Source organism: Delftia sp. CH05, from assembly GCF_009827015.1.
GTDB lineage: Bacteria > Pseudomonadota > Gammaproteobacteria > Burkholderiales > Burkholderiaceae_C > Comamonas > Comamonas tsuruhatensis.
This window is the reverse complement of record NZ_WUMG01000051.1, coordinates 1-43163: the sequence shown is the minus strand read 5'-3', so window position 1 is coordinate 43163 and position 43163 is coordinate 1. Positions and strand designations below refer to the sequence as shown.

The window sequence follows — 43163 nt, the reverse complement described above, 5'->3', positions numbered from 1 at the left end:
CAAGTGCTGTGCAAGCCCGGCTCCATCAAGCCCCACACCCACTTCACGGCTGAGGTGTACGTGCTGTCCAAGGACGAAGGTGGTCGCCACACTCCGTTCTTCAACAACTACCGTCCCCAGTTCTATTTCCGCACGACCGACGTGACCGGCTCCATCGAGCTGCCCGCCGACAAGGAAATGGTGATGCCTGGCGATAACGTGTCGATCACCGTCAAGCTGATCGCCCCCATCGCCATGGAAGAAGGTCTGCGCTTCGCTATCCGCGAAGGCGGCCGTACCGTGGGCGCTGGCGTGGTTGCCAAGATCATTGCCTAACTGATTCGTAGGGGTATAGCTCAATTGGCAGAGCGTCGGTCTCCAAAACCGAAGGTTGTAGGTTCGATTCCTACTGCCCCTGCCACCTGATGGTGGAATCGCAACGAGCCCGCCCCAAAGCGGGCTTCGGTGTCTTGGCGTTGCGCAAAAAATGCGCATTAGAAATGGATTATGGCCACTACTCAGGTTGAAACGGTCAGCTCCGGAGCTGACAAAGCCAAGCTTGCCGCAGTCGCGGCTTTAGTCGTTGCTGCGATCGCAGGTTTCTATCTGCTGAGCAAGCAAGGTCCCATCGTTCAGTGGCTGGTGCTGCTGGTCGGTCTGGCTGCGGCTGCTGGCACGTTCCTTGTTTCCGAGCCCGGAAAGCGTTTCGTCAGCTTTGCGCAGGATGCCTGGCGCGAAGTCAAGAAGGTCGTCTGGCCGACGCGCAAGGAGACCATGCAGATGACCTTGTACGTCTTCGGCTTTGTGGTCATCATGGCCTTGTTCCTGTGGTTCACGGACAAGACGCTGGAGTGGGTCCTGTATGACCTGATTTTGGGCTGGAGGAAGTAATGGATGCTGTCGAAACAGGTGTGAACGACGGAGGGGCAACGCCTGCCAATCCGGATCTGCGCTGGTACATCGTCCATGCCTACTCCGGCATGGAAAAGGCCGTGGAGCGCAACATCATCGAGCGCATCGCGCGTTCGGACATGCAGTCCAAGTTCGGCCGCATCCTGGTTCCCACCGAGGAAGTGGTGGAGATGAAGAACGGCCAGCGCCGTACCACCGAACGCCGCTTGTTCCCTGGCTACGTGTTCGTCGAGATGGTCATGGACGACGACACCTGGCACCTGGTCAAGCACACCAGCAAGGTGACGGGTTTCGTGGGTGGTGCCAAGAACCGCCCCGCACCGATCTCCGAAGAGGAAGTGCGCAAGATCGTCAGCCAGATGCAGGAAGGCACGGACAAGCCGCGCCACAAGATCGAATTCATGCCCGGCGAACTGGTGCGTGTCAAGGAAGGCCCCTTCACGGACTTCAATGGCTCGGTCGAAGAGGTCAACTACGAAAAGAGCCGCCTGCGCGTCTCGGTGATGATCTTCGGTCGCTCCACGCCGGTCGAGCTTGAATTTGCCCAGGTTGAAAAAACCTGAGTTACCGCTTACAATCTCTGGCTCTGCATTTTTAGGCTCGGTGCAGGGCGTGTCAGCAAGAGTCTTTTAACCCCCGGGGAGCTGCCGGCTGCAACTATTGTTGGTTGGGCCGGCGGCGCTATACCCGCAAGGAGCATTCAATGGCGAAAAAAATCGTCGGCTTCATCAAGCTGCAAGTGCCAGCTGGTAAGGCCAATCCCTCTCCTCCGATCGGTCCTGCGCTGGGTCAGCGCGGCCTCAACATCATGGAATTCTGCAAGGCGTTCAACGCCCAGACCCAAGGTGTCGAGCCCGGCCTGCCCCTGCCCGTGGTCATCACGGCCTTTGCCGACAAGAGCTTCACCTTCATCATCAAGACGCCTCCGGCGACTGTGTTGATCAAGAAGGCCATCAAGCTGGACAAGGGCTCCTCCAACCCCCTGAAGAACAAGGTCGGCAAGATCACCCGCGCTCAGCTGGAAGAGATCGCCAACACCAAGCTGAAGGACATGAACGCTGCTGACGTCGACGCCGCCGTGCGTACGCTGGCTGGTTCGGCCCGTTCGATGGGCGTGATTGTGGAGGGCGTGTAAATGGCCAAGTTGACCAAGAAGCAAAAGGCTCTCCAGGGCAAGGTGGAGTCCACCAAGCTGTACGCTTTCGCCGACGCCGTGGCGCTGGTGAAGGAAGCCGCCACCGCCAAGTTCGATGAATCCATCGACGTGGCCGTGCAACTGGGCGTGGACGCCAAGAAGTCTGACCAAGTGGTTCGTGGCGCCGTCGTACTGCCCCACGGCACTGGCAAGACCGCCCGCGTGGCCGTGTTCGCCCAAGGCGCCAAGGCTGAAGAAGCCAAGGCTGCCGGCGCCGACGTGGTCGGCATGGACGACCTGGCTGCCCGCGTGAAGGCTGGCGACATGCCCTTCGACGTGGTCATCGCTGCCCCCGACGCCATGCGCGTCGTCGGTACGCTGGGTCAGATCCTGGGCCCGCGCGGCCTGATGCCCAACCCCAAGGTGGGTACGGTGACTCCCGATGTGGCCACGGCCGTGAAGAACGCCAAAGCTGGTCAGGTGCAATACCGTGTCGACAAGGCCGGCATCATCCACGCCACCATCGGCCGCCGCTCGTTCGACAACGAGAAGCTGCAAGGCAACCTGGCTGCGCTGATCGACGCCCTGAACAAGTCCAAGCCCGCCTCGAGCAAGGGCCTGTACCTGCGCAAGGTGGCTGTTTCGTCGACCATGGGTGTGGGCGTTCGCGTCGACACGCAAACCATCTCGGCCTGATAGCCAAGAAATCTTGAGGCGGCTTGCGGGCTGCCTCAGTGGTGGGCCGGCGCAGCGATGCGCCGGGTCATCCAAGACCGTTGGTGTGCCTTGCGGCACTTAAACCTCAGGGGCCAACGCAGATGGCGATCCCGCTGCAGATGGATGCATTTCCAAAACAGTTGGTCGCTGCAACAAGAGCGCGCATGAGGGGCCTGCCCCGAGTGTGCATTTGAAGGAGTAGACCTTGAGTCTTAATCGCAGTGAGAAAGAAGCGGTCATCAATGAAGTGACCAGCCTCGCCGCAAAAGCTCAAACGCTTGTGATCGCGGAATACCGCGGCATCACGGTCGCCGACATGACCAAACTGCGCGTTGACGCCCGCAGCAAGGGTGTGAGCCTGAGCGTGTTGAAGAACACGCTGGCCCGCCGTGCTGTGGCTGGCAGCCAGTTCGACGTTGTCGCCGACCAGATGACCGGCCCTCTGATCTATGGCTTCTCTGAAGACGCAGTGGCTGCCGCCAAGGTGGTGGCCGACTTCGCGAAAACCAACGACAAGCTGGTGATCCGCGGTGGTGCGTTTGCAGGCAAGGCCCTGGACGTGAACGGTGTGAAGCAACTGGCGAACATCCCCTCGAAGGAAGTTCTGCTGGCACAACTGTGTGGCTTGCTGATGTCGCCTATCTCGCGTACGGCCGTTGTGCTGGGCGCCCTGGCGGCAAAGAAGAGCGAAGGCTCTGCCGAAGAACCGGCAGCCGAAGCAGTCGCAGCCTGAGCGCGCGGCAGTTAACCAATATTGTTAGGAAATCAAAATGGCATTCGATAAAGACGCATTTCTGACCGCGCTCGACGGCATGACGGTCCTGGAACTCAATGACCTGGTGAAGGCCATTGAAGAGAAGTTCGGCGTGAGCGCTGCCGCCATGGCCGCTCCCGCTGCTGGTGGCGCTGCTGGCGGCGCTGCTGCTGCAGAAGAAAAGACTGAGTTCAACGTTGTGCTGACCGAAGCCGGCGCGAACAAGGTTTCCGTCATCAAGGCCGTGCGTGAAATCACCGGCCTGGGTCTGAAGGAAGCCAAGGACCTGGTCGACGGCGCTCCCAAGAACGTCAAGGAAGGCGTTGCCAAGGCTGACGCTGAAGCCGCTGTGAAGAAGCTGGTGGAAGCCGGTGCCAAGGCTGAACTGAAGTAATTCAGTCCCCTCAAGGGCTGGAGGCTCCGAAAAAGGGCCTCCAGCCTTTGGCGCTTGTGGAGAGCGTATCCATAGAGCACACTAGAAAGCGGTCTGGGGCAGCCTGTTTTCTAGTGTCTTCTGACAACCCGACAGCAGAAGATGCCTTGGTTCGGGCGATGTGCAACGCATCGCCGTCAGCCATGGTTGGTAGTGGCCAACCGCCAAGCCCGCAGGGAGCTTTCCATGTGGGGCAGTCGTCGCAGACCCAGGACTCATGTCTTTGCCCGGAGATCTCATGGCCTATTCTTACACCGAACGCAAGCGAATCCGCAAAAGCTTCGGGAGCCGCGACAGCGTGCTCGAAGTGCCTTACCTGCTGCAGATGCAAAAAGATGCATATACCGCATTCTTGCAGGCAGATGTAGCCCCCAAAAAACGCACCATCGAAGGCCTGCAAGCGGCCTTCAACTCTGCCTTCCCCATCGTCTCCCACAACGGTTTTGTGGAGATGAAGTTCGTCGAGTACAACCTCGCCAAGCCTGCTTTCGATGTGCGCGAGTGCCAGACCCGTGGTCTGACCTTCGCCTCTGCCGTGCGCGCCAAGGTTCAGCTGATCATCTATGACCGTGAGTCTTCGACCTCGCAGTCCAAGGTGGTCAAGGAAGTCAAGGAGCAAGAGGTCTACATGGGCGAAGTGCCCCTGATGACCGACAAGGGCTCGTTCATCATCAACGGCACCGAGCGCGTCATCGTCTCGCAGCTGCACCGCTCGCCTGGCGTGTTCTTCGAACACGACAAGGGCAAGACCCACAGCTCGGGCAAGCTGCTGTTCTCGGCACGCATCATTCCTTACCGCGGTTCGTGGCTGGACTTCGAGTTCGACCCCAAGGACCTGCTGTTCTTCCGCGTCGACCGTCGTCGCAAGATGCCCGTGTCCATTCTGCTGAAGGCCATCGGCCTGACGCCGGAATCGATCCTGGCCAATTTCTTCGTCAACGACAACTTCCGCCTCATGGATTCGGGCGCGCAGATGGAGTTCGTCCCCGAGCGCCTGCGCGGCGAGGTCGCGCGCTTCGACATCACCGACAAGTCGGGCAAGGTCGTGGTCGCCAAGGACAAGCGCGTCACTGCTCGCCACACGCGTGAGCTGGAGCAGTCGGGCACCAAGTTCATCAGCGTCCCCGAAGATTTCCTGATCGGCCGCGTGGTCGCCAAGAACATCGTCGATCCGGACACTGGCGAGATCATCGCCAAGGCCAACGAAGAGCTGACCGAGTCCCTGCTCAAGAAGCTGCGCAGCGCCGGCATCCAGGATCTGCAGTGCATCTACACGAACGAGCTGGACCAGGGCGCCTACATTTCGCAGACCCTGCGCACCGACGAAACCGTCGATGAGTTCGCTGCGCGCGTGGCCATCTACCGCATGATGCGCCCCGGCGAGCCGCCGACCGAGGACGCCGTGCAGGCCCTGTTCCAGCGCCTGTTCTACAACCCCGACACCTACGATCTTTCGCGCGTGGGCCGGATGAAGTTCAACGCCAAGGTCGGCCGCGATGGCGCCACCGGCCCCATGGTGCTGTCCAACGAGGACATCCTGGCCGTGGTCAAGATCCTGGTGGATCTGCGCAACGGCAAGGGCGAGGTCGATGACATCGACCACCTGGGCAACCGCCGCGTGCGTTGCGTGGGCGAACTGGCTGAGAACCAGTACCGCACGGGCCTGGCACGTATCGAGAAGGCCGTGAAGGAGCGTCTGGGTCAGGCCGAGCAAGAGCCGCTGATGCCCCATGACCTGATCAACAGCAAGCCGATTTCGGCCGCCCTGAAGGAATTCTTCGGTGCGTCGCAGCTGTCGCAGTTCATGGACCAGACCAATCCTCTGGCCGAAATCACGCACAAGCGTCGCGTCTCGGCCCTGGGCCCGGGCGGTCTGACGCGCGAGCGCGCAGGCTTCGAAGTGCGCGACGTGCACGTGACCCACTACGGCCGCGTCTGCCCTATCGAAACGCCTGAAGGCCCCAACATCGGCCTGATCAATTCGCTGGCCCTGTACGCCCGCCTGAACGAGTACGGCTTCATCGAGACGCCTTACCGTCGCGTGGCCGACGGCAAGGTCACGATGGAGATCGATTACCTGTCGGCCATTGAGGAAGGCAAGTACATCATCGCCCAGGCCAATGCCGAGCTGGATGCCGAAGGCCGCCTGATCGGCGACCTGGTGTCGGCGCGCGAAAAGGGTGATTCGACCCTGGTGTCGGCCGAGCGCGTTCAGTACATGGACGTGTCGCCCGCACAGATCGTGTCGGTGGCTGCCTCGCTGATTCCGTTCCTGGAGCACGATGACGCGAACCGCGCATTGATGGGCGCCAACATGTCGCGTCAGGCCGTGCCTGTGCTGCGTCCCGAAAAGCCCATGGTGGGCACGGGCATCGAGCGCGTGGCGGCAGTGGACTCCGGCACCGTGGTGACGGCAACCCGCGGCGGTATCGTGGACTATGTCGATGCAACGCGCATCGTGGTCCGCGTGAACGATGCGGAAGCCGTGGCCGGCGAAGTCGGCGTGGACATCTACAACCTCATCAAGTACCAGCGCTCCAACCAGAACACCAACATCCACCAGCGTCCCATCGTCAAGCGTGGCGACAAGCTGGCCAAGGGTGACGTGGTGGCCGACGGCGCATCGACCGACCTGGGCGAAATCGCCATCGGTCAGAACATGCTGATCGCCTTCATGCCCTGGAACGGCTACAACTTCGAGGATTCGATCCTGATCAACGAGCGCGTGGTGGCCGAAGACCGCTACACCTCGATCCATATCGAAGAACTCGTGGTGATGGCCCGCGACACCAAGCTCGGTGCCGAGGAAATCACGCGCGACATCCCGAACCTGTCCGAGCAGCAGCTCAACCGCCTGGACGAGTCCGGCATCATCTACGTGGGTGCGGAAGTGCAGCCCGGCGATGTGCTGGTCGGCAAGGTCACGCCCAAGGGCGAGACCACGCTGACGCCTGAAGAGAAGCTGCTGCGCGCCATCTTCGGCGAGAAGGCTTCCGACGTGAAGGACACCTCGCTGCGCGTGGACCAGGGCTCGCAAGGCACCGTGATCGACGTGCAGGTCTTCACCCGTGAAGGCATCCAGCGCGACAAGCGTGCCCAGCAGATCATCGACGATGAACTCAAGCGCTACCGCCTGGACCTGAACGACCAGCTGCGCATCGTCGAGGCCGACGCCTTCGACCGTATCGAGAAGCTGCTCAATGGCCGCGTGGCCAACGGCGGCCCGCAAAAGCTGGCCAAGGGCGCCAAGATCGACAAGGCCTACCTGGACGGCGTGGAGAAGTTCCACTGGTTCGACATCCGTCCTGCAGAGGACGAGGTCGCCACCCAGCTCGAGTCCATCAAGAACTCGCTGGAGCAGACGCGCCACAGCTTCGACCTGGCTTTCGAAGAAAAGCGCAAGAAGCTCACCCAGGGCGACGAGCTGCCCGCTGGCGTGCTCAAGATGGTCAAGGTCTACCTGGCCGTCAAGCGCCGCCTGCAGCCCGGCGACAAGATGGCCGGCCGCCACGGCAACAAGGGCGTGGTCTCCAAGATCGTTCCGGTCGAGGACATGCCCTACATGGCCGACGGCTCCACTGCCGACATCGTGCTGAACCCGCTGGGCGTGCCTTCGCGCATGAACATCGGCCAGGTGCTGGAAGTGCATCTGGGCTGGGCCGGCAAGGGCCTGGGCCAGCGCATCGGCGACATGCTGCAGCAGGAAGCCCGTGCCGCCGAAATCCGTGCCTTCATGGAAGAGATCTACAACTCGCGCGGCCGCAAGGAAGACCTGGCCCAGCTCGATGACAACGAGATCGTGTCCATGGCGCAGGCGCTGACCACGGGCGTGCCGTTTGCCACGCCGGTGTTCGACGGCGCTTCCGAGCAGGAAATCCAGGACATGCTGCATCTGGCATATCCGGAAGAGCTGAAGGAGCGCAAGGGCCTGACCGAAAGCCGCACGCAGGCCTACCTGTATGACGGCCGCACCGGTGACCGCTTCGAGCGTCCGACCACCATCGGCTACATGCACTACCTGAAGCTGCACCACTTGGTCGACGACAAGATGCACGCCCGCTCCACGGGTCCGTACTCTCTGGTGACGCAGCAGCCCCTGGGCGGCAAGGCCCAGTTCGGCGGCCAGCGTTTCGGGGAAATGGAAGTGTGGGCGCTGGAAGCCTACGGCGCCGCCTATGTGCTGCAGGAAATGCTGACCGTGAAGTCCGACGACGTGGTGGGCCGTACCAAGGTGTACGAATCCATCGTCAAGGGCGAGCACGCCATCGAGGCAGGCATGCCCGAGTCGTTCAACGTGCTGGTCAAGGAAATCCGCTCCCTGGGCCTCGACATCGAGCTTGAGCGTTCTTAAATATTGAAAAGGGAAAGAGTCTTATGAAATCTCTACTCGACCTGTTCAAGCAATTCACGCCCGATGAGCATTTCGATGCCATCAAGATCGGCCTGGCTTCTCCCGAGAAGATCCGTTCCTGGTCCTTCGGCGAGGTGAAGAAGCCCGAGACCATCAACTACCGCACGTTCAAGCCCGAGCGCGATGGTCTGTTCTGCGCCAAGATCTTTGGCCCCATCAAGGACTACGAGTGCCTGTGCGGCAAGTACAAGCGCCTCAAGCACCGCGGCGTGATCTGCGAGAAGTGCGGCGTCGAAGTGACCCAGACCAAGGTGCGCCGCGAGCGCATGGGCCACATCGACCTGGCTGCGCCCTGCGCCCACATCTGGTTCCTGAAGTCGCTGCCGTCGCGTCTGGGCCTGGTGCTCGACATGACGCTGCGCGACATCGAGCGCGTGCTGTACTTCGAAGCCTACGTGGTGACCGACCCCGGCATGACCCCGCTGAAGAAGTTCAGCATCATGACCGAGGACGACTACGAGGCCAAGCGCACCGAGTACGGTGACGAGTTCGAAGCCAAGATGGGCGCCGAAGGCATCAAGGACCTGCTCGAAGGCATCGACATCGACGTCGAGACCGAGCGCCTGCGCGGCGACCTGACCGGCTCCGAAGTCAAGGTCAAGAAGAACGCCAAGCGCCTGAAGCTGCTGGAAGCGTTCAAGAAGTCCGGCATCAAGCCGGGCTGGATGGTCATGGAAGTGCTGCCCGTGCTGCCCCCGGACCTGCGTCCGCTGGTGCCGCTGGACGGCGGCCGCTTCGCAACGTCCGACCTGAACGACCTGTATCGCCGCGTCATCAACCGCAACTCGCGTCTGCGCCGCCTGCTGGAGCTGAAGGCTCCGGAAATCATCGCGCGCAACGAAAAGCGCATGCTGCAGGAAGCAGTGGACTCGCTGCTGGACAACGGCCGCCGTGGCAAGGCCATGACGGGCGCCAACAAGCGTGCCCTGAAGTCGCTGGCCGACATGATCAAGGGCAAGAGCGGCCGTTTCCGCCAGAACTTGCTGGGCAAGCGCGTGGACTACTCGGGCCGTTCCGTGATCACGGTGGGTCCGTACCTCAAGCTGCACCAGTGCGGTCTGCCCAAGCTGATGGCGCTGGAACTGTTCAAGCCCTTCATCTTCGCGCAGCTCGAGCAGCGCGGCATCGCCACCACCATCAAGGCGGCGAAGAAGGAAGTGGAATCCGGCACGCCCGTGGTGTGGGACATCCTCGAAGAGGTCATCAAGGAGCACCCGGTCATGCTGAACCGTGCTCCCACGCTGCACCGCCTGGGCATCCAGGCCTTCGAGCCCATCCTGATCGAAGGCAAGGCCATCCAGCTGCACCCGCTCGTCTGCGCGGCCTTCAACGCCGACTTCGACGGTGACCAGATGGCCGTCCACGTTCCGCTGTCGGTGGAAGCACAGATGGAAGCCCGCACGCTGATGCTGGCCTCCAACAACGTGCTGTTCCCCGCATCGGGCGAGCCCTCCATCGTTCCTTCGCAGGACGTGGTGCTGGGTCTGTACCACGCGACGCGCGAGCGCATCAACGGCAAGGGCGAGGGCATGGTCTTCGCCGACATCGGCGAAGTGCAGCGCGCGCTGGACGCCGAGCAGGTCGAGCTGGCCGCCAAGATCAGCGTTCGCCTGACCGAGTGGACGAAGAACAAGGACTCCGGCGAGTTCGAGCCTTCGACCAGCCTGGTGGAAACCACCGTGGGCCGCGCCCTGATGTCCGAGATACTTCCCAAGGGCCTGCCGTTCAGCCACATGAACAAGGCGCTCAAGAAGAAGGAGATCTCCAAGCTCATCAATGCCTCGTTCCGCAAGTGCGGTCTGAAGGCCACGGTGGTGTTTGCCGACAAGCTGCTGCAAAACGGCTTCCGCCTGTCCACGCACGCCGGCATCTCGATCGCCATCGGCGACATGCTGGTGCCGCCGCAAAAGGCCGAGATCATCGGCCGTGCCGAAGCCGAGGTGAAGGAGATCGAACAGCAGTACGTCTCCGGTCTCGTGACCGCTGGCGAGCGCTACAACAAGGTGGTGGACATCTGGGGCAAGGCCGGCGACGAAGTCTCCAAGGTCATGATGGCCCAGCTGGCCAAGGAAAAGGTCATCGACCGCCACGGCAACGAAGTCGAGCAGGAATCGTTCAACGCCATCTACATGATGGCCGACTCCGGCGCCCGCGGCTCGGCCGCGCAGATCCGCCAGCTGGCCGGCATGCGTGGCCTGATGGCCAAGCCTGACGGCTCCATCATCGAGACGCCCATTACGGCGAACTTCCGTGAAGGCCTGAACGTTCTGCAGTACTTCATCTCCACCCACGGCGCCCGAAAGGGTCTGGCCGACACGGCGTTGAAGACGGCCAACTCCGGCTACCTGACGCGTCGTCTGGTGGACGTGACGCAGGATCTGGTGGTCAACGAGGACGATTGCGGCACGAGCAATGGCGCACTGATGCGCGCCATCGTCGAAGGCGGTGAAGTCATCGAATCGCTGCGCGACCGCGTGCTGGGCCGTACCACGGCCGAGGACGTCGTGCATCCCGAGACGCTGGCCGTGCTGCTGCCCGCAGGCACGCTGCTCAACGAAGACGTGATCGACGAGCTGGAGTCGCAAGGCGTGGACGAGATCAAGGTCCGCACCGCGCTGACCTGCGAAACCCGCTACGGCCTGTGCGCCAAGTGCTACGGCCGCGACCTGGGCCGCGGCGGCCTGATCAACCTCGGCGAAGCCGTGGGTGTGATCGCCGCCCAGTCCATCGGCGAGCCCGGCACGCAGCTGACCATGCGTACCTTCCACATCGGTGGTGCCGCTTCGCGCGCTGCCATCGCCTCGAGCGTGGAAGCCAAGTCCAACGGCTCCATCAGCTTCAACAGCACGATGCGCTACGTCAGCAACACCAAGGGTGAGCTGGTCGTGATTTCGCGTTCGGGCGAAATCGTCATCAGCGACAACGGCCGCGAGCGTGAGCGCCACAAGGTGCCCTACGGTGCCGTGCTGACCGTCAGGCCCGACCAGCAGGTCAAGGCCGGTCTGATCCTGGCCAACTGGGATCCGCTGACCCGACCCATCATTACCGAGTACGCCGGCCAGGTGCGCTTCGAGAATGTGGAAGAGGGCCTGACCGTGGCCAAGCAGGTCGATGAAGTGACCGGCCTGTCCACGCTGGTGGTGATCGATCCCAAGCGCCGTGGCTCTGCCAAGGTCGTGCGTCCCCAGGTCAAGCTGATCGATGCCAACAACCAGGAAGTCAAGATCCCCGGCACCGACCACTCGGTGACGATCGGCTTCCAGGTCGGCGCGCTGATCCAGGTGCGTGACGGCCAGGACGTGGGCCCCGGCGAAGTGCTGGCCCGTATCCCTGTCGAAGGCCAGAAGACCCGCGACATTACCGGCGGTCTGCCCCGCGTGGCCGAGCTGTTCGAAGCCCGCACGCCCAAGGACAAGGGCACGCTGGCCGAGATGACCGGCACCATTTCCTTCGGCAAGGAAACCAAGGGCAAGGTGCGCATGCAGATCACCGATCTGGATGGCAAGGTCTGGGAAGAACTCGTGCCCAAGGAAAAGAACATCCTGGTGCACGAAGGCCAGGTGGTCAACAAGGGTGAGTCCATCGTCGACGGCCCGGCCGATCCGCAGGACATCCTGCGCCTGCTGGGCATCGAGGAGCTGTCGCGCTACATCGTCGATGAAGTGCAGGACGTCTACCGCCTGCAGGGTGTGAAGATCAACGACAAGCACATCGAGGTGATCGTTCGCCAGATGCTGCGCCGCGTCGTGGTCGAGAACACCGGCGACTCGACCTACATCGCTGGCGAGCAGGTCGAGCGTTCGGAGATCCTCAATACCAACGAGGCGCTGCAGCGCGAAGGCAAGATCCCTGCCACGTACTCCAACGTGCTGCTGGGTATTACCAAGGCATCGCTGTCGACCGACTCCTTCATCTCTGCCGCGTCGTTCCAGGAAACGACCCGCGTGCTCACCGAGGCTGCCATCATGGGCAAGCGCGACGAGCTGCGTGGCCTGAAGGAAAACGTCATCGTGGGTCGCCTGATCCCCGCTGGTACGGGTCTGGCATACCACCAGGCGCGCAAGGCCAAGGACGCCATGGACGACGCAGAGCGCCGCGCCATCGCCGACGCCGAAGCGGCCGAACTGGCCGGTGTGATGGCTGACGACGACGCTGGCGTGGCTGCCGTCGCCGGTGACGCTTCCGCTGACTGATAGGCGGTGTCACCCCCTGAGCGGCTGTGCCGCTTCCCCCTCTCTCGCTACGCGGGAGGGGGACGACGCCCTCGCTGCGCGGGGGCGGCCCTTGCTCGGCGTCCCTCTTGTTGGGACATGCTGTCTCCTAGAGCAGTGCATGGCGCAAGTGCTTGATGATGTGACGCTCCCGGCCTGCCCTGCGCAGGCGGGAGCGTTTTTCTTTGGGAATAACCAGAGTTCGGCCGGACCAGCTTCCGGCCGGGCCATTGCAGACGATGTGGTCCTTGTCTCTTGAATGGATGCTGCTGGCACTGCTGGTGTTCTGGGCCGTCGGCGCATACAACCGGCTGGCCCGGCTGCGCAGCGGCTGCGTGCAGCAGTTCGGTACGCTCGATGCATACCTGGGCCAGTGGCATGCCATGCTGCAGGCCTTCGAGGCACAGCCCAAGGGCGAAGGCCAAAGCCCCGCCCTTGTGCATGCCCAGGCCGCGCTGCACCAGACCGCCGCGCAGTTGCAGGCGGCGCTGGTCGATGCCCGTGGCCGGCCGCTGCGCGAGAGCGCGCTGGCCTCGCTGGAGCATGCCTGCTCGGCGCTGGAGGTGGCCTGGCAGGCCATGACCAAGGTCGCCGTTGACACCGGCACCGGCGCCGCTGGCACTGGCGCTGCGCCATCAGATGCCCCGTCGCCGGACCCCGATCCGCTGCAGCCCTGGCAGCAGCGCTGGACCGAGCACCAGGTGCGCAACCGCCTGGGACTGCAGCAATTCAACGCCGCGGCCGAGCGCTACAACGCCGCCATCGCGCAATATCCGGCCAGGTTGCTGGCCTGGCTGCTGGGCTTTCGCCCGGTGCGCAGCCTGCTGGTCGAACCTGCGCCCAGCAAGGTGCAGGAAAGTGGAACATGAACCAACGCACGCATTCTTCCCCGCGCCGCGCTGCGGCGCCCTCGCAGGCGCATGCCGTACCGGCCGCACCTCCTCTTTGGCAGCAGCTCGACGCCGTCGCCCAATGCCTGCAGGCCGTGCTCGAAGGCCAGTCCAGCCGCAGCGTGCTGGCGCGTGTGCCGCAGCCGCTGCGTCCCGGCGTGCAGGCCCTGCTGTTCCAGGTGCTGCGCCAGCTGGGCCGTGCCCAGGCGCTGCAAAAGCAGCTGGCCTCGCGCAACCCGCCGCCGCGCGTCAGCGCATTGCTGAACACCGCCCTGGCCCTGGCCTGGGATGAATCTCGCGCGCCATACCCGCCGTTCACCCTGGTCAACCAGGCCGTGGAAGCGGCCAAGCAGGGGCCGACCCGCGCGCAGTCCGGCTTTGTCAACGCCTGCCTGCGCCGCTTTCTGCGCGAGCGCGATGCCCTGGTCGCCGCCACCGAAGCCCAGCCGCAGGCGGTCTGGAACCATCCCGCCTGGTGGATTGCCCGCCTGCGCAAGGACCATCCCGATCACTGGCAGGCCATCCTGCAGGCCAACAACGAGCAGCCGCCGATGACGCTGCGCGTCAATCGCCAAAGGGCAGACCGCGCGCAGTACCAGGCGGCGCTGCAGGCCATGGACGTGCCATCGCTTGCCGTGGCCGACAGCGGCCTGCAACTGCAGCAGGCCTTGCCCGTGCAATCCCTGCCGGGCTTCGACCAGGGCCTGGCCTCCGTGCAGGATGCGGCGGCGCAACTGGCCGCACCGCTGCTGCTGCAAGGGCTGGAGCAGCCCGCCGGCCGAGCGTTGCGGGTACTTGATGCCTGCGCCGCCCCCGGTGGCAAGACGGCCCACCTGCTGGAATACGCAGCGCCGCAGACCCTGCAGGTCACGGCGCTGGAGATAGACGCCGAGCGCGCCGCGCGCATCGAGGACACGCTGGGAAGGCTGCAGTTGCAGGCGCAAGTGGTCGTGGCCGATGCGTCCCAGCCTGCGCAGTGGTTCGAGGCGCAATGCGGTGGCCAGCTGTTCGACGCCATCTTGCTGGACGCGCCCTGCACGGCCTCGGGCATCGTGCGGCGCCAGCCCGACGTGCGCTGGCTGCGCCGCGAAAGCGATGTGCACCAGCTGGCCCAGATCCAGTCCAGGCTGCTCGACACCCTGTGGCCCCTGCTGCAGCCTGGCGGGCGCCTGCTGTACTGCACCTGCTCGGTCTTCAGGCAAGAGGGCGAGGCACAGGTTCAAGCGTTTGTTGCACGCAACAGTGAGGCGCGAACACTGCCGGCGCCGGGGCATTTAATCCCGGGCAAGGACTACAAAGCCGGCATGCTGGCTGACAATGCTTTGGGTGACCACGACGGCTTCTTCTACGCCTTGCTGCAAAAGACGCGCTGACCCCCGTCCCCGGACCAGGTCGCCAGCCTGGCTGCGCCTGCTGGCGCGGCTGGCCGGGGCACTTGTGCTGGCCGCCGTGCTGGCCGGCCTGGGCCTGCAGGCCAGGGCCGATGCGCTGACCGCCGAGATCGGATCCATGCAGCTCGAGCGCTCCGACGATGGTCTGCTGCTGTCCGCCAATCTCCAGTTCGAGTTGCCCTACCAGATCGACGACGCGCTGCGCCAGGGCATTCCCATGTACTTCGTGGCAGAGGCTCAGGTCCAGCGTGAGCGCTGGTACTGGTCCGATCAGCAACTGGCCACCGCCAGCCGCCACTACCGCCTCAGCCACCAGCCGCTGACACGCCGCTGGCGCCTGCACATCTCCAATACCCCCTTCTCCAGCGCCGGGCTGGGGCTGGCCCTGGGCCAGACCTTCGAGACCCTGGAAGATGCGCTGTCCTCCATGCGGCGCATCTCGCGCTGGAAAATCATGGACACGGCACCCACGCAGTCGGGTGTCTCGGTGCAGCTGCGCTTTCGCATCGACCTGTCCCAGCTGCCAAGGCCGTTGCAGATCGGTGCGCTGGGCCGCTCGGGCTGGAACCTGCAGCTGTCGCGCGCCCAGATGCTGGAAGACGCGCCATGAACCGGGACACCGACGCCGACGAACGCATGGCCCTGCCGGCCTCGGCCGGCCTGTCGCGCGGCACGCGCTGGGCCGTGGGCGTGGGCGCCGGTCTCATGGGGCTGGTCGGCGTGCTGCTGCTGTTCCTGCTGACCCTGGCCACCAACAACCGGCTGGACTACGAGCGCAACTACAACTGGCTGTTCGCCGCCAACGTGGTCGTGGCCGGCCTGCTGCTGGCCATCCTGGTCTGGGGCGGCATCCGCCTGGCCATACGCCTGCAGCGGGGGCGCTTCGGCAGCCGCCTGCTGCTCAAGCTGGCCGGCATCTTCACGCTGGTGGGACTGGTGCCGGGTCTGCTGATCTACATCGTTTCCTACCAGTTCGTCTCGCGCTCCATCGAGAGCTGGTTCGACGTGCAGGTCGAGGGTGCGCTGTCGGCAGGCGTGAGCCTGGCCAGCTCCACGCTGGAGACCGTGGCCAACGACATGGCCAACAACACGCGCACCGCAGGCGCCCAGCTGTCCCAGGTCTCCGATGCGGGCGCCGCGCTGATCCTGGAGCGCGTGCGCGACCAGTTGGGGGCCACCGATGTCGTGCTGTGGAGCGCCTCCGAAATCGCCGTCGTGGGTCCGGCGCCGGTGCCGCGCAGTGGCGAGCTGGCTGGCTTGCGCGCGGTTGCCAGCGCAGGTCAATCGCGCTTCAACCTGCAGCCCGAACGCCCCAGCGCGCAAATGCTGCGCTCGCTGCGCGAGCAGCGCGCCGTGGCCAGCATCGAAGGACTGGACGACGACGGCACGGCCCAGCCGGGTGCCACAGCGCCGAATGCCCAGGTTCGCACGCTGGCCGTGGTTCCCAACCCCAGCGTGGGACTGCTGACCGAGCCGCGTTATTTGCAGGCCACCATTGCGCTGCCGCAGGCGCTGGTGACCAACGCCCTTGCCGTGCAGGCCGCCAACCGCGAATACCAGGAACGCGCGCTGGCACGCGGCGGCCTGCAGCGCATGTACATAGGCACGCTCACGCTCAGCCTGTTCCTGGCGGTCTTCGGCGCCGTGGTGCTGGCCATCGTGCTGGGCAACCAGCTGGCCAGGCCGCTGCTGCTGCTGGCCCAGGGCATGCGCGACGTGGCGCGCGGCGATCTGCGGCCCAAGCCGGCGCTGCAGACGCGCGACGAGATCGGCGGGCTCACGCGCTCCTTCGCGCTCATGACCCAGCAACTGGCCGACGCCCGTGCCGAAGCCAACCGCAGCATGGGCCAGCTCGATGCCGCACGCGGCAACCTGCAGACCATCCTCGACAACCTCACATCGGGCGTCATCGTGCTGGACGCGCGGGGCGCCATCGTCCTGAGCAATCCCGGGGCCACGCGCATACTGCGCGCGCCCATGGCCGTCCATGAAGGACGGGCGCTGTCCCAGGTGCCGGGGCTGGAGCAGTTCGGCGAAGTCGTGCAGGAGCAGTTCGCGCTCTTCCTGGGCGAGCAGGGGCGCGATCGCTGGCAACTGGTGCATGAGCTGCATGCCTCCACCGATGGCGGCGTCATCCAGCACACCACCACCCTGGTCATGCGCGGTGCGGAACTGCCCGATGCGCAGCGGCTGCTGGTCTTCGACGACATCTCCGAGATCGTCTCGGCCCAGCGCGCCCAGGCCTGGGGCGAGGTCGCGCGCCGCGTGGCCCATGAGATCAAGAACCCGCTCACGCCCATCCAGCTGTCGGCCGAGCGCATGGCCATGCGGCTGACCGACAAGCTGCAGCCGGCTGACCAGGCGCTGCTGGCCAAGTCCGTCAAGACCATCGTCGATCAGGTCGGCGCCATGAAGCGCCTGGTCGATGAATTCCGCGACTACGCGCGCCTGCCTGCCGCCAATCTGCAGTCGCTGGACCTCAACGCGCTGGTGACCGACGTGCTGCAGCTGTACGGTGAAGAGAACGCCGAAGTGCGCGTGGAGTGTGTGCTGGACCCGCAATGCCCGCCGATTTCCGGCGATGGCCAGCAGCTGCGCCAGGTCATTCACAATCTTTTGCAGAATGCCCAGGACGCCACGGCCCAGCGTGCGCAGGAAAGCGGCCAGCCCCCCGGCCCCGTGACCATAGAGACGCGCTGGAACGAGTCCACGCGCCGCGTGCGCCTGAGCATCAGCGACAGCGGCACGGGCTTCGCGGCCAACATCCTTCAACGGGCCTTCGAGCCCTACGTCACGACCAAGGCGCGGGGCACCGGACTGGGCCTGGCCGTGGTCAAGAAAATCGCAGACGAGCATGGCGCCCGCATCGACCTGGGCAACAGGGACGACGGCGGGGTGATTCAAGGTGCGCAAGTGTCGCTATCATTTGCGCCTGAGCGTACAGGATAGGCCTGACGCCCCCCCGCGCCTCAGCACATAGGCTTAAGACACATGGCAAACATACTGGTGGTCGACGACGAACTGGGGATCCGGGATTTGTTGTCGGAAATCCTCAACGACGAAGGTCATAGTGTGGACGTGGCCGAGAACGCCGGCCAGGCGCGCACGGCGCGCGCCTCCAACACCTACGACCTCGTGCTGCTCGACATCTGGATGCCCGACACCGATGGCGTATCGCTGCTCAAGGAATGGGCCTCGGCGGGCCAGCTGACCATGCCGGTCATCATGATGAGCGGCCACGCCACCATCGAGACGGCGGTGGAGGCCACGCGCATCGGTGCGCTGTCCTTCCTGGAAAAGCCCATCACCATGCAGAAGCTGCTCAAGGCGGTGGAGCAGGGCCTGGCGCGCAATGCCGCCAGCCAGGCGCCGGCTGCAGCACCTGCCGCAGTGGCCGAGCCTGCCGACATCGCAGCCGTCGTCACACCTGCGGCCAGCCGTGTGCCGGTGGACAACAACGTGCCGCATGCACACCAGGGTTTCGATCTGGACCGCCCCCTGCGCGAGGCGCGCGACGGTTTCGAGAAGGCCTACTTCGAGTTCCACCTGGCGCGCGAAGGCGGCTCCATGACCCGCGTGGCCGAGAAGACCGGCCTGGAGCGCACCCACCTGTACCGCAAGCTGCGCCAGCTGGGCGTGGACCTGGGCCGCAACAAGCGCGGATAGACTTTTTGAAGGAATTTTGGCTTTTTCGTTTTTGGGTCAAAAAATCCTGCATATAATCTAGTTCTCGGCCCGGTAGCTCAGTCGGTAGAGCAGAGGATTGAAAATCCTTGTGTCGGCGGTTCGATTCCGTCCCAGGCCACCAGATACAGTGAAAAAGATTACGGACTGCTTCGCAAGAAGCAGTCCGTTTTTCTTTGTGCCTCAGGCAATGCGTGATCCTGCCTGTGCGGCGGCTGCGGCCGCCTTCAGTCGTTCGCGCCCGCAATCGTCACCAGCAGCACGCAGCCCTGGTCGCCGCGCGCGTGCACATCGTGCAGCTCGCCGGCAGGCACCAGCACCACCGAGCCGGCCACCAGCCGCAGGCTTGCCAGGCGCGTGGCAATGCCGGCCTCGCCCGCCAGGCAGTGGATGGTGGCCTCGCCGGGGACCTGATGGCTGGGCAGGGCATGGCCGGGCGGTAGCACCAGGCGCAGCAGCTGCAGCTTCGGCGTTCGGATCAGGCTGGTGCTGATGGGCATGCCGTCGCGGGCGTGCAGGGCGATGACCTCCAGTGGCTTTGCGTGTTCGAGTGCCATGCTTGGCTCCTGCTTGATGTGGGTCAGAAGGTGGTGCCGCAGCGGCCCCGCCCGCGCGCCTGAAGATGTACGCTGAATACATCTTATGCAGGCGCACGGCGGGCCGGAAGGAGTGCACATCATGGCGCAATGGATGGAGCTGGAGGAACCCCTGAGAACCCGGGAGCCGGCGCCGCAATGGACGGCATTCCTCGAATTGGGATTTCGGCCGCTGTACCTGCTTGGCTGCCTCTGGGCCGCGCTGTCGGTGGCGCTGTGGGTCCATGCTCCGCAGTGGATCGCGGGGCGCATGCCCGGCGTGTTCTGGCATGCACACGAGATGCTGTGGGCCTTCGTGGCCACCATCGCCGTAGGCTTTCTATTCACGGCGGGCAGCAACTGGACAGGGCGCAACCCCCTGCAGGGCCGGGCATTGGGCGCGCTGTGCCTGCTGTGGCTGGTGGCCCGCGCAGGCTTCTTGCTGCCGGGGCCGCAGGCCTTTGCGGTCGCCGCGCTGTGCGAGACGGCCTTCTTCTGCTGGGCCGCGCTGGCGCTGGGCCGTGCCATTCAGGTGGCGCGCAGCCGGCGCAACTACGGGCTGCCCCTGCTGCTGGCCGGCCTGGGCGCGGCCGATGCGCTGTACCTGTGGTCCATCTGGCAGGGCGACTACGGCGCGCTGATGCAGCGCTTCAACGCAGGCCTGCTGTGCATGGCCGTGATTGCGCTGCTGATCGCGCGGCGCGTGATCCCCTTCTTCGCCATGCGCGCCGTGTCCGGCCTGCAGATCCCCATGCACACGGCCAGCGGCCAGTGGCAACTGGGTGCGGGCGTGGTGGCCATCGCCTGCCTGCTGGCGGGCTGGTGGCCGGGCCTGGCCGCCGGCCTGGCCGTGGCGGGCGTGATCGCCCTGTGGCAGGTGCTGGCCTGGAAGCCCCAGGCCGTGCGCCGCGTGCCGCTGCTGTGGATTCTCTACCTGGGCCACGCGGCGCTGGGTGCGGGCCTGCTGGTGGCCGGCGCGCATGCGGCCGGATGGGTGCTGCGCCCCGCCTGGCCCGTGCATGTGATCGGTGCGGGCAGCTTTGCCCTGCTCATCATCGGCATGTGCACACGGACGTCGATGGGCCACTTGGGCCTGCCGCTGCGCACCGACCGCAGCATGGTCGCCGCCTATGCCCTGGTCATTGCCGCTGCCGTGCTGCGCCTGGCGGCCCTGCTGCCCACGGCGCTGTCGCTGGCGGCGCTGCATGCCTCGGCCGCTGCCTGGGTATTGGCCTTTGCGCTGTACCTGTGGCGTTTCGCCCCGCTGCTGGTGCGCCCGCGTGCCGACCGGCAGGCATGATCGCAGGCCTGCCATGCGCCTGACTCTGATGACCGACTACGCGCTGCGCCTGCTCATGCATGTGGCGCGCCACCCCGGACGGCTGTGCACGATTGCCGAGATCGCCCAGGCCCATGCCATCTCCGAAGCCCATCTCATGAAGGTCACGCACCAGCTGGCGCTGCGCGGCTGGATCGTGACCGTGCGCGGCAAGGGCGGCGGCATGCGCCTGGCCCATGCGCCGGCCGACATCGGCCTGGGCGACGTGGTGCGCGGCATGGAGCCGGACCTTGCCATCGTCGAATGCTTCACGGGCACCAGCCCACCTGCCTGCACGCTTGTACAGGACTGCCGGCTGGCCGGCGTGCTGGGCGGGGCGCTGGACAGCTTCCTGGCCCATCTGGACGGCTTCACGCTGGCCGATCTGATGCCGGCTCCCGCATCCCTGCCGCTGCCCCTGCCCCTGCCGCACAGGAGGCGCGCATGAGCTACGGCCTGCTGCTGACCCTGCACCTGCTGGCTGCCATCGCCTTCGCGGGTACGGTGTTCTTTGAAGTGGTGCTGCTGGCCGGGGCGCGCCGCCACCTGCCCGCCATCGTGGCGCGCGCCACCGAGCAGGCGCTGGGCGACCGAGCGGTGGCCGTCATGCCCTGGGTGCTGCTGGTGCTGTACGGCGCGGGGCTGGGTCTGGCCTGGCAGCATCGCGCGGCACTGGCTGCAGCCTTTGCCGCTCCGCTGGCCAGCAGCTTCGGCCTGCTGCTGGCGTTCAAGATCGGGCTGGCGCTCAGCGTGTTCGGACATTTCCTGGCAGCCATGTGGTGGCGCCGGCGCGGTGTGCTGGGCGGGCGCCGCTCGCACCGCCTGCACCTGAGCGTGTTCTGCCACGTGCTGGCCATCGTGCTGCTGGCCAAGGCCATGTTCTACCTGCATTGGTAATGGACCCGCGCGGTCCCGGCCCGTGTCAACCGCGTTAAGCTCGCTGCTCGCATGGCTTGGAGCACGGGAGCGCAGAGGTGGCATCGCATTGGCAGCCGGGCTTGATCGCCCTGCACGGTAATCAGACGGAGGTGCTGGCCGATACGGTGCTGGCATGGCTGGCTGCGCACCCGCTGGACGTGCTGGAGCCGGAGGTGGTGCTGGTGCAGAGCAACGGCATGGCCGAGTGGTTCAAGATGCGCATGGCCGAGCAGCTGGGCGTGTGCGCCGCCGCGCGCGTGGAACTGCCCGCGCGCTTTGTCTGGCGCAGCTACCGCCAGGTGCTGGGCCGCCAGGCCGTGCCGCGCGAATCGCCGCTGGACAAGACACCCATGACCTGGCGGCTGATGCGCCTGCTGCCGCAGTGCCTGCATGACCCGGCCTTCGCCCCCATTGCAGGCTTTCTGCGCCCCGGCGAGCCCGAGCGGCTGCTGCAGCTGGCCCAGCGCCTGGCCGACCTTTTCGACCAATACCAGATCTACCGCGCCGACTGGCTGGACGCCTGGGAGGCCGGGCATGACGTGCTGCCCATGCCCTTGCGCCCTGGTGTGGCGGACGCCTCGGTGCCCGAAGGCCAGCTGTGGCAGCCGCGCCTGTGGCGCGCCGTGCTGGCCGAGCTGGACGAGGACCAGCGCGGCGCCACGCGCGCGCGCCTGCAGGGACGGGTTCTGGCCGCGCTGCAGTCGGGCGAAGCGCCGGCCGCGCCGCTGGCTCGCCGCGTGGTGGTGTTCGGCATCAGCCAGCTGCCGCTGAGCCTGCTGGAGTTCCTGGCCGCCATTGCCCGCCACAGCCAGGTGCTGCTGGCCGTGCCCAATCCCTGCCGTTTCCATTGGGCCGACGCCATCGACGGGCGCGAGCTGCTGCGCATGGCGCGGCGCCGCCAGCCGCTGCGCGGCGGCCGCGACCTGGCGCAGTTGCCGCTGGAGGCCATGCATGCCCACGCCCATCCGCTGCTGGCCGCCTGGGGCCGGCAAAGCCGCGACTATGTGCGCCAGCTCGACGCCTTCGACACCACGGGTGCCGCAGCCCAGCTGCAGATGCCGCGCGTGGACCTGTTCGACGAAACCGATGCCGAGGACCTGCGCACCGCGCCGCTGCTGGCCCAGGTGCAGCAGCGCATCCGCGACCTGGTGCCGCTGGCCGAGCACCCGCCGCTGGAGGTGGCGCGGGCCGACCGCTCCATCGTGTTCCACAGCGCGCACAGCGTGGTGCGCGAGCTGGAAGTGCTGCACGACCAGCTGCTGCAGATGCTGGCCCGGCCCCCGGATCCCGGGCAGCCGGGGCCGGCACCGCTGGCACCGCGTGACGTCGTAGTCATGCTGCCGTCCATAGAGACCGCCGCGCCCTCGATACGCGCCGTGTTCGGCCAGTACGGCAGGCATGATCCGCGCCACATTCCCTTTGACATTGCCGACCTGGGCGCACGCGCCAGCAGCCCGCTGGCCGTGGCCCTGCAATGGCTGCTGCGCCTGCCGCAGCAGCGCTGCCGGCTCAGCGAGCTGTGCGACCTGCTGGACGTCCCAGCGATTGCCGCGCGCATGGGTCTGGCGGCCGACGACCTGCCCCAGCTCACGCGCTGGATGGCCGGGGCCGGCATCCGCTGGGGACTCAATGCGCCGCAGCGCGGCGCCCTGGGCCTGCAGGCCTGCGGCGAGCACAACAGCGCCTGGTTCGGCCTGCAGCGCATGCTGCTGGGCTATGCCAGCGGCGTGGCGCAGGACGGCCAGGCCTTCGGCGGCATCGAGCCCTATGACGAGGTGGGCGGCCTGTCGGCCGAGCTGGCCGGCGTGCTGGCCGCGCTGCTGGAGCGCATGCTGGCGTGGTGGCGCGAGGCCGAGCAGCCCGCCATGCCCGAGGCCTGGGCGCAGCGCTTTCGCGCGCTGCTGCAGGACTTCTTCAAGGCGCAGGACGATGAGGACGAGGCCATGCTGGCCGCACTGGACGCCGCCCTCACGGACTGGCAGCGCGCCTGCGAGCAGGCCGGCTATGCGCAGGCCGTGGAACTGGGCGTGGCCCAGGAGGCCTGGATGCAGGCGCTGGAGCAGCCCTCGCTGTCGCAGCGCTTTCGCGCCGGTGGCGTGACCTTTTGCACGCTGATGCCCATGCGCGCCATTCCCTTCGAGGTGGTCTGCCTGCTGGGCATGAACGATGGCGACTATCCGCGCCGCGCCACGCGCAGCGACTTCGACCTGATGGCGCTGCCCGGCCAGCAGCGCCCCGGCGACCGCGCGCGCCGCGACGATGACCGCCAGCTCATGCTCGAAGCCCTGCTGTCCGCGCGCCGCGCGCTCTACATCAGCTGGACCGGCCACCATGTGCGCGACAACAGCGAGCAGCCGCCCTCGGTCCTGGTCTCCCAGCTGCGCGACTACCTGGAGGCCGGCTGGCGCGGCGAAGGCGGCCAGCCGCTGCTGGCGCAGCGCACGCAGCAGCACCCGCTGCAGCCCTTCAGCCGCCGCTATTTCGAAGAAGGTTCGCCCTGGACCACGTATGCGCGCGAATGGCGGGCCGCGCATGCGCAGTCTGACGGCACGGACGCGTTGCCTCCGCTGCCCGCGCAGCCACGCCCGCCCTTTGTCCCCGACGCCTCGGCGCCGCTGACGCTGGCCCGGCTCACCGATTTCCTGCGCCACCCGGCGCGCGCCTACCTGCGCCAGCGCCTGCAGGTGCGCTTCGAGCAGGAGGACAACCCCGTGGTGGACGAGGAGCTGTTCCAGCTCGACGGCCTGACCGAATACTTGCTGGTGCAGCAGTTGCAGCAGCAGGTGGCGGCCGGCCTGGACGAGCCCGGGCAGGCGCCCCAGGCCATGGAAGACAGCGTGCGCGCCGCCGTCGCGCGCCTCACGCGCTCGGGGCGGCTGCCTCTGGCGGGGCTGGGCGAGCGCGGCGCGCGGGCGCTGCAGTCCTCGGTCACGCCTTCGCTGCGGGCCTGGCGCCAGCAACTGGATCGGTATGCCCATCCCGCGCCGCGCAGGCGGCTGCTGATCGAGGACGATGGCCTGGTGTTCGACGACTGGATCGACGGGCTGCGCCAGTCCTGCGAAACCGAAGAGTCCCCCGATGCGGACGACGCACAGTGCTGGCTGCTGCTGGACCCGCGCAACCTGCTCAATGCCAAGGGCAGGCCCCATGCCGACAAGCTCATGCCGGTCTACCTGCGCAGCCTGGCGCTGGCCGCCAGCGGCTCGCAGGCCGAGTTGCGCGTGGTGGCGCGCGACGGCCTGGTGCAGGTCCTGCCCATGGACCCCTCCGACGCTCTGGCACGGCTGCGTGCATTGATGGCCCTGTGGCGCGAAGGCCAGAACGGCCCGCTGCCTTTGCCGCTGCGCAGCGGCCTGGCCATGGCCGAAGGCTTTCCCGCTGCGGCCCAGCAGGCCTATGAGGGCGGCCATCTGGTCGGCGGCGAAGGCGAGGACCCGTCCTGGGCACGCTGCTACCCGGATTTCGAACAGCTGAGCGCCGATGGCCGTTTCGAGGCCCTGGCCCATGCCGCCCACGCGCCGCTGCTCGACTGGGTGGCCGCGCAGGTGCAGGTCCAGCCCTACCAGGCGGATGCACCATGAGCACCAGCGAAGTGACCGGCGGCGTGACCGGCCATGTGCTCGACGCACAGCGCTTCCCGCTGTGGGGCAGCCGCCTGATCGAGGCCAGCGCCGGCACCGGCAAGACCTGGACCATCGCCGCGCTCTACCTGCGCCTGGTGCTGGGGCATGGCGAGTGCAGCACGGCCTTCGAGCGCCCGCTGATGCCGCCCGATATCCTCGTCATGACCTTCACGCGCGCGGCCACGCGCGAGCTGTCCGACCGCATACGCAGGCGCCTGATCGAGGCCGTGCAGTGCTTTCGCGGCGAGGCCGAGCCCGCGCCCCACGACGCCTTCCTGCACGCGCTGCGCGAGGCCTACCCTGAAGGCGCGGCCCGTGAACGCGCGGCCTGGCGCCTGGCCATGGCCGCCGAATGCATGGACGACGCGGCCATCCACACCATCGACGCCTGGTGCCAGCGCATGCTGCGCGAGCATGCCTTCGACAGCGGCAACCTCTTCGACGAAACGCTGGAGCCTGACGAAAGCCAGCGACAGACCGAGGCCGCGCAGGACTACTGGCGCCAGCAGTGCTACCCGCTGTCCGACGAGCTGCTGGACGAGGTCCTGAAGATCTGGCCCCACGTCGGCGCCCTGGTCGATGACATGCGCGCCCTGCTGCGCGAGCCCCCCGTGCCCGGTGCGGGCGAGGGCAGCCTGGCCGAATGTCTGCAGCGCGCCATGGAACAGCGCCGCAGCCGCCTGCTGGCCCTGGCCGCCGGCTGGGACGACAAGGCCCAGCGCCTGCAGCGGTGGCTGGATGGGCAGCTCGACGGGCAGGGTGCGTTGTGGGACAAGCGCAAGCTGCAGCCCGCGCGCTACACCGGCTGGCTGGCCGCGCTGGCCGACTGGTCGCGCGCCCCGCTGGACGGTCCGCTGGCGCTGACCGAGGCCGCGCGCCACCGCCTCAGCCCCGAAGGCCTGGCCGAGGCCTTCAAGGGGTCGGCCGGCGATGTGCTCATGCCGCTGGAGCTGGCCGAGCTGCAGGCGCTGCTGGTGCAGCTGGAGCAATTGCCGCCCGTCAGCGTGGCCGTACGCCTGCATGCGGCCGCGCGCGTGGCGCAGCGGCTGGCCCACCTCAAGCGCCAGGCCGGCAGCTTCGGCTTTGCCGACATGCTGCAGCGCCTGGACACGGCCCTGGCCGGCGACAACGGCGCCGTGCTGCGTGAGCGCATCCTGGCCCAGTATCCGGTGGCGCTGATCGATGAATTCCAGGACACCTCGCCGCTGCAGTACCGCCTGTTCGATCAGATCTACCGCACGGCGGCCAACGACCCGCACAGCGCCCTGCTGCTGATCGGCGACCCCAAGCAGTCCATCTACGGCTTTCGCGGCGCCGACATCCACAGCTACCTGCAGGCGCGCCGCGCCACCGAGGGGCGCCACTACGTGCTGGGCACCAACTACCGCTCCACCCAGGCGCTGGTGGGTGCCGTCAACCATTGGTTCGCGCAGGCCGAGCAGCGGCCGGGCGAGGGCGCCTTCATGTTCCGGCGCGGCAGCCACAACCCGCTGCCGTTCGAGCCCGTGGCCGCCCAGGGGCGCAGCGAGCAACTGCACACGCGCGACGGCGCCATGCCCGCCCTCACCGTGGCCTGGAGCGCGGGCCGTGACGAGGACACCGGCATCCCCCTGCCTTTGTCGGCCGACGAGGTACGGCGGCGCTTTGCGGCCCATTGCGCCGAGCAGATCGTGCAGTGGCTGGCCGACCCGCAGGCCGGCTTTGTGCAGCCCGATGGCCGCCTTGTGCGCCTGCGGCCTGCCGACATCGCCGTACTGGTGCGCACGGGCCGGGAGGCGGCCGCCGTGCGCCGAGAACTGCAGGCGCGCGCCGTGGCCTCGGTCTACCTGTCGGACCAGGATTCGGTGTTCGCCAGCGATGAGGCCCATGACCTGCTGTACTGGCTGCGCGCCGTCGCCGCGCCGCTGGATGCCCAGGCCGTGCGCGCGAGCCTGGCCACGCGGCTCATCGGCCTGTCGCTGGACGAGCTGGCCTGGCTGGCCGCCGACGAGGAAGCCTTTGACGCGCGCAGCGAGCAGCTGCGCGAACTGCACAGCATCTGGCTGCGCCTGGGCGTGCTGGCCATGCTGCGCCAGACCCTGTACCGGCTGGACCTGCCCGCGCGCTGGCTGCAGGACCCGGCCCTGGGCGGCGAGCGGCGCCTGACCAACTACCTGCACCTGGCCGAGCTGCTGCAGACCGCCAGCGCCCAGCTGGAGGGCGAGCAGGCCCTCATCCGCTGGCTGGCCACCCAGATCGAGGCGCCGGGCAGCGGCAGCGAAGAGCAGGTGGTGCGCCTGGAAAGCGATGCCGACCTGGTCAAGATCGTCACTGTGCACAAGAGCAAGGGCCTGGAGTACCCGCTGGTCTGCCTGCCGTTCGCAGGCAGCTTCCGCCCCATGGAGCGGGCCAGGACGCCGTTCCTGACCCTGTCCGCGCAGGAGGGGGTGGAAGACGATGCCGCCCCGGCCCGCCGATTGCTGCTGGACTTCAGCGACGAAGACCTGGCCCAGGCCGACCGCGAGCGGCTGCGCGAGGACCTGCGCCTGTTCTACGTGGCGCTCACCCGCCCGCGCCATGCGCTGTGGCTGGGCTTGGCCCCGCTCAGGCGCGGCAACGGCAAGGCCTGCGTGAACGAGCAGGGCGCCGCCGGCTACCTGCTGGGCGGCACCGAGCCGCGCTCGGCCCAGGGCTGGCTTGACGGCCTGCGACAGCTGTGCGGAGAAGACCCGCACATGGCCTGGCGCGATCTGGACGCCGAGCCGCTGCAGCGCACGCGCTGGCAGCCGCCGGACGCTGCCACGCCGCTGCACGATGCCCGGCCCTACGACGCGCGCTTCGACACCCGCTGGGGCATCGGCAGCTTCTCTGCCCTGGTGCGTGCCATGGCCGCGCCCAGCCTGCCCGTGCTGCCCGTGGCCGTGCAGCGACCGGCCGAGGATGAGCAGGCGCTGGAGCCGCCGCCATCGCCGGAACTGGCGGACATCGCCGGCCTGGCGGGCCTGCAGCCCCTGCAGAATGGACCGGCCGGCGGGCCTGCGGTCTGGCACCGCTTTTTGCGCGGCCCCGTGGTCGGCAACTTCGTGCACGACCAGCTGGAATGGCTGGGCGGCGAAGACTTTGCCCTGCCCGTGGACGGCCAGGGTGCGCTCGCTGATCGCCTGGTGCGCCGCTGCGAGCGCGCGGGCCGGGGCGAGCAGGCGCGCGACCTGCTGGCCTGGCTCACGGCCGTGGTCCACCAGCCGCTGGCGCCGCTGGATGTGACGCTGGCCACGCTGGGGCCGCAACTGTCCGAGATGGAGTTCTGGCTGCCCGCGCGCCAGCTGCCGGCCGAGCGCATCGACCAGCTGTGCCGGCGCTTCATCCTGCCGGGGCAGGAGCGGCCCGCGCTGCCCCAGCGCTCGCTGCACGGCATGCTCATGGGCTTTGCCGACCTGGTGTTCTGCCACGAGGGCCGCTACTGGGTGCTTGACTACAAGAGCAACCACCTGGGCCCGGACGGCACCGCCTACGGCCAGGAGGCCTTGGCCCGCGCCATGCTCCACCACCGCTACGACGTGCAGGCCGCCCTCTACCTGCTGGCCCTGCACCGGCTGCTGCGCAGCCGGCTGGGCACGGCCTACGAGCCGCAGCGCCAGCTGGGCGGCGCGCTGTACTACTTTCTGCGCGGCATCGATGGCCCGGCCGGTGGCATGCATGCCATGGCGCCCGAGCTGCCCTTGCTCGATGCGCTCGATGAACTGCTCGGTCCCGGCCGCGCCGATATGCAGGAGCCGCCATGAGCCCGCGCCCCCGTTCGCGGACCGTCGATACGGCCACGCTGGACCTGTTCGATGAACCGCCGGGCGACGCATCGCTGGGCGGCAAACCGCCGGGCGCCGAGCCGCCAGACACCAATGAGGTGCTGGCCCTGCTGCGCCGCTGGGCCGACGCGGGCCTGCTGCGCCGGCTGGATGCGGCGCTGGCCTCCTTCGTCGCCGGGCAGGATGCGCAGGCCGGGCCCGCCTTGCTGGTGGCCGCCGCACTGCTGGCGCAGATGGAGGGGCGCGGCCACAGCTGCCTGCCCCTGGCGCCGCTGGCCGGCCACCCCAACGACGTGCTGGCCTGGCCGGCCGATGCGCTGCCCGCGCAGCAGGCCCTGTGGCAGATGCTGCCTGCGCGCCTGTCCGGCTGGGTTGCGGCGCTGAGCGCCAGCCCCGTGGTGCGCGTGGTGCACGGGGAGCAGGTAGATGGACAGGATGGCAGCGAGGACCTCGGCCAGCCCCTGGTGCTGGCCGGCGCAGACGGCCCCGCGCCGCTGCTGTACCTGCGCCGCTACTGGGACTACGAACGCGCCGTGGCCGCCCACGTCATCCAGCGCACGGCGGCGCAGGCCGTGGCCGGCCAGCCGCTGGACGAAGCCCTGGCCCGCCACTGGCTGGACCGCCTGTTCCCGCCTGCGGCGGACGGTGGCGCCGTGGACTGGCAGAAGCTGGCCTGCGCGCTGGCGCTGCGCGGCCGGCTGTCGGTGATCACGGGCGGCCCCGGCACCGGCAAGACCTATACCGCCGCGCGGCTGCTGGCCCTGCTGTTTGCCACGGCGCCCGATGCCGGCCAGTTGCGCGTGGCCCTGGCCGCGCCCACGGGCAAGGCCGCCGCGCGCCTGAAGCAATCGATCGACGGGGCCTTGCTGCAATTGCAGGGCAGCATGGGCGGCGAGATCGACCTGGCGGGCCTGGTGCAGCGCATGGGTGCGGCGCGCACCCTGCACTCCATGCTGGGCGCGCGGCCCGATACGCGGCACTGGGGGTTCCATGCGGGGCGGCAGCTGGACGTGGACGTGCTCATCGTCGATGAGGCCTCCATGGTCCACCTGGAGATGATGGCGGCGCTGCTGGAGGCACTGCCGGCCGGCGCCCGCCTGGTGCTGCTGGGCGACAAGGACCAACTGGCTTCGGTGGAGGCGGGCGCCGTGCTGGGCGACCTGTGCCGCGATGCCCAGGCCGGGCGCTACCTGCCCGACACGCTGGACTACGCACTGCGCGTGGCCGGCCAGCGGCTGCCGCCGCAGTTCGCGGCGCCCGACGGCGATCGTGCGCCAGCGCTGGCGCAGCACACCGTCATGCTGCGCGAGAGCCGGCGCTTCGGGGGCCCCATCGGCCAGCTGGCACACGCCGTGAATGCCGGTGAGGCGGTGAAGGCCCAGGCCCTGCTCGATGCCGGCACGCAAGCCGGCGCAGGTTCCGAGCTGTGGGAACGCCATGGCGGCGGCGTGCACGCCGTGACCGAACTGGCCGTGCACGGGCGCGGCGGTCTTGCCAGCTATGCCCTCTATGCCCAGGCGCTGCAGGGCCGGCCGGATGCGGCCGGCGCCGACGAGGCAGCGCACCGAGCCTGGGTGGTCGCTGTGCTGCAGGCCTTCGAGCGCTTCCGGCTGCTGTGCGCCGTGCGCGAGGGCGATTGGGGCGTGTCCGGCCTCAACCGCGCGGTGGAGCAGGCTCTGGATGCGCAGGGCGTGATCCGCCGGGGCGGCGAATGGTATGCGGGCCGTCCCGTCATGGTCACGCGCAACGATGCGCAGCTGGGCGTGTTCAACGGCGACATCGGCATTGCGCTGCCGGGAGCGCACCAGGGGCAGCCAGGGCAACTGCTGCGCGTCTACTTCCTGCAGGGCGACGAATTGCGCTCGGTCGGCGTCAGCCGCATGGCCCATGTGGAGACCGCCTTCGCCATGACGGTGCACAAAAGCCAGGGCTCGGAGTTCGAGCACACCGCCCTGGTGCTGCCCTCGCGCGGCGGCAGCGTGCTGGGGCGCGAGCTGGTCTACACCGGCATCACGCGCGCCCGCCAGGCCTTCTCGCTGTTCTCCGAGGTGCCGGGCCTGCTGGCCTCGGCCGTTGGCAGCCCCACGCAGCGCGCCAGCGGGCTGCTGCGCTGGCTGCAGGAGTGAGTGAAGGCCCCGCGCCTCAGGCCGGGGTCTTGTCGCTGGCGTAGCGGGCCATCATCAGCGCCGTATTGGTCTTGCGGTCGGCATTGACCTGCTGCACCGTGGGCCGCTCGGCCATGCGTGCCAGGTACTCGCGCACGGGCAGGTCGGCCAGAACGTCGCGCCCGCCAACGATCTTGCTGGCCGCGCTGACCAGGGGCAGGTGGACGATGGCGCAGCAGTCGGCCAGCGTGAAGCTGTCGCCCGCCACAAAGGGGGAGAAACGCGCGAGTTTGGCGAAGGCCGCCACGTTCTTGTCGAGCTGGGCCAGCGTGCGCTCCCGGGTGGAGTCGCTGACCTGGCCGCCGAAGAAAGCCTGCGGGTAGAGGATGCGCGCCACCAGCTCCAGGTGCAGGTCCAGGTACACGCACAGCTCGCGCACCTTGGCGGCCTCGAAGGCGTCGGCCGGCAGCAGGGCCGGCGAGGGCGACAGCGTCTCCACGTACTCGACCATGGCGGCCGACTCGCACAGGCCCCGGCCGTCGTCGATGCGCAGGTAGGGCACCTTGCCCAGCGGAGAAAGCGCCATGTCGGTCTCTCCCAGCCAGGCCAGTTCCTCGTTGAAGGGCAGCTGCTTTTCCAGCAGGGCCAGCTTGACCTTGTTGTAGTAGTTGCTGGCCGCGAATCCGCACAGGGTGAGCATGGGTGTCTCCTAGGGTGTTGGTGAGGGCTGGGGGATGCGCCTGCGATGGTAGGGGCGGGCAGGGCCTGGCGGGGTCACGGACATGACGTCCTGGGGCAGACCCCTAGAATGGCGCCATGCCGCTTCGCCTGCCCTCCACCTTGGCTGCCTGCGCCCGCTGGGCGCTGGGCCTGTGGCTGTGCGTGGCGCTGGCTTCGGCGTTTGCGCCGCTGGCGCGCGCCTCGGGCTGGGAGCGCCTGTGCTCGGCCGCTGGCGAATCGGTCTGGGTGCCCTCGCCAGCCGGTCAGGACGATGCCCTTGCCGGCAGCCACGGCATCGACTGCCCGCTGTGCCTGCCCCCGCTGGCGCCGCCGCCCGCCCGGTGCAGTGCGGCCCCGGCACCGCTGGTGGCAGATGCGCAGCCACGGGCGCACCCGGCCTCCGTCCACAGCGTGGCCATGCCGGCCCTGCCCCAGGCCCGCGCACCGCCCCGGTGACTCCCGGATTCACTCCCGCTTCCTTCGCTTGGCCAACCCTTTTTGCAAGGCACGAAGACCGTGCCGCAATGCATTGAAATTTCTGGAGAAACCGTGATGACACTGCGTCAATGGACCACCTCTTTCCTGATCGCCGCCTCCCTGTCCATGGGCCTGGCCCATGCCCATGCCGATGCGGCCCATGTCAAGGCCGACGCCGCCTGGGCGCGTGCCAGCGTGCCGGGCCAGCAGGCCACGGGCGCCTTCATGCGCCTGACGGCCGAGGAGCCGCTGCGCCTGGTGGGCGTGGAGTCGCCCGCCGCCGGCGTGGCCGAGGTGCATGAAATGAAGATGGAAGGCGATGTGATGCGCATGCGCGCCATCGACGGCCTGGACCTGCCCAAGGGCGTGGCCGTGGACCTGAAGCCCGGCGGCTACCACGTCATGCTGCAGCAGCTCAAGAGCCCGCTGCTCAAGGACAGTCAGGTACCCATCACCCTGGTGTTCAAGGACGCCAAGGGCGAGACCTCGCGCCTGAGCCTGCAGGTCCCCGTGCGCGCCATGGCGCCCGGCGCAGGTGCGGCATCGGCTGCGCAGGGCGGCGCGCATGGCGGACACGGCGGACATGCCGGCCACTCCCACTGAGCTTTTTGTCATCCACCGGGTTTGTGCGCAGCGGGCCGTGCATGACTTGCGATGGACTTGGCGTGTGCCTGGGTTAAGCTGAGCGCATGGCCGGTGTGCTTCACCGGCATGTTCTTCCAACCCAGTCCTAGCGAGTGCTGCCATGAGTGATGCGTCCTCCTTCGGTTTCGGCAAGTTCATCCCCGGTTTCGACTTCCTGCAGGGCCTGGCCCAGAGTGCAGGATCGGCCACCGCCCGGCCCCTGGGGCGCCTGCCCGAATGGGTGGCGCCCACGGTGAGCATCGAAGAGGTGGACAAGCGCATCACCGAACTCAAGGCCGTGCAGTTCTGGCTCGACCAGAACGGCAAGGCGCTGGCCGCCACCATCCAGGCCCTGGAAGTGCAGCGCATGACGCTGTCCACCTTGCAGGGCATGAACGTCAGCATGGGCGAGCTGGCGCAGGCCTTCCAGTTCCCTGCAGCCGCAACCGCCGCGGCCACCGCCGCGGCCAAGGGCGCCGCCAGCGCGGGGCAGGGCGACCTTTCGGACTGGCCCATGTCCTCGGCCGCCAGCCGGGCGAGCAAGAAGGAAAAGCCGCAGCCCGAGCCCGCACAGGCCGCTGCCGCGCCGCCTGCAGCCCCCGAGGCGGCCAAGGCCGCCGACAGACCCGCAGCCGCGGAGACTGCGGCGCCCAAGGACGAGTCCGCCCAGGCCGCCGCCATGGGCCAGGCCATGCAGTGGTGGGGCGCGTTGACCCAGCAATTCCAGCAGATCGCCGCCAAGGCCATGGCCGAGCCCATGGCCCCGGAGGCCGTGGCGGCCGCCCAGCGCGCCACCGGCATGGCCGGTGACCTGGCCAAGGCCACCATGGACCGCATGGCGGCACAGGCCAGCGCCTTTGCTGCGCAGGCGGGCAAGGCGGCGGCGGTCTCCCCTGCCAAGGCGCCGTCCGCGAAGCCGGCGGCCAAGGCTGCGGCGCAGGCCGAAGCCCCCAGGACCGCTGCCAAGGCTCCCGCCAAAGCGGCTGCCAGGAAAACCGCTGCAAAGGCTGGAGCCAAGGCGCCGGCCGCCAGCAAGCCGGCAGCCAAGAGCCGGCCGGCGCGTTGACCGATCGGGCCGGACCCATGGATGCGCAAGGCCCCAGCCACCCGCAAGCCGGGTGCTGGCGGGGCTAGAAAGAAGGTTGGTATGTCGTTGTTTCCTGTAGGCCATGCCAGCCATTCCGACTGGCGCGCCGCGGCCGACGCGGTGCTGCAGCAGCTGCGCTTGCAGATGGCCGGGCCCGGCCACGCGCAGCGGCCCCGTCTGGGACTGGTGTACCTGTCCCATGCGCATGCCGCCCACGCACGGCCGCTGCTGCAGCATCTGGCCAGGGCCCTGCCCCATGTGGCGGACTGGGCCGGCTGCTCGGCCGGCGGCGTTCTGGCCATGTCGCATGAGTACCTGTCAGGAACCGCGCTCGCGGTGATGCTGCTGGATGTACCGGCCGCCCACTACCGCCTGTATTCGGGCCTGGCGCCCCTGCATGCGCCTGGCGGCGAGGCCGGCTTCACCGCCCATTCGGCCCTGGTCCATGCCGCAGGCGGCCAGCCCGAGCTGGCCGAGCTGCTGTACGAGCTGTCCGAGCGCACCGAGTCCGGCCTGCTGTTCGGCGGCGTGGGCGATGACGGGGAAGATGGCGTGGAGGGCGTGCAGATCGCCTGCCGTACCGAGGATCTGCATGCGCAGCATGCGGACGCGCGCGGCATTTTTCGTGGTGGCTTTTCAGGCGTGGCCTTCGGTGCCGGCGTGCCCTGCATCACGGGCATGGCCCAGGGCTGCGTGCCGCTGGGCGAGGGGCTGGAGATCACCGAGGCGCGCGGGGCCCTGGTCACCGGGCTCGATGGCGATCCGGCCCTGCAGCGCCTGCTGCAACTGCTGGGCGTGGAGCTGGAAGGCAGCGACTGGCAGCCCGCGCTGACCACGGTCCGCACCACGCTGGCGGCCATTGCGCCGCCGGGCCGGGGCCTGGCCCACGGCGTGCTGACCGAAGAGGCCCAGGTGCTGACCCTGGTCGGACTGGACCCGCTGCGCCAGGGCGTGGCCCTGTCATCGGCCGTGGAGGCCGGGCATTCGGTGATCTTCTGCCGCCGCCAGGCCCAGGTCGCGCGCCAGGAACTGCTGCAACTGGGCGCTGCGCTGCGCGATGCGGCGGAGCCCGAGGAGGCGGCGCCCGAAGGCGAGGCACAGCCCCGCATCCGTGGCGCCATCTACATCAGTTGCCGGGGCCGCGGCGGCGGCCTGTTCGGCGGCCCCGATGCCGAACTGCGCACCCTGCGCCACGCACTGGGCGATGTGCCATTGATCGGCTTCGTCGCCGAAGCCGAGATCATGGACGCCCGCCTGCACCGCTTCGCCGGGGTGTTGACGGTGTTCACTGCCTAGGCGTCGTACACGCCGTACACACGGTACACACCGTCTGCACCTCAGACCGCGCGCGGGCGCACCGTGCCTGCGCTGCGATCCGGGTCCATGGCTGCGGCTCCCAGAAAATCGAAATCCACCGCTGGCTGCCTGCCGCTGACCAGGTCGGCCAGCGCCATGCCGGAGCCGCAGGCATGGGTCCAGCCCAGCGTGCCGTGGCCGGTGTTCAGGAACAGGTTGGCGATGGGCGAGCGTCCGATCAGCGGCACATTGCTGGGCGTGGCGGGGCGCAGGCCGCTCCAGAACTGGGCGCGGCCGGTATCGCCGGCGCCGGGGAACAGCTGCTGCACGCGCCGCACGATGGCCTCGCAGCGCACGGGGTCCAGGTTGCGGTCGTAGCCGTTGAACTCGGCCGTGCCCGCAATGCGCAGGCGGTCGCCTTGCGCGCCCGTGTAGCGCGAGAACACCAGCTTGAACTCGTCGTCCGTGAGGCTGACCTGATAGGCCTTGGCGGGGTCCAGCACCGGCAGGGTCACGGAGTAGCCCTTGGCCGGATAGATGGGCAGGCGCAACCCCAGCGGCTGGGCCAGCAGCGGGCTGAACGAGCCCATGGCCAGCACATAGGCGTCGCCCTGGATGCGTTCGTAGCGGCCATCGGCATTGGTCACCTCCACATGGTCGATATGGCGGCTGGCGCCCGCGCCCGTGGTGCGCAGCGCCGTCACGTGGTGGCTCTGGCGGAACTGCACGCCCGTGGCGGCGGCGATGCGCGCCAGCTCGCGTGTGAAGAGGTTGGCGTCGCCTGATTCATCCTCGACCGTATAGGTGGCGCCCGCTATCTGCCCGCGCACATGGGCCAGGGCCGGCTCCAGGCGCACGGCTTCGTCGGCATCGATCAGGCGGCGGTCGCAGCCCAGGGCCTGCATCTGCTCGGTGGGCTTGAGCGCGCCCTCGAACTCGCGGGCGTTCGTGTAGAAGTGCAGGATGCCCTGCGTGCGCTGCTCGTACTGGATGCCGGTGTCCGACCGCAGCTGCTGCAGGGCCTCGCGGCTGTAGGTGCCCAGGCGAACGATCTGCCGGATGTTGTGGCGCGTGCGCGCGGGCGTGCAGTTGCGCAGGAAGGACAGGCCCCAGAGCCACTGGCGCATGTCGGCGCGCAGGCGGAAGAGCAGGGGGGCGTCCTGCCGGCCCAGCCAGCCCAGCAGCTTCAGCGGTGCGCCGGGGTTGGCCCAGGGCTCGGCATGGCTGACCGAGATCTGCCCGCCGTTGGCGAAACTGGTTTCGGCGCCGGGCGCTGCCTGGCGGTCGATGACGGTCACTTCATGACCGAGGGATTGCAGATAGTAGGCCGACGTGGTGCCGATCAGGCCGGCTCCGAGAACGATGACGCGCATGACGATGCCCTTTCAAAGGCATGTGCCGGGTCACGCGAAAGCTGGCCGCTATGGTCTGGATAGCAGGCAGCCGGCGTCCGTCGTGACGCAGCTGCCGCTCCCCCTGTCCTTGGTACCTGAGAGATTCACCGCCGTCCATGGGAACGGGGCTTGCTCCTTCGGTGCGCCGCACATTGCGTGCGGCGGCTCTCCAGACGGCATGTTGTGTTTGCAGTACGGAACCTGAGCGTGTATGGGAGTTTGCGCCTTCGGTGAGGCTCGGCACCGTGGCGCCCGCCTGCTCTCCTGCAGGGGCGATTCTATGTGGCTTGCGCAGCCAGCTCCAGTCGTATTGGGGATACCACCAGTTACCTGTATGTGGTGTGGCTGATTCAGGGTATTCCCTAGATCGCTCAAGTGCCTCCCTCGTAGCGCTGGTACGAGTCTCTGGTTTCATGTAAAAAAAACTATTGAAATAGAAAAAAACATGATTTAGTCTATCGATATGTGCAGTGGTTTGTCAGTGCATGTTCTGGTCGATTGGACCTGCATGGGTTAACCATGGGTTGTATATATGTCTGATAGGCGACTTACCGTTGCACAGGTGCGGGTCCATGGAAACTGGTCCGTCACTGAAAAAATACAAGCACGGTGAATATGGTTTGTCGAGGGAGGAATGTTTTGCGTCGCAAACCCGACTGAAGGTGTGTCCGCTCAACGGGCAGTGGAGCAGCGCGCAAGCGTTGATGGAAATCCGCCTTTTTTTGATTGACGCGCAGGATCTGCGCGAAACATTTTGCTTCCAACCTCATCGGCTGCAAGGTGAGTTGTGAGCTCGTGATTCAAATAGAACTATTCGAGGTACGGCGATGCAAATGCGCTGGGTACAACTGATGGCCATTGCCATTGGGAAAATCATTTTCCTGTCATATCTCCTTGAGAAAACGGGGAATATCATGCATGCTCTCAATCGCCTGCCTGGTTCGGCATTTTTTCGCAAGTGGCGTGCAGCGAAGTGCCTTTTCTCTTTGCTGCTGCTTTCATGCGCGGGTATCTCATCCACGGCACTGGCAGCGACCATCGTCTTCACGGTCACCGACAACAGCGATGCTCCCAATGCCAATGCAACGACACCAACCACCTGTGTCAGCACGCTGGGGGGCACCTTTGCTGGCGCATGTACGCTGCGAGCGGCCATTCAGGCAGCCAACTACACGCTGCAAACGCTGGATCCGAGTGCCGATGTTTCCATCGTCTTTGCGCCGACACTGACCACGTCGGTACGGACCATACAGAGCGGGACATCCAAGGATGCGGCGGGAAACCTCCATCCGTATGTCGACAATCAGACGGTTTACGTGCGCTGTGCCAATACATTCATCAGCGGAGCCCAGTCCGGCGCCGTGACGGGAGCCACCAATGCCTGTGGTCAAACCCAGATGATCAGCGGCGGCGATACGGGCACCACCACTGGTGCCGGTGGTGCCTGGTACTGGCTCAAAGGCACCGTGCCAGCCGGCACGGGCTCGTTGACCATCGATTTCGGGGGAGTCATACAAGTCCAGAACTGGGCGGACTCCCCCTGGGAAACTTTTTATCTTGGTGGGAAGAACATCACGCTCACCAATTCGCCCAATATGACCTGTGGCGAAGCGGTATTCGTCGTTGGCTCCCCGGCGAACAATGTCACCATTGACCGCGTCGGCTTGGTGAATGTGGCGCCAACCCCTGCGGGAGAGGGGACGCCGTTCAACTGCGAGCTGTACGCGGAGATTCATCAAGGCGCACAAAACGTATTCTTTACCAATAGCACGATCAATTCCGCGATATGGAATGGAAATTACGGCAATAACAAGGGCTCGGCTATTTCCGTTGCCGCAAGCAACGGTGCAGGCACAGTTTCCAACATTGTTGTCGATAATTTCACGGTAACGAATCTGCCCAACCCTATCGGGGGAATGCAGCTCGAGCAGTTCTTCCAGGTCATGTCGAACATGACCGTCAACGGATTGACGATCAAAGATTCGAATATCGCACTGAGCCCGACTGGTGGAAATGCGCCCAGGGCCGTGGTGTCGGTTGATGGAACGATCAGCCTGGCCAATGGAATTGGTCTTGCCGTGACGGGTAATACCTTCTCGCTGCCTATTGCCGCCTATACCGCTTCATCGCCAATGCATGTGTCGGCACCAACGGTGAATACGGCAGCCTCAGGCACGACGCAGGTAGTGACGGTGACCGATAACAATTTCACTGGCGGCGGGGACGGGTTGAATATTAGTGGGGCGGGTACGGCACCAGGGTTGATTGGCAACAACAAGATGACAAGCCAGTCGAGAAGTGCCATTCGTATCACTACGCATGATTTCTTCAAGATTTCTCAGAACACGCTGTTTTCTGTGCCTGTGGCTGCAAACTCAGGTATCAGTTTGCTGACGACGGCCAATGGACAAACCGGATGGACCCCGACCCTTGGCGTTGGCGCCAGTGACACCGCCGCCTGCACCTGGACATTCAATATCACGGCAAATGCCAATGCGAGCGAGCCGGCACCGTATACGGTGGAAGCCTTTTGGTCGCCGACCGGCGCGGGCGCCAACGACGCGCAGGTCTATCTGGGCTCAGGGACCATGGCCGGAGCCTCGGGAACGCTGACCGTTCCTTCGTATCTCAGCGGCCAGGTGCGGGTCACAGTGACGGACAGCAATTCCGGTGGAGCCCAGACCTCGCAGCTTTCAACGGCGGCAAGCGTCACCGGTTTTCCCTGTGCCCTGAAATCCGGCGTTCTGGCGACGACCAACAATCAACCTGTCGGCAGCAGCGACTTGCTGGAGGTCTACATTGTTGACGGCCAAGGCAATGCCTGGACGGGGGGCAGTGACACCGTTACCTTCGCAGCGCCGCCTGCAGGTGTCACGTTCAATGGCAGCTCCGCCGCAGTCAGCTGCACGACCGACTCCAGCGGAAAGTGCGCGTCTCCCATCAATGCCAGCAGCAGTGTCGCCGGAACATTCACCACACCCGTGACCTTGTCGTCGTCAGTCGCTGGTGCCACGTTCTCCAATCTTCCCTTGGGTGGAAGCCCGGTATCTGGCGCAGTGACTTATCAGCCTTCGCCGGTTGCTTACAGCTTCACCGGGCTGCCGGCCAGCACGACCGGTTCTGAAATCGCCGCGAGTCCGCCATCGATTGCGGCCAATGGCGTCTCCACCAGCACCTTGGCCGTGCAGTTGAAGGATGCTTTAGGCAACCTTGTCACCACCTGTACCGATACGGTGGCCTTCACCCTCAATGCGGGGACGCAAGGCGTTCCTGCCGTCAGCGTCACGGGCTGCAGTGCCGGCATGTACACGGGGACGGTGACATCGCCGGTGCTGGTCGGCAGCGGCACCTTCGGGTTCACCATCAACGGGTCTGCGGCTGTTGCCACCGCAACGGTCTCCTATGTGGCCGCAACGCCGAGCACGAGTGCATCGACGATAGTCGCCACACCGACATCGATCGTGGCCAACGGCAGCTCCACCAGCGTGCTGCGCGTGCAATTGGTCGATGCCAGCAGCAATCCGATCAACACCTGCACGAACACGGTGGCATTCACCCTGAACGGCGGAACGCAGGGAACGCCGAGTGTGGGCGCGGCCTCGTGTACCGCCGGCATCTATACGGGCACCGTCACATCGCCCACGGCGGTCGGCAGCGGGATCTTCGGATTCACCATCAACGGCTCTGCCGCAGTTGCTACGGCTTCAGTGAGCTACACGGCGGGTCCGCCAAGTACCAGCGCCTCGACCATCGTTGCGAGTCCGACCTCGATCATTGCCAATGGCACTGCAACCAGCACATTGACGGCGCAGCTCAAGGATGCGTCAGGCAATTCGATTGCGACCTGTGCCAACACGGTGGCCTTCACGTTGAACGGTGGAACACAGGGCTCGCCCGCGGTCGGCGCGGGGGCGTGCAGCGCAGGGGTGTACACGGCCACCGTCACGGCACCTACCGCAGTCGGCAGCGGCACCTTTGGTTTCACCATCAATGGCTCGGCCGCCACGGCTACGGCTGCGGTGAACTACACGGCCGGCTCGCCCAGCAATGGCGCGAATGGAAACCTGATCAGTGCCAGTCCGCTCAGCGTTGTCGCAGACAACACTGCCACGAGTTCGATCAGCGTGACCCTGCGCGATGCCAATGGCAATCCCGCCACGGATACGGTGGCGCACACGATTGTCTTCACCAAAACGGGCGTGGGCACGACCACGCCGGCCGCACCCACATGCACGATCGCGGCCAACGCCAATCCGGCCACCTGCTCCGTGACGGTGAAATCGGCCACGGTCGGCACCGCAAGTTTCACGGCAACGGACAATGGAGAGGCCGTGAGCAATGGCAGTCCGGTATCGGTCAACTTCATTGCCGGGCCGCCCAGCAATACAGCCAGTGGCAATCTGCTCAGTGCCACACCGCTCTCGGTGATGGCCGACGGTACGAGCACCGGCACGGTGACCGTCGCACTGCAGGACGCCAATGGCAATGCAACCGTCGATACGGTTGCCCACACCATCGGCTTTGTCCATACCGGCGCCGGCACGCCGTCGGCAACTTCCTGCACGATTGCGGCCAATGCGAATCCAGCGCGCTGCTCCATCACGGTGACATCCACCGTCGCGGGTGCGGCGAGCTTCACAGCCACGGACAACAACGGCACCACCACCCAGAGCGTGGCAAACGGCAGTCCGGCCGTGATCAACTTCACGGCCAATGCCGCCGACCCCGCCAGGTCGGGGGTGCGTACCGTCAGCAGTCCGGCCACGGCCAATGGCTCGGCGACGGATGTGCTTGAAGCGTTTGTGGGAGATGTCAACGGCAATCCGGTGGCCGGAAGCGTTGTCACGTTCTCTCCCACCGCAAACATCACTTTCAGCGGTACCTGCACCACCAATGCGGCCGGTACTTGCCAGGTCACCGCCAGGACAACCGTCGCGGGCTCCTACACTTCCGGCGCAAGCATCGCGGGGGGCGCATTGAGCGGCAGCGGCGTCAGCTCCGGCGGCAATACGTACGGCGCTACGGCTGCCTATGTCTTTACGGCAGGTGCCGTCGATCCCGCCAATTCGACCATGTCGGTCGATGTGAACAACCAGGCAGCCGGCGGCGGCCAGGACGTCGTTTCCGTGGTCACCAAGGATGCGTTCGGCAATCCGGTCACCGGCGTTGCCGTGAACTTCAGCGTGACGCCTGCCGGAGCGGCACCTGCCACCGCCAGTTGCACGACTGCGGGTGCGGCGGCGACCTGCTCGGTGTCGTTCACCAGCGTGACCGCATCGACTTACTCGGCTGCCGCCACGGTGGGTGCAACTGCCATCGGCAACAGCCCGCAATCGATGGCCTTTGTCGCCGGCAATGCCTCGGCAAGCAATTCGGGCCTGCGTGTCGTGAGCGACAACGCGGCGGCAAATGGCACGGCAACCGATGTGGTGGAAGCATATGTGCGCGATGCCGGTGGCAACCCCAAGGGCGGCGAGGTCGTCACCTTTGCCGGTACCCCCGGCGTGAAGCTGAACGGTGGCGCGGACGGCGCGTCAGCCACTTGCACCACTGGAACAAGCGGCGCAACTCTGGGCATCTGCTCGATCACTGCCACCAGCACAGCGAGTGGAACCTACAGCATCGCCACCAGCATTCCTGCCGGAACCCTGGGTGGCACGTTCACCGTGGGAGCAAACGCGTATTCGCCAAGCGCCGCACAAATTCATTTTGTGAGCGTGGTGAACCTCAGTGTCACCAAGGCCAACCCGGGCAGCCTGGCCGTAGGTTCGCCCTTCAACTACACCTTTACGGTAGCGAATGCAGCGAGTGCCTTCGGTTCTGCCAGCAGCGTGACCATCAAGGATCTGGTGCCTGCAGGTATCCGCATCACGGGTGCGCCGACAGGTGCGAACGTGGCCAGTGTGGACTGCTCGCCCAAGCCCAACACCTTCCCGTTTACGGGCAATGGCAGCACTGTCCTGACGTGCACGGTGAACTTCACGACCTCGGTCGCAGCCGGTGGCAACACCAGCTTCAACCTGCCGGCTGTTCCGACGGCTGTGGGCTCGAGCACGAACACGGCTTCCTATGATCCGTCCGGTGGTACCAGTCCGGTCAATCCGACGGCAGGTTGCACGACGGACTGCGCGTCGACGCCCGCAACCCCAGTCAACCCTGGTTCGCCCACGCTGACGGTCAGCAAGGCCAACCCCGGCAGCCTGGCTGTGGGGACTGCGTTCAACTACGCCTTCACGGTAGCGAATGCGGCTGGAGCGTTCGGTCCCGCCACCAGCGTGACCATCAAGGACCTGGTGCCTGCTGGCATCAGCATCACGGGCGTGCCGACCGGCGCAAACGTGGCCAGTGCAACCTGCACACCCAACGCCTTCCCGTTTGCGGGCAATGGCAGCGCCGTCCTGACGTGTACGGTGAACTTCACGACCTCGGTCGCAGCCGGTGGCAGCACCAGCTTCAACCTGCCGGCTGTTCCGACGGCTGTGGGTTCGAGCACCAACACGGCCTCCTACGATCCGTCGGGCGGCATCAGCCCCGTCAATCCGACGGCAGGGTGTACGACAGACTGCGCTTCCACACCGGTAACTCCGGTCACGCCAGGCACGCCTGCGTTGACGGTCACCAAGGCCAATCCCGGCAGCCTGGCTGTGGGCACGCCGTTCAACTACGCGTTCTCCGTGTCCAATGCGGCCAGTGCCTTTGGTCCCGCCACCAGCGTGACCATCAAGGA

At 66.7% G+C, this 43163-nt stretch carries 28 protein-coding genes, 2 tRNA genes, 1 pseudogene and 1 riboswitch; of the genes and pseudogenes, 28 read left to right on the top strand and 3 right to left on the bottom strand.

Translation table 11 applies throughout. The features are described 5' to 3' along the window. From GRX31_RS26135 to GRX31_RS26060, 16 genes and pseudogenes are all read left to right on the top strand, one after another. Positions 1–315, top strand: a pseudogene (locus tag GRX31_RS26135) (hypothetical protein); the annotation flags it as partial. Between the two features lie 9 nt (positions 316–324). Then, positions 325–400 (top strand) — tRNA-Trp (locus GRX31_RS26130). An 86-nt stretch (positions 401–486) separates the two neighbouring features. Continuing rightward, a complete protein-coding gene (secE, locus tag GRX31_RS26125) occupies positions 487–870 on the top strand; it encodes a preprotein translocase subunit SecE (RefSeq protein ID WP_012202436.1) in 384 nt (127 codons plus the stop codon). Then, a complete protein-coding gene (gene nusG / locus GRX31_RS26120) occupies positions 870–1454 on the top strand; it encodes a transcription termination/antitermination protein NusG (RefSeq protein WP_016450388.1) in 585 nt (194 codons plus the stop codon). Before secE ends, nusG begins: the two co-directional genes overlap by 1 nt. Positions 1455–1594: 140 nt before the next feature. Continuing rightward, complete coding sequence (gene rplK / locus GRX31_RS26115; RefSeq protein WP_012202438.1) at positions 1595–2026, top strand: 50S ribosomal protein L11; 432 nt, start codon at positions 1595–1597, stop codon at positions 2024–2026. After that, a complete protein-coding gene (rplA, locus tag GRX31_RS26110) occupies positions 2027–2722 on the top strand; it encodes a 50S ribosomal protein L1 (protein ID WP_016450389.1) in 696 nt (231 codons plus the stop codon). 226 nt (positions 2723–2948) lie between these two features. After that, positions 2949–3476 carry a 50S ribosomal protein L10 gene (gene rplJ, locus GRX31_RS26105; protein WP_016450390.1) on the top strand — a complete coding sequence of 176 codons (528 nt, stop codon included), beginning with the start codon at positions 2949–2951 and terminating at the stop codon, positions 3474–3476. Between the two features lie 37 nt (positions 3477–3513). Further along, positions 3514–3891: a 50S ribosomal protein L7/L12 gene (rplL, locus tag GRX31_RS26100; protein WP_012202441.1), complete on the top strand. Its 378-nt coding sequence runs from the start codon at positions 3514–3516 to the stop codon at positions 3889–3891. 277 nt (positions 3892–4168) lie between these two features. Beyond that, positions 4169–8281 (top strand): DNA-directed RNA polymerase subunit beta, encoded by a 4113-nt coding sequence (rpoB, locus tag GRX31_RS26095; RefSeq protein WP_016450391.1) that lies wholly within the window; start codon positions 4169–4171, stop codon positions 8279–8281. 23 nt (positions 8282–8304) lie between these two features. Further along, positions 8305–12534 (top strand): DNA-directed RNA polymerase subunit beta', encoded by a 4230-nt coding sequence (gene rpoC, locus GRX31_RS26090; protein ID WP_016450392.1) that lies wholly within the window; start codon positions 8305–8307, stop codon positions 12532–12534. Positions 12535–12791: 257 nt separating this feature from the next. Next, complete coding sequence (locus tag GRX31_RS26085) at positions 12792–13421, top strand: LemA protein (RefSeq protein WP_046986640.1); 630 nt, start codon at positions 12792–12794, stop codon at positions 13419–13421. Beyond that, on the top strand, positions 13418–14815 hold the full coding sequence (gene rsmB / locus GRX31_RS26080) for a 16S rRNA (cytosine(967)-C(5))-methyltransferase RsmB (RefSeq protein ID WP_043792219.1): 1398 nt from the start codon (positions 13418–13420) through the stop codon (positions 14813–14815). The genes GRX31_RS26085 and rsmB overlap by 4 nt, the downstream gene beginning before the upstream one ends. Beyond that, positions 14760–15443, top strand: coding sequence for a DUF4390 domain-containing protein (locus tag GRX31_RS26075; protein WP_016450395.1), 684 nt, complete (start codon positions 14760–14762; stop codon positions 15441–15443). Before rsmB ends, GRX31_RS26075 begins: the two co-directional genes overlap by 56 nt. Further along, on the top strand, positions 15440–17782 hold the full coding sequence (locus GRX31_RS26070) for a sensor histidine kinase (protein ID WP_016450396.1): 2343 nt from the start codon (positions 15440–15442) through the stop codon (positions 17780–17782). Before GRX31_RS26075 ends, GRX31_RS26070 begins: the two co-directional genes overlap by 4 nt. 42 nt (positions 17783–17824) lie before the next feature. Then, the gene (locus GRX31_RS26065; RefSeq protein ID WP_016450397.1) at positions 17825–18499 is read left to right on the top strand and encodes a response regulator; all 675 of its coding nucleotides are present in this window, start codon (positions 17825–17827) and stop codon (positions 18497–18499) included. 66 nt (positions 18500–18565) lie between these two features. Continuing rightward, a tRNA-Phe gene (locus tag GRX31_RS26060) sits at positions 18566–18641 on the top strand. 103 nt (positions 18642–18744) lie between these two features. Here the strand turns inward: GRX31_RS26060 and GRX31_RS26055 are convergent. Then, a complete protein-coding gene (locus GRX31_RS26055; RefSeq protein WP_012202449.1) occupies positions 18745–19074 on the bottom strand; it encodes a cupin domain-containing protein in 330 nt (109 codons plus the stop codon). 121 nt (positions 19075–19195) lie between these two features. On the opposite strand from GRX31_RS26055, the gene GRX31_RS26050 reads away from it, so the two are divergent. From GRX31_RS26050 to recD, 6 genes are all read left to right on the top strand, one after another. Next, entirely contained in the window at positions 19196–20392 is a 1197-nt protein-coding gene (locus tag GRX31_RS26050; RefSeq protein ID WP_160855569.1) for an NnrS family protein, read from the top strand. Between the two features lie 13 nt (positions 20393–20405). After that, the gene (locus GRX31_RS26045) at positions 20406–20858 is read left to right on the top strand and encodes an RrF2 family transcriptional regulator (protein ID WP_047219496.1); all 453 of its coding nucleotides are present in this window, start codon (positions 20406–20408) and stop codon (positions 20856–20858) included. Further along, positions 20855–21307, top strand: a complete 453-nt coding sequence (locus GRX31_RS26040; protein WP_160855567.1) for a CopD family copper resistance protein — start codon at positions 20855–20857, stop codon at positions 21305–21307. The genes GRX31_RS26045 and GRX31_RS26040 overlap by 4 nt, the downstream gene beginning before the upstream one ends. A 77-nt stretch (positions 21308–21384) precedes the next feature. Then, entirely contained in the window at positions 21385–24909 is a 3525-nt protein-coding gene (recC, locus tag GRX31_RS26035) for an exodeoxyribonuclease V subunit gamma (protein ID WP_160855565.1), read from the top strand. Continuing rightward, positions 24906–28712 (top strand): exodeoxyribonuclease V subunit beta, encoded by a 3807-nt coding sequence (recB, locus tag GRX31_RS26030; RefSeq protein WP_160855563.1) that lies wholly within the window; start codon positions 24906–24908, stop codon positions 28710–28712. The genes recC and recB overlap by 4 nt, the downstream gene beginning before the upstream one ends. Further along, positions 28709–30859 (top strand): exodeoxyribonuclease V subunit alpha, encoded by a 2151-nt coding sequence (gene recD / locus GRX31_RS26025; protein WP_160855561.1) that lies wholly within the window; start codon positions 28709–28711, stop codon positions 30857–30859. Before recB ends, recD begins: the two co-directional genes overlap by 4 nt. Positions 30860–30875: 16 nt before the next feature. Here recD and GRX31_RS26020 read toward each other — a convergent pair whose 3' ends face one another. Further along, positions 30876–31538: a glutathione S-transferase family protein gene (locus GRX31_RS26020; RefSeq protein ID WP_016450404.1), complete on the bottom strand. Its 663-nt coding sequence runs from the start codon at positions 31536–31538 to the stop codon at positions 30876–30878. A 116-nt stretch (positions 31539–31654) separates the two neighbouring features. On the opposite strand from GRX31_RS26020, the gene GRX31_RS26015 reads away from it, so the two are divergent. The 4 genes from GRX31_RS26015 to GRX31_RS26000 all read left to right on the top strand — a co-directional run bounded on the left by GRX31_RS26015 (position 31655) and on the right by GRX31_RS26000 (position 35042). After that, positions 31655–32014 (top strand): hypothetical protein, encoded by a 360-nt coding sequence (locus GRX31_RS26015; RefSeq protein WP_016450405.1) that lies wholly within the window; start codon positions 31655–31657, stop codon positions 32012–32014. 96 nt (positions 32015–32110) lie between these two features. After that, entirely contained in the window at positions 32111–32638 is a 528-nt protein-coding gene (locus GRX31_RS26010; RefSeq protein ID WP_160855559.1) for a copper chaperone PCu(A)C, read from the top strand. Between the two features lie 142 nt (positions 32639–32780). Then, entirely contained in the window at positions 32781–33725 is a 945-nt protein-coding gene (locus tag GRX31_RS26005; RefSeq protein WP_160855557.1) for a PhaM family polyhydroxyalkanoate granule multifunctional regulatory protein, read from the top strand. Between the two features lie 81 nt (positions 33726–33806). After that, positions 33807–35042, top strand: coding sequence for an FIST signal transduction protein (locus GRX31_RS26000; protein WP_016450408.1), 1236 nt, complete (start codon positions 33807–33809; stop codon positions 35040–35042). Positions 35043–35083: 41 nt separating this feature from the next. Here GRX31_RS26000 and GRX31_RS25995 read toward each other — a convergent pair whose 3' ends face one another. Beyond that, positions 35084–36415: a D-amino acid dehydrogenase gene (locus GRX31_RS25995; protein WP_160855555.1), complete on the bottom strand. Its 1332-nt coding sequence runs from the start codon at positions 36413–36415 to the stop codon at positions 35084–35086. A gap of 93 nt (positions 36416–36508) precedes the next feature. Continuing rightward, a riboswitch (glycine riboswitch) is annotated at positions 36509–36619 on the bottom strand. A 389-nt stretch (positions 36620–37008) separates the two neighbouring features. Here GRX31_RS25995 and GRX31_RS25990 point away from each other — a divergent pair. Continuing rightward, positions 37009–37227 (top strand): hypothetical protein, encoded by a 219-nt coding sequence (locus GRX31_RS25990; protein ID WP_160855553.1) that lies wholly within the window; start codon positions 37009–37011, stop codon positions 37225–37227. A gap of 42 nt (positions 37228–37269) precedes the next feature. After that, on the top strand, positions 37270–43163 hold a 5894-nt coding region (locus GRX31_RS25985; protein ID WP_237426781.1), incomplete at its 3' end, for a beta strand repeat-containing protein.

What these genes read in the sequence shown, in the direction of transcription:
- secE (WP_012202436.1), top strand. Translation starts at nt 487, where the DNA reads ATGGCCACTACTCAGGTTGAAACGGTCAGCTCCGGAGCTGACAAAGCC.
- nusG (WP_016450388.1), top strand. Translation starts at nt 870, where the DNA reads ATGGATGCTGTCGAAACAGGTGTGAACGACGGAGGGGCAACGCCTGCC.
- rplK (WP_012202438.1), top strand. Translation starts at nt 1,595, where the DNA reads ATGGCGAAAAAAATCGTCGGCTTCATCAAGCTGCAAGTGCCAGCTGGT.
- rplA (WP_016450389.1), top strand. Translation starts at nt 2,027, where the DNA reads ATGGCCAAGTTGACCAAGAAGCAAAAGGCTCTCCAGGGCAAGGTGGAG.
- rplL (WP_012202441.1), top strand. Translation starts at nt 3,514, where the DNA reads ATGGCATTCGATAAAGACGCATTTCTGACCGCGCTCGACGGCATGACG.
- rpoB (WP_016450391.1), top strand. Translation starts at nt 4,169, where the DNA reads ATGGCCTATTCTTACACCGAACGCAAGCGAATCCGCAAAAGCTTCGGG.
- rpoC (WP_016450392.1), top strand. Translation starts at nt 8,305, where the DNA reads ATGAAATCTCTACTCGACCTGTTCAAGCAATTCACGCCCGATGAGCAT.
- GRX31_RS26085 (WP_046986640.1), top strand. Translation starts at nt 12,792, where the DNA reads ATGTGGTCCTTGTCTCTTGAATGGATGCTGCTGGCACTGCTGGTGTTC.
- rsmB (WP_043792219.1), top strand. Translation starts at nt 13,418, where the DNA reads ATGAACCAACGCACGCATTCTTCCCCGCGCCGCGCTGCGGCGCCCTCG.
- GRX31_RS26075 (WP_016450395.1), top strand. Translation starts at nt 14,760, where the DNA reads ATGCTTTGGGTGACCACGACGGCTTCTTCTACGCCTTGCTGCAAAAGA.
- GRX31_RS26070 (WP_016450396.1), top strand. Translation starts at nt 15,440, where the DNA reads ATGAACCGGGACACCGACGCCGACGAACGCATGGCCCTGCCGGCCTCG.
- GRX31_RS26065 (WP_016450397.1), top strand. Translation starts at nt 17,825, where the DNA reads ATGGCAAACATACTGGTGGTCGACGACGAACTGGGGATCCGGGATTTG.
- GRX31_RS26055 (WP_012202449.1), bottom strand. Translation starts at nt 19,074, where the DNA reads ATGGCACTCGAACACGCAAAGCCACTGGAGGTCATCGCCCTGCACGCC.
- GRX31_RS26050 (WP_160855569.1), top strand. Translation starts at nt 19,196, where the DNA reads ATGGCGCAATGGATGGAGCTGGAGGAACCCCTGAGAACCCGGGAGCCG.
- GRX31_RS26045 (WP_047219496.1), top strand. Translation starts at nt 20,406, where the DNA reads ATGCGCCTGACTCTGATGACCGACTACGCGCTGCGCCTGCTCATGCAT.
- GRX31_RS26040 (WP_160855567.1), top strand. Translation starts at nt 20,855, where the DNA reads ATGAGCTACGGCCTGCTGCTGACCCTGCACCTGCTGGCTGCCATCGCC.
- recB (WP_160855563.1), top strand. Translation starts at nt 24,906, where the DNA reads ATGAGCACCAGCGAAGTGACCGGCGGCGTGACCGGCCATGTGCTCGAC.
- recD (WP_160855561.1), top strand. Translation starts at nt 28,709, where the DNA reads ATGAGCCCGCGCCCCCGTTCGCGGACCGTCGATACGGCCACGCTGGAC.
- GRX31_RS26020 (WP_016450404.1), bottom strand. Translation starts at nt 31,538, where the DNA reads ATGCTCACCCTGTGCGGATTCGCGGCCAGCAACTACTACAACAAGGTC.
- GRX31_RS26015 (WP_016450405.1), top strand. Translation starts at nt 31,655, where the DNA reads ATGCCGCTTCGCCTGCCCTCCACCTTGGCTGCCTGCGCCCGCTGGGCG.
- GRX31_RS26010 (WP_160855559.1), top strand. Translation starts at nt 32,111, where the DNA reads ATGACACTGCGTCAATGGACCACCTCTTTCCTGATCGCCGCCTCCCTG.
- GRX31_RS26005 (WP_160855557.1), top strand. Translation starts at nt 32,781, where the DNA reads ATGAGTGATGCGTCCTCCTTCGGTTTCGGCAAGTTCATCCCCGGTTTC.
- GRX31_RS26000 (WP_016450408.1), top strand. Translation starts at nt 33,807, where the DNA reads ATGTCGTTGTTTCCTGTAGGCCATGCCAGCCATTCCGACTGGCGCGCC.
- GRX31_RS25995 (WP_160855555.1), bottom strand. Translation starts at nt 36,415, where the DNA reads ATGCGCGTCATCGTTCTCGGAGCCGGCCTGATCGGCACCACGTCGGCC.
- GRX31_RS25990 (WP_160855553.1), top strand. Translation starts at nt 37,009, where the DNA reads ATGGAAACTGGTCCGTCACTGAAAAAATACAAGCACGGTGAATATGGT.